Genomic DNA, 56,884 nt, shown 5'->3' with positions numbered 1-56,884 from the left:
GACCCGTGAAGATGAGTCGGTGAGGATCATCACTTTGGGTGAGCTGGACGCCAAAGATGTGGATATGTTCACGCTGGTGAGTGTGGGGAACAGTGAATCCCGCCACATTGTGAATGGTTCGAAAGAGTGGGTGTATACCCCGCGCGGCTACAGTAAAAAATTATAATCAGGTGTGAAGGTATTTTTTCTTGTGGGAGCGGCTTCCAGCCGCGAAAAGAATCGGCGCAGTACCCAAGGGCATCGAAAATGCGCCTCCCACAGTTGAAGCTTCGCTCAAAGCCAATCATTGGATTTAAATATGACAGTCTATTTTATCGGCGCTGGCCCCGGTGATCCGGAGCTGATGACCCTCAAAGGTCATCGCATATTGCAACAGTGCCCGGTGGTGCTCTATGCCGGTTCTTTGATTCCGCGTGAAGTACTGGAAGTGGTAGAGGGTAGGGCGGAGAAGATCGTTGATACCGCCACGATCGATCTGGATCAGATCACCAAGCATATTGTTCTGGCGCATAAAGAGGGCAAAGATGTTGCCCGCCTTCAATGTGGTGATCCTTCGCTCTACGGAGCGATCGGTGAGCAGATCCGCCGCCTTGAAGCTGAAGGTATCGACTATGAAGTGATCCCCGGTGTCAGCGCAGTGGCCGCATCAGCCGCTTACCTGAAGAAAGAACTGACCCTGTCCGGTGTGTCACAGACGATCATTATGACCCGCTATGAAGGCAAGACCCCGTTCCCTGAGCGTGAGCGTCTGCCTCAGCTGGCACAGAGCGGCGCAACACTGGCGATTCACTTGGGTGTAACCCGTATCCATAAAATTGTGGATGAACTGATCCCTCACTATGGCGAAGATTGCCCGGTTGCGGTCTGTTATCGCAGCTCATGGCCGGATCAGGACAAAGTGACCGGCAGATTGGGGGATATCGTCGCCAAAGTCCGTGAAAAAGGCTTTACCCGTACCTCACTGATTCTGGTGGGCCATGTCCTGGATACCGATGAGTTTGCGGACTCCTATCTGTACGACAAAGATCAGGCCCACGTATTTCGTAAGAAAGATCACAACGCCAAAATTGTTAAAGAGACAACAGAGTAACGATCATGCAACTGAATAAGATTCCAACGACTGTAGTAACTGGTTTTCTGGGTAGCGGTAAGACAACCCTGCTTTCCAGTGTTTTGAAACAGGCGGCAGGTAAGCGTATTGCCGTGATCGTAAATGAGTTTGGCGAGCTGGATATCGATTCTGATCTGCTACGGAGTTGTCCACTCGACTGTGAAGATGAGTCGGCTGCTGAAGGCGGCGCTCAGGGCGAGCAGGGTTTCTATGAGCTGGCTAACGGTTGTATCTGCTGCACAGTAGAAGAGGAGTTTCTGCCGGTGATGCAGCAGCTGGTTGAGCGTCGTGATGATATCGATCACATACTGATTGAGACCAGTGGTCTGGCGCTGCCAAAACCGCTGGTGCAGGCATTCAACTGGCCGGGTATTAAAGAGTACTGCACCGTGGATGCGGTGATTACGGTGATCGATGGTCCTGCGGTTGCAGCGGGTCGTTTTGCCCATGATGAAGCGCAGGTTCAGGCACAGCGCCTGGCGGATGAGAGCCTGGATCATGATCCAAGCCTGAAAGAGCTGCTGGAAGATCAGCTGAGTGCTGCCGATCTGGTGGTGGTCAGCAAAAATGACCTGTTGTCTGAAGCACAGCGTGATCAGGTTGAAGCGACGGTCAACGCCAAGGTGCCTGCCGAGGTGAAAACCTCCTATATCAGCAACGGTGAAGCTGATCTGGAGATGCTGATGGGGCTCGATTGTGCGACCGAGGAGCGTATCGAAGCGGTGCACAACCATCACGATCACCATCATGATCACGGCCATGATCATGATCACGCCCACGATCATTTTGACTCCTTTGTGATCGCTATCGGCGAAGTCGATAGCGATAAGCTACAGGGCATTCTGAAAGGCCTGTTGAGCGACTTTAACATCTACCGTGCTAAAGGCTTTGCCGCGTTACCCGGTAAGCCGATGCGTCAGGTGATGCAGGCGGTGGGTAAGCGTTTAGACGTTTATTTCGATCGCCCATGGGGCAGTGATGAGCGTAAAACCCAACTGGTCTTTATCGGTAAAGGGATCGATGAAGCGACTATCAAAGCTGCGCTCGAAGAAGCGCTGGTTTGATCTGAACCGATTTAGTAACTCGCTACACGTGACGACGTAATGCATCTACTTGCCGCTCAACCCGGTGGATTTGTCGATGATGAAGGGATCATCGACCTGAATCAGACTCCGGCGGATATTGTCATTCTCTCTGCGGCCGACAGCTCGTTGGCCGCGCTCTCTGATGCTGTCTGTCTGTTTTCAGCGCAGCCCGCTGAAGAGCAGAGGGAGAGCCCCTCAGTGCGTCTGGCTAACTGGATACAGCTGCTGAAACCGGCTGCGTTTGATCTGTATGAACATAAAGTGCTGGAGCAATCTCAGGTTGTTGTATTGTCACTGCTGGGTGGCGCGAGTTACTGGCAGTATGGTTTTGAACGTTTGCAGGCCTGGGCTGCCGCAGACCGTGAGCGGACGCTGATTATTGTCCCCGGAGACGATACCCCGGACCCGGAACTGTTTACGGCGAGCTCTGTAGCGGATCAGGAGGCGATGCGGATCTGGCGCTACCTGCGTGAAGGCGGGGTGGATAACAGCGTACATCTGCTGAACTGCCTGAGCGATCAGTACCTGCAAGTAAAGTGTTTATGGCATGAGCCTCGACCGCTACCGAAGTGCATGATCTATCTGCCGACGGATAAAAAAGGGCAAACACCCACCCGATTACAGGCGGCTACCTTTAGCGAGTGGCAGCTGCGCCAGAGGGGGAGTGAAGAGAAACCTGTCGCACTCCTGCTGTTCTACCGCAGCCATCTGCAAAGCGGTAATACCCAGATGTTTGATCAACTGATTGAGCAGTTGGAGGAGAAGGGGTTAGCGCCGTTGCCGATCGCAATCGCTTCTCTCAAAGATGCGGAATCGCTGGCGCTGGTGAATGCGCTGCTGGAGCAAAGTGACGCCAGCCTGATTATCAACAGCACCGGCTTTGCTTCAAATACCGTAGCCAGCCCGGATCTTTGCTCCCAACCGAGTGAGTTCTACTCTCCGTTTGTGCGTAAGGTGCCGGTGCTGCAGCTGGTACTCTCCAGCAGTACTGAAGAGGATTGGCTGACGCATGCTCAGGGTCTGCGTAGCCGCGATATAGCCATGCAGGTGGTCCTGCCAGAGATGGATGGCCGGGTTCACACCCGTGCGTTGAGCTTTAAAACGGAAGATCACTTTGATGAGCGCAGTCAGGTATCGGTGGTGCGTTATCAACTGCATCGGGAGCGGGCGGGGTTTGTCGCTCGGTTGGCGCGACGTTTTGCTCAACTGGCTGAGAAACCCAATGCAGAGAAACGTATCGCGCTGATTCTGGCGAACTACCCCACCAAAGATGGTCGGATAGGAAACGGGGTTGGGTTAGATACCCCCGCTTCAACGGTCAATATTCTGCGCGCTTTGCAGCGGGCCGGTTATCCACTGCAGGATATTCCCGACAATGGCGACGCCCTGATTCAGGAGCTGCTCGGGGCGGTCACCAATAACCCCAACACCCTGCATACCCTGCCATGCTGGCAGAGTATGGCACTGGATGATTATCAGCGTTGCTTTGAACAGCTTCCTCAAGCCTGTCAGCAGGCCGTCAAAACGCAGTGGGGAACGCCCGATCAGGATATTAAATATCGCGATGGCCGGTTGATGCTGTCGGGTATTCGTCTGGGTGATACCTTTATCGGCATCCAGCCCGCCCGTGGTTTTAACATCGATCTGGCGGCTAACTATCATGACCCGGATCTGATACCCCCCCATAACTATCTGGCGTTCTACTTCTGGTTGCGTGAGTGTTATCAGGTGGATGCGGTTGTGCATGTGGGTAAACATGGCAATCTGGAGTGGCTTCCGGGTAAGGGCAGTGCGCTTTCTGAAGAGTGCTGGCCGGATATCGCATTGGGGCCGATGCCTCACTTCTATCCGTTTATTGTGAATGATCCCGGCGAAGGCGCGCAGGCAAAACGGCGTACTCAGGCGGTGATTATCGACCATCTGATGCCACCGATGACCCGCGCCGAAACCTACGGCGAGATGGCGGTGCTGGAGGGATTGGTGGATGAGTACTATCAGGCGATGGGGATGGATGATAAACGCCAGCAGTGGCTGCGCGATGAGATCCTGAAGCAGGTCAGATCGACCCACCTTCTCGAAGAGCTGGGCCAGACATCGGATGATGAAGATGCTGTTCTGAATGAACTGGATGCCTACCTCTGTGATATCAAAGAGGCGCAGATCCGTCACGGTCTGCACCGTTTAGGTGAACTGCCTGATACTGAAAAGCTTGCGGATACCCTGGTTGCTCTGCTGCGGCTGCCGCGGGGTGATGACGCCGACAGTCAGGGGATTCTGCATAATCTGGTGCAGGATCTTAAGCTACAGATTGAGGGTGAACCGTTTAATCCGCTGGAAGCGGGCAGCCGGAACTGGGTTGGGGATAAGCCCGCTTGTCTGCAAGTACTGACTGAGGATAACTGGCGCAGCGAGGCTGATACCCGTGAGCGCCTGGAGCTGCTGGCGGTTAAGCTGGTCAGTGATTATGTGTTAGCTGACAGATCACTTGATGCCTTAGATAATCTGCCACGAACCTCCCAGCAGTTGGCTTATGCACGGGCAACTATCCACAAGGCGCTGCTGCAAAGTGCTGAACTGGAGATCAGATCCCTGATTGCCGGTTTAGGGGGGGCGTTTGTGAATCCGGGGCCCAGTGGTGCCCCAACTCGCGGTCGGCTCGATACCTTGCCTACCGGACGTAACTTCTACTCGGTGGATAACCGTTCCATCCCATCACCGGCGGCCTGGGCGATCGGCGAGCGTTCTGCACAGGCGTTGATTGAACGCCATCTGCAGGAGCAGGGTGATTACCCGCGCACGCTGGGGTTATCGGTCTGGGGTACGGCAACGATGCGTACCGGCGGTGATGATATAGCTCAGGCATTTTCTCTTATGGGAGTCAGGCCGATCTGGGCACCGGGCTCAAATCGGGTGGTTGATTTTGAGGTGATCAGTTCACAGCTGTTAGGTCGTCCCCGCGTGGATGTCACGCTGCGTGTATCCGGGTTTTTCCGTGATGCATTCCCCAATGTGATGAAACTTTATGATGCGGCGGTGCAGGCGATTGCTGCGCTGGAAGAGCCGGGTGACAGCAACACCATTGCAGCACATATCCACAAGCGCGAGCAGGAGCTGATTGCCGAGGGGATGACTGCCGAAGACGCGCAACGGCAGGCCAGTTACCGTGTGTTTGGCAGTAAACCGGGGGCGTATGGTGCCGGATTGCAGGGGCTGATTGATGAGCGCTGCTGGGAGCAGAAGAGCGATCTGGCCGAGGCCTATCTGAACTGGGGCGGTTACGCCTATTGTGGGGATTGGGGTAATCAGAAAGGTGATGGCGTTGCTGCGCCACAGGCGTTTCAGCATCAGCTCTCTCAGCTGGAAGCGGTGGTGCAGAATCAGGATAACCGCGAACATGACCTGCTGGATTCAGATGATTACTACCAGTTTCAGGGGGGCATGAGTAACGCGGTTGAGGTTTACCGGGGCGAAGCGCCGCAGGTGTATCACAGCGATCACTCAAATCCGCAAAAACCGAAGGTGCGTACCCTGAAAGAGGAGCTGAACCGGGTGATCCGTTCGCGCTTACTCAACCCGAAATGGATCGATGCGATGCAGGAGCACGGCTATAAAGGCGCGTTTGAGATGACCGCCAGTGTCGATTACCTGTTCGCCTATGATGCAACCACCAACCTGATCGCAGACTACCAGTATGAAAAGGTCAGCGATGCACTGGTGTTTGATCAGAAAAATCGCGAGTTTTTAGAACAGCATAACCCCCATGCGCTGGAGGAGATGGCCGAGCGATTATTGGAAGCCACCCAGCGGGGTTTATGGCAGGAACCGGGGGAGTATTCGGATAAGTTGCAGGATCTGCTGCTAGAGCTGGATGAAAAACAGGAAAGCGCTCTGTAGGAGGGGCGTCTCGCCCCGAAAATAGGAAACCGTCGTAGGAGGGGCGTCCCGCCCCGAAAATAGGAAACCGTCGGTAGGAGGGGCTTCCCGCCCCGAAAATAGGAAACCGTCGTAGGAGGGGCGTCCCGCCCCGAAAATAGGAAACCGTAGGTAGGAGGGGCGTCTCGCCCCGAAAATAGGAAACCGTCGTAGGAGGGGCGTCTCGCCCCGAAAGGCATATTGAGAGATAGATGAAGCAATTCAGATCACCACACACCTTGATGGTACAAGGCACCACCTCTGACGCGGGCAAGAGCATCGTTGTCACCGCGCTGTGCCGTATTCTGGCCCGGCATAAAATCTCGGTAGCACCCTTCAAACCGCAGAATATGGCGCTGAACAGTGCTGTGACGGCTGAAGGGGGGGAGATCGGTCGTGCTCAGGCGGTTCAGGCAGAAGCCTGTTATCTGCCCGCCTCGGTGGAGATGAATCCGGTATTGCTGAAACCTAACAGCGATATCGGCGCACAGGTGATCCTCAACGGTAAAGCGATCGGTAATATGAAAGCGACCGAGTATCACACCTTTAAACCGCAACTGCTGACTGAAGTGATAAAGAGTCATACCCAGTTACAGGAAAAATACAGCACGGTGATTGTGGAGGGGGCGGGAAGCCCTGCGGAGATCAATCTGCGGGAACATGATATCGCCAATATGGGGTTTGCTGAGGCGGTTGACTGCCCGGTGATCATTGTGGCGGATATCGACCGTGGAGGGGTGTTTGCCCATCTTCTCGGTACCTACGAACTGCTCTCCGATTCTGAAAAAGCGCGGGTCAAAGGGTTTGTGATCAACCGCTTTCGGGGGGATGTGACACTACTGGAACCGGGGCTGGATTGGCTGGAGGAGCGGACCGGTGTACCGGTGCTCTGTGTCATCCCTTACATCACTAACCTGCATATCGAGGCGGAAGACGCGGTTAACCAGCAGCAGAAGAGCAGTGGTGAGAAGCCGCTTAAAGTCGTTGTGCCGCTCTATCCCCGCGCCAGTAACCACACCGACTTTGATGTCCTGCGGATGCACCCGCAGGTGGATTGTGAATTTGTGCGTGACCCGCAACAGTTCAGTGGTGCAGACCTGATCGTACTACCGGGCAGTAAAAATGTGCGCGGTGATCTGAACTGGTTACAGGAGAGTGGCTGGGAGAGCGTGATTCAGCGCCATCTGCGCTTCGGTGGCAAGCTGATCGGCATCTGTGGCGGCTACCAGATGCTGGGCGAGTGGATTCATGACCCGGATCAGATCGAGTCTGCCGCAGGCTCCAGCAAAGCACTGGGTATTCTGCCGCTGGAAACCACCCTGACCGGAGATAAACTGCTGCGCAATGTACGTGGTGTGCTCTGCGGCAGCGAGATAGCGGTGAGCGGGTATGAGATCCATGCCGGTATCAGCCGTGGGCCTGCACTGGACAACCCTCTGTTTGAGTTGGAAGTGGAGGGGGAGGTGCATACCGATGGCGTGCGTGATCCCGCTGATCAGATCCTGGGAACCTATCTGCATGGTGTCTTTGATCAACCCGAGTTATTACAGACATTATTGGAGTGGGCCGGGCTGAGACAGCAGCAGGGATTTGATTATCCCGCCTTTCGTGAAGCGCAGATCAACCGTCTGGCGGACAGTGTGGAGGCGGTGATGCCCGTTAACAGGCTGCTTAAGCTGCTGAACCTTGAGGAGCAGGGATGAGTATTGCGTTAAGTCTGATGATCGCCCTGCTGCTCGATTACCTCTTTAAGGAACCGAAGCGGTTCCATCCGCTGGTGGGGTTCGGCAATCTGGCGGCTGCTCTGGAGCAGCGCTTCAACCGGGGCGCGGCGAAGAAGCGCGCAGGCGTTCTGGCCTGGTCTGCCGCTGTTATACCCATATCTTTGGTGGCGCTCTGTGTTGATCTTCTGTTAGACGGCTCTCCGGTCGTGTCGGCGCTGATCGGCGGTGTCGTCCTCTATCTGGCGATCGGGTGGCAGAGTTTGCTCAGCCATGCGCTGGCGGTAGCGGCCCCGTTAAAATCAGCTGATATCGACAGTGCACGGGCTGCGGTGGGGATGATCGTGAGTCGTGATACCTCTGAACTGGATCAAACCGCCGTAGCGTCAGCCGCAACAGAATCGGTACTGGAAAATGGTGCTGATGCGGTCTTTGCAGCGATCTTCTGGTTCTGCCTGTTGGGTATTCCGGGTGTGGTGCTGTATCGCTTAAGTAATACATTGGATGCGATGTGGGGCTACAGGAACGAGCGTTTTCTGCAGTTTGGCTGGTGTGCGGCGCGGATGGATGATCTGCTGAACTTTATCCCGGCACGTCTGACCGCCCTGAGTTATGCACTGGTGGGGGAAACTCAGATTGCACTGCAGAGCTGGAAGCAGCAGGCTGCGACCTGGAAAAGCCCCAATGCCGGCCCGGTGATGGCCGCCGGTGCGGGTGCGATCAATGTCTCCCTCGGAGGCGCGGCGATCTACCACGGCCAGCTACAGCAGCGCCCACCCCTGGGCCCTGAAAAAGGAGCGCAACCCTCTGCCCAGAGTATTGAGGAGGCCTGCCATCTGGTGAACCGCGTCCTGATGCTGTGGGGCGTAGCGCTTTATGTTGGCATAGCCCTGATCGTAGCGATCAGTTCAGGGGTGCCAGCGTGAGTGACCTGATTCATGGGGGGGATCTTCAGACGGCGCAGCGCCGTTTCGGTATTCCGCTGAGCGATTGGCTCGACCTGTCCACAGGGATCAATCCCACCGCTTATCCACTGCCGGAATTAACAGCAGAGCTGTTTCAGCAGTTGCCCTACCAGTCTGAGGCGTTCGGGGCTGCGGTGCACTGTTACTACGGTGGCGAGGGTGTGGCCTGTAGCGGCACTCAACAGGCGATAGAACAGCTACCTCAGCTGCTACCATCCCTGCCGGTTTTACTGCCGGAGTGCGGTTATCAGGAGCATCGCTATAGTTGGGGTGCATCGGGTGCAGCGCTCAGTTACTATCCGGCGGACGATCTGGATCGAGCAACGGCAGGTATCGAACAGCACCTACAGCTGGGTGAACCCTTTCACCTGCTGCTGATCAACCCGAATAACCCAACCGGACTGCAGTTTTCACCGCAACAGATCTGTCAGTGGGCCGAACGGATGCCGCAAGGGGGGTATCTGATCGTTGATGAAGCCTTTATTGATCTCAGTCCTGAACAGAGTGTGCTGAGTGATTATGCTCGATTCTCAGCGTTGGGAAACCTGATCGTTCTACGCTCATTCGGGAAGTTCTTTGGTCTGGCCGGGATCCGTCTTGGCTTTATCTTCGCCAATGAGAGCTTGATGGCCCGGATGACAACGGCCTTTGGCCCCTGGGCGGTAAACGGGCCGGCGCAACAGATTGCGATCAACGCCCTGCAGGATAAAACCTGGCAGCAGAGAGCGAGCGCGCAGATCACGGTCAGTGCCGCGCTCACCCGCCAGATCTGGCAGCCTCTGGCCGAGGCGGTCGATGCAGAGTGGCTGGCGAGTGATGGCCTCTTTCTCAGCTTCAGGCTGAAGCGTGAAACTGCCAAGCAGATCTATCAGTTTTTTGCGCAGCGGGGCGTGTTGATCCGCCTTGTTCAGGGTCACGAATTAAACGGTTTTCCACCGGGAACCGATGCAGAACAGCCGCATCAAACCTGCCTGATACGCAGTGGCTTGGTGGATGCAGAAACAGAACAGCAGTGTGAGAGACTGAAACAGGTTATAAGTGAGTTCTTACTTACACTGGATTGATCTATAGATGGGGTCTTATTCGTAAGAGATACCCCTTAGAATAATGATGTTTGAATGACAAGTTGGAGAAAGCCCAGTGCCTAAAAAAGGTATTATGGTGTGTGGTCACGGTAGCCGTGACAAAGATGCAGAGAGAGAGTTTGGCCGCGTTGCAGAGGGACTGAAAAAGCGTTTCCCGGAGATGCCGGTTGAGTACGGTTTTTTAGAGTTTTCTGCGCCGAATATTCATATGGGGCTTAACTCCCTGATAGAGCAGGGTGTAGAAGATATCTACGCTGTGCCGGGCATGCTGTTTGCCGCAACCCATGCGAAGAATGATATCCCCTCCGTACTGACCACCTACGCTGAGAAGAACGAGGGCGTAGAGGTGCATTACGGCAAAGAGCTGGGTCTGCACCCGGCGATGATCGAAGCGTTTCAGGCGCGTATCTATGAATCGATGGGACTGGATCCGGAGAACCCGCCGGAGAGTCTCTATGACACCCTGCTGGTGGTGGTTGGCCGGGGTACCTCCGATACTGAAGCTAATGCCGAAGCGGCGAAGCTCACCCGTATCGTGAATGAGAACATGGGCTTTGGCTGGGCCGATATCGTCTACTCCGGTGTGACCTACCCCTCCGTAGGTGTGGGCCTTGAGCGCCTGATGAAGCTGGGCTTTAAGAAGATCGTGGTTGCGCCTTACTTCCTCTTCACCGGTCGTCTGATCAAACGTATTTTCGGATATGTGGATAAAGTGGCGGGTGAAAATCCGGGTATCGAGTTTATCAAAACACCCTACCTGAACGATCATGAGAAGGTGATCGACGCCTTTGAGATCCGCGTTCGTGAGATTCTGGATGAACAGCCTCAGGGCGATGAAACCCTGATGGAATCTTTCCAGCGCCGTCTGGCCGCGGGTGAGGTGGATATCCACCACCACCATGCGGAGTTTAATCCGGAGGGTGAGGGCGAACATAGCCACGATCACAGCCATGAGCACTCACACAGCCATGGGCATCACCACCATCACGGAGAAGGGCATAGTCACTCCCATACGCATGGGCATGATCACTCTCACGGCCATTCACATGAGCACGGCCACTCCCACGGCGTGTATAAGCACATCGGGCACCCATTAGGCCCCCGCACCATGATCGGCGAAGGGATCTGCTGCTGCTTTATGAGCCAGTTCCCCGAAGAGATTCTGGAAGAGGAGAAGGAACGGATCGCTTTATGCGATCCTAAGGACGCCCTCGCTCATCGTTGATGAGCAAGAGCTAGAGAACGCTTCGCTTTCAGGACGCGGCGCTGCTGCTAGAGGACGCGACTGCGTCGCTAGAGAAAAAGATTTAAGACCCGGTACTGCCGGGTTTTTTATTGCAGAAACCAGCATGTCATTCCTAATAAGGAAGGAACCCTCAACACCAAGCTATCACTCCTGCGAAAGCAGGAATCTATAACTTTTTAGCCTCGGTAAAGGTGGATATAACCACCGCAATAAGCCTATTTATTCCATGAGTAACTTATGTAAGGATAAAGGCATACTTTTCTCCATGGAGGAGAAAACCTCGGGCAGGGAAAGCTTATGCGGTTTATTCAGACACACGCCAACCCTGATTTTTTCAAAGATATTTACGCCAATTTGTCGTCATTAAAAGTGACAACCTGTCGTATATTTAGCTGTTATGGCCTTATAGAAATCGGAGCTCAGTTTGTCTGAAGTAAGAATTAGTTCAGTAAAGTTTACAAATTTTAAGGCATTAAGGAATTACTCTGTAAGTTTCAGTGAGACTAACATTCTAGTTGGTCCTAATAATGCTGGAAAATCCACAATAATTAGCGCATTTAGAATCCTAGATGTCGCTCTTCGTAAAGCACGAAGGCGAAAAGCAGAAAGAGTACCTCTACCAAGTGGAAGTACCGGTTTCGGCCATAGAGTGCCTGAGCAGCAAATTAGTGTCTCTCTAGAAAATGTGGCAACTGATTACAATTCAGAAGATAGTAAAATCGAATTTAGGTTAACTAATAGAAATAAGCTTTTTCTATTTTTCCCTAGTGAAGGCGGTTGTATCTTGCACTGGGAAAATGAAGGTAGTGGAGTAAATACTCCTGCTCGGTTTCGAAATGCCTTCCCAATAAATATTCAAGTTATTCCTGTTCTGGGTCCTCTGGAACATGAGGAAGCATATGTAAATGAGGATACAGTTAAAAACTCCTTAAATACACATAGAGCTTGCAGGCACTTCAGAAATTATTGGCACTATTTTGATGAAGGGTGGGATGATTTTTCTGAAATGATTTCATCAACCTGGCCTGAAATGCAGATTAGCAAGCCTGAATTAGATATACCTAACAGAAAATTAAGTATGTTTGTCTCTGAGGATAGGATTGATCGAGAGGTTTACTGGGCAGGATTTGGATTTCAGATTTGGTGCCAGCTCTTAACTCACTTATCACGGTCAAGTGATGCCAGCATTGTTATTATAGATGAACCCGAGATATATCTTCACCCAGATGTGCAGCGTCAACTGCTAAGTATTCTTAGAGGGCTGGAATCTGATGTGCTTCTCGCTACTCACTCTGTAGAAATAATGGGAGAAGCTGATCCTTCGGAAATTCTATTAGTTAACAAAGGCGCACGATCCGCTAAAAGGCTCAAAGATATTGAAGGGGTTCAAGTGGCTCTTGAAGCTCTAGGCTCCACGCAAAATGTTACGCTGACTCATTTGGCTAGAACTAAAAAGATTTTGTTTGTGGAAGGTATGAGCGATTACAAATCCGTGAGAAGGTTTGCTAAGAACCTTGAGCTTCATGACTTAGCTTCAGGCAATAACCTAACAGCATTCGAATCAGGTGGATTTTCATCGTGGGAAAAAATTAAATCATTCGCTTGGGGAGTGAAAAACACGATAGATGCAAATATGAAACTATTTGCAGTCTATGATCGAGATTATTACTGCCAAGAAGAATTAGATGGTATTTTGGAGAGTCTACAGGCTGAGCTTACCCATGCGCATATTCATGAACGAAAAGAAATGGAAAATTACTTTCTTGTATTGCCTGTTCTTCAGAGAGTTTTAGAAAAACAGATTGAAAATAGACAGCGTAGGTCTGGTGAAGAAATAAATATTGATAAAAATATCACCGACTATCTGGAAGAAATTACAAGTAAACTGAAAGTGGATGCTCAATCACAATATATAGCTAAACGAATTACTTACCATCAAGGGAGCAGTGTTGATACAGGTACTATTAGTAGAGAAGCTATTGAAGTGTTTGAAGGGATATGGGCAAATATCGATACAAGGATGGGAATAGTGCCTGGAAAAACCACTTTAAGAATGCTTAGAAATTCAGTGCAGGACGATTACAAGGTAAACCTAACCGATGTACAAATTATTGATGAATTTCAAAGAGATGAAATACCGCAAGACTTGTACGATTTAATAGAACAACTGGAGCTCTTCCGTGCAAGCTAAGATTAAAGGGGTCAGAGCCCTTTTCTCAACCATACAAAAAAAAACCGGCCTTACGCCGGTTTTTTTTGTTCTTGCTTCTGCAAAAAGATCTCGGTGGGGATAAAAGCAAAGGGGATAAGGGCAGCTGCCATTAACAATAGCTGCTGACGCGATTTCCAGCCTGTGTTGTTCGACATCGCCAGCATCATATAGATCATAAACAGGATGCCGTGGGTCATCCCGATAGAGGAGACATAATCGCGGCTGATATAGCCCAGCGTGACGCTCAGAATCGCCAGGTAGGAGAGGCCTTCAAGCAGGCTGGTGATGCGGAATAGTTTGATCATTCAATAAGCTCAATAATGGGTAGTCGGTCGCTGTTGTTAAATCACTGAAGGGTTATCTACCAAAGGGTTATCTGCGGCATGCCTGTGTGATTCTCTCTGCTGGCACCCGGAGTTGTTTGATCAGGTACACCTTAAACGTTTCTTCATAGGGCTGCTTTTCGACCGCTTTCTGCATACACAGAATCCATATTTCGCTGTCCTCCGCCACAATGGGGAGGTGGCTGTGGGCGTGAGGAATACGAAATTAAAGGGGTCAGAGCCCTTTTCTCCTTAACTACATGAGCCATACAAAAAAACGGCCTTACGCCGGTTTTTTCTGTTCTTGCTTCTGCAAAAAAATCTCGGTGGGGATAAAAGCAAAGGGGATAAGGGCAGCTGCCATTAACAATAGCTGCTGACGCGATGTCCAGCCTGTGTTGTTCGACATCGCCAGCATCATATAGAGCATAAAGAGGATGCCATGGGTCATCCCGATAGAGGAGACATAATCGCGGCTGATATAGCCCAGCGTGACGCTCAGAATCGCCAGGTAGGAGAGGCCTTCAAGCAGGCTGGTGATGCGGAATAGTTTGATCATTCAATAAGCTCAATAATGGGTAGTCGGTCGCTGTTGTTAAATCACTGAAGGTTTATCTACCAAAGGGTTATCTGCGACAGGCCTGTGTGATTCTGCCTGCTGGCACCCGGAGTTGTTCGATCAGGTACACCTTAAACGTTTCTTCATAGGGCTGTTTTTCGACCGCTTTCTGCATACACAGAATCCACATCTCGCTGTCCTCCGCCACAATGGGGAGGTGGCTGTGGGCGTGAGGAATACGGATGGTGCCATAGTTTTGAGAATACAGCTTGGGGCCGCCTAACCAGCCGGAGAGAAAATAGGCTAATTTCTGGCGTGATTCGGTCAGGTCGTCCGGGTGCATTTTGCGAATGGTTTGCGCCTCGGGTAACTCATCCATGATCTGGTAAAAATCATCGACTAACTGGGTCAGACCGGCTAATTCCCCTGCCATTTTGTAGGAGTTGTCGTTGACGCCATATTCACAGCTGGGAGTATTCATTCGTTAATCTCTTAGACGCTTCACTCTAAAACGTTTTATTCTCAAACGCTTTTTGCTCAAAAAGAGGCATTCTATCAACTTATCTTGCCCAATACTTGTCGCTGCTTCAGGAGGGGGGCAATCAGCCTTAATCTGAAAATCCCTTTGAGCTTTGAGTGCAATCCCTCCCGGTGATCGGTATATTTTGTAGCGAAAAGCAGCACCCTCTGACTGAGAACATCCATCTGCGGCCAACGACCCCTATGCCTAAATCTGATCCAGCATCGACCACCCCCTTCTCAACCCCTGAAGCGCTTGGCCAGTGGCTCAGTGAAAACCATGCGTCTGAAACGGAGTTGTGGATAAAACTCTTTAAAGTGAAAAGCGGTATCCAAAGTGTGACCTGGGATGAGGTGGTGGTTGAAGCGCTTTGCTGGGGCTGGATCGACGGTATCAAACGGTCGATTGATGAGCAGGCATATCTGCAGCGGATTACTCCGAGAAAGGCCAGGAGTGTCTGGTCTAAACGTAACCGTGAGCACGCTGAACGCCTTATCAAAGAGGGTCGTATGACTGAGGCAGGTAGGTTGCAGGTCGAGGCGGCGAAGGCGGATGGTCGCTGGGATAATGCTTATACGGCCAGCGAGATGGAGGTGCCGGAGGATTTCCTTAACGCATTGGAAAGCAAACCAAAGGCGAAAGCGTTTTTTGATAGATTGCCCAAATCAAAGCGCTATGTGATAGCGCATGGCTTAATCAGTGCGAAGAGAGCGGAAACCCGTCAGCGTCGATTTGAAAAATTTATGGATACGCTTGAACGTGGTGAGCATCCATAGCGTGAGTTTATTGGCAGAGCCCTTAAGGGGGCTGCTTACCCATTTAGAGATACTGACAAGCTCACCCCTCACGAGGGATAATAGCGGCGGTGCTGGCGCATCAATGGGCCTGTGTGTTTGGTGTGGGTTAACGTATCAGTTCTTAAAGGTTGGGATGAGTAGCAGAGAGAGAGCGAGAAAGCCCGATGTATCTGAGGCGATGAAAGAGCTGATTGAGCAGGTGAGAGAGGTGATCCCTTTTGATATTCCGCCCGCCCAACTCTGTGATGGCCCTTGTACGGGTTGTCCAAAGAAGCTGATCGAATACCTGGATACTGAGCTCGAGGAGTGGGAGTACCGGATCAAACAGGATCAGCAACCCACCCTAGGGGATCTGCATAGTTTAGGGAAAACCAGCAGGAAAATTCACGCGGTCCTGAAGAAAAACGATCTGGTTCGGGACTAAGAGATCTCTAACACCATCATTTGATCGGGATCGGGCTTACCCCCTGTCAGCAAAGATTAACCTCAGTTCGGCAGGCTTTCGATTGTTAGACTTTTGTATTAGAGAAAGCTGCTTAAGATTAGGGAATACTGATTTAACTTAAAATCAGGTTTGGAATCATGGATGATTATGTACCGCAAACTACTCCTTATTACGTTTATTCTTCTCTCTCCACTCTCACACGCTTCAGAAACGCTGATCGAGAATCTTAAAAAAATTGATGCAACCGGGACCACTCCGAACGCCGCCTATAAGTTAGGCCGATTCTATCGGGAAGCCCCTGATGGTCAGCAGGATTGTGAAGCCTCTGTACGTTGGTTTACCCGCTCCGCTGATCTGGGGAGTGTCGATGCGATCAATGAACTCGGAAAAATCTACGGTAAAGGTTGCGGCACGGTTACCAAAGATTATAAAAAATCTGAAGCCTACCTCACCCAGGCAGCTGAACTGGGCCTGGATACAGCCCAGAACAATCTGGGGTTTCTGCTGATTCGTGGCTGGGGCGGTAATGGCCGTAAGCAGGAGGGGCTGAACTGGCTGCTTAAAGCCGCAGATCAAGGCTATGTGAGCAGCTATTTTAATCTGGGTTATGTTTATCATTACGGGCTTGCAGGTCGGACTGATCTGACAGCCGCAGAAACGTGGTACCAGAAAGCGGTACAGGGTGGACATAAAAAAGCCGGTAAGCATCTGGAAAAGCTACATAAGGATATACTGGCCTCACGTCACTGATGACAGGCTGCCGGGACTAAGCCAACTGGCTGACCGGCGTTGAATCTAAGGGGAACCGCAATCCGTATTGATAAAAAAGGGCTGCTGCTGGCGCGGATATTCAGCATCGCATTTGGATTGGCTTTTGCCAAAGCGATCTATGACGGTGGCTTCCACTACCATGCGATGGGATATGAGAAGGGCTATACGAGCGATTCCGCCCCGCTGAAGTTCTATTTATCTCTCGGCTGGTATTTTCTACTGTTTATCATTTCCACCTATTTTGGTTTTTTTGCCAAACGTGCTGACTCTGAATGAGGCGGGGGAGGAGGGTGCTGAGTTGGGGGCATCTACAGGCGTGTGAGGTGTGTCCCCTGCTTAAAAAGTGAGCAATCCGCTATATACTCTCCTTTTTTGTATGCTTCAGTACCCGGTTCTACCTTCTTGATCATTCCTTATTCCATATTTAACTAATGTTTGGGCAATATACTTTTGTTTGATTGTGATTTTTTTGCAACGCGGTGATATTGTGTTTTATTCGATTTGCCCAAAGTGGGTTTGAGCTCACTTAATCAAATAGATGGGACAAAATAGCCGGTAAGCCGTTTCAGTGTGAAGTTACGGGCGATACGATATAAATATCAGGAGTGATGAATCGTGACTAAAGAAGTTGTAGTTCTAAGTGCAGTACGTTCAGCCATTGGTGCATTTGGCGGTAGTTTAAGCTCAATGGAACCAGCGGAGCTGGCAGGTCAGGTAATGAAAGAGGCCGTCAACCGCTCGGGTGCTGACCCTGAGAAGATCAATTATGTAACGGTAGGTAACTGTATCCCTACCGAATCTCGTTATGCTTATGTTGCACGTGTTGCCGCTATTCAGGCAGGTCTGCCAATGGAATCGGTTGCGATGTCTGTAAACCGTCTGTGTAGCTCTGGTTTGCAGGGCATTGTAACAACTGCGCAGCAGATCATGCTGGGTGATTGTGACTACGGCGTTGGTGGTGGTGTAGAGGTGATGTCCCGTGGTGCTTACCTGTCTACAGCGATGCGTTCAGGTGCGCGTATGGGTGATACACAGATGCTGGACTCTATGGTTTCTGTACTGACAGATCCATTTGGTGCGGGCCACATGGGTATCACAGCTGAAAATCTGGCTGAAAAGTGGAACATCAGCCGTGAAGAGCAGGATGCGTTTGCTGTTGAGTCACAGCGTCGTGCAGCGGTTGCGATTGAAGAGGGTCGATTCAAGTCCCAGATCGTACCAATCGTACAGAAAACGCGTAAAGGCGAAGTGGTATTTGATACAGATGAACATGGTAAGCCGGGTGCGACTGTTGAAGGTCTGGCTAAAATGCGTCCAGCCTTCAAGAAGGATGGTACGGTAACAGCGGCAAATGCGTCAGGTATCAACGATGGTGCAGCGTTCTTCGTTCTGGCATCTGCAGAAGCGGCTGAAGCGGCAGGTCAGAAGCCAATCGCTAAGATCAAGTCTTACGCGGTAGCTGGTGTTGCAAATGACATTATGGGTGAAGGCCCAATCCCAGCAACTAAGCTGGCTCTGGAGAAAGCAGGTTTGGCTCTGGATGATATGGATGTAATCGAGTCCAACGAAGCGTTCGCTGCACAGGCTTTGGCAGTAGCGAAAGGTCTGGGTCTGGATATGGAGAAAACCAATCCAAACGGTGGCGCGATCGCTCTGGGTCACCCAGTAGGTTGTTCTGGTGCGTTCATTGCGACTAAAGCTGTTTACGAGCTTGAGCGTATCGAAGGCAAGTATGCTCTGGTAACCATGTGTATTGGTGGTGGTCAGGGTATCGCAGTTATCTTCGAACGCGTTTAATTGTTCTGATTAAATTCAGAATAGGGGTTTACTAAAACCCACAGGTTCAGATCTTGCGTTCTACCTACCGGTACAATGCAAGATCTGCCTCCTCCTCCCCCCCAGTTGTTCCTCGTTTTACCCTTCGATATTTGTCCTAATGACCTTCTGCCTGACTATCTGTTTCTCTGTATAGCGTTAACGCTTAGACTGTGAGCGATACAGCAGTGGTTGTATTAATGTGTCCTTTTCTGGGTAGAGCAGAATCAGAGTGATGAAAAAAACGGCTGTTAAACTTCTTTTTGTCGGTAGCCTCGGTTACGTGCTGCTCTGTGCCTTTCTCTATTTTTCTCAGGAGAGTCTGCTCTATTTTCCTAAAGAGCGGAGCATGACCGATCCTGCCCATACCTATCTGCTTGAGACAGAGGTGGGGCATACGGTGGTGACGACAGAGGTCAAAAATACTCGACAGGCGATCCTCTATTTTGGCGGCAACGCGGAGGATGTTTCGCAGCGATTAAGTGAGTTCAAGCAGACCTTTCCTGAGTACTCACTCTACCTGATGCACTATCGTGGCTATGGCGGGAGTGATGGTCAGCCCCGAGAAGAGTCGCTGTATCGGGATGCCCTGAAGCTTTATCGTAATGTGGAGCAGACTCATTCGGATATTGTGCTGATCGGGCGAAGTTTAGGCAGTGGTATTGCGACCCGGCTGGCCGCGCAGGTTTCACCCAGTCAACTGATCCTGGTGACGCCTTACAGCAGTATTGAAGATGTTGCTAGCGAGCGCTACTGGGGGATTCCGGTTTCGCTCCTGTTGAAGGATAAGTACCTCTCCTGGCGCTATGCCCAATCAGTGACAGCGCAGACAGCGATCTTTCTGGCGACCGATGACCCTGTGATCTCGTCCGCCAGTACCCTGAAACTGTTTGAGCATTTCCCCGCTGGTGTGGCGACTGTCTACCGGTTTGAGAATGAGGGCCACAACAGCTTCGCCAGTAAGCCCTATTATTTTCAACTGCTACGCGAACTGACCCGCAGGCAGAATTAACTTCAGGGCTACCGTTTAACCGTGCAGTGAACGGGAGTCGCTGGGGGCGTCTTCTCGCTGTGTATCAGAGTAATCACGTACCACCTCGGCCACCCTGATACGATAGGAACGGAACAGCTGATTTTTACCTGCACTTTGGGCGTTGCGATGTTCCATCAGATTGCGCCAGGCCTGAATTGAGGCCTCATCTCGCCAGAAGGAGAGGCTGAGTATCTTGTTCTCATCGACCAGACTCTGAAAGCGTTCTATCGAGATGAATCCGTCCCGGTCTTCAAGAAAGCTACGTAGCTTGGCCGCAATCGCGAGATACTCCTCTTTGCCCTCTGCGGTTGGGATCACTTCAAAAATAACTGCGTACATCGGAACACTCCCTGCGTGAATTTATCTTCAATATAGCGAAAGGGCGGAGCAAGGAATAATGAAAAATCGAGTTGTTTCGGTTCTGTAAAACAGAACTAATTTGCCGAAATTAACTTGCCTCAAGTCAATACCGGTCAAGCGTTGATAGTCTGTTACTTACCTGCGTTGCGCATATGGCGGGGAGAGTTTTACTCAGTTAACCGATGTTACCGACGGATCTGGATCGATTATGAAAAATGAAAGTAGAGCGCTGGCACTGGCTCCGTTGATAACACCGTTCGCCTTTGAGGTGTTTGCCTTCTATACGGGGATCTCTGGTTTTAATATGGATCAGGGTTTTTGGACCTTTATCGGCCTCTTTTTAGGGATGGCGATCGCAAGCATTCCGGTCGCCTATCTGTATATGTTCTTTCTGGGATATCGTTTCTATCGGCTGTTGGTGAAAAAGCAGCGGGTTAACTTTCTGACATTAACACTGGGCGGTATGTTTGTTGCCGACATCCCGATGTTACTGATCTGGCCGTTAGCAGAGGTGAGCGGCAGTATCAGTTTTTATCAGACTTTTCAGCTGTTCACTTTTGTCGGACTGATGATCGGTTTGAACTTCTGGTTATTGCTGAACTGGGATGAGCTGAAAGCCAAGGGACGCTAGTGCAGTCTGTTACCGGTAAAGCTGTTCAGGTGAATAGGCCAGTTCCAGCTGTAAGCGCTCTGCTTTCTTCAGCCCTTTTACCACCAGTCCGTAGGAGCGATCGATCAGTCGCTCAATCTCTTTTTCGGGCATTGAGTCGATCAATACGACACTGATCCAGTGCTTTTTTGACATATGGTAACCCGGCAGCACCTCTGGAAAGATATCCCGCAGCATAAAGGACTCTTCGGGATCACACTTCAGATTGATAAATGCCTCTCCAGCAAATTGGGTGCCCAGCTCTTTGCCTGTCCCGCCGCTGGTGGCGAGCAGGGCAAACATTTTGTTCTTGATTTTGAATACAGACACATCTGCACCGAAGGGGTATTCAAGCGTGGCCTCTGGAAGAGAGAGGCAGTAACGTTCAGCCTGCTTAAAATCCATAAAACACCTTAGCTTGGTTTCTCTTCTGGAAATAGTAACGCAATGGCCTGTTCTGAATCTGCAATCGGACAAAGACCATAAATGGAGGGGCGGGAGCAGGGTTTTGCACCGATTGATTCTGCAAACTCAACCGCTGCGGGAGAGAAGTAGACCTTAACGCTGCAGTGAAGGCTTCCATCGGATTCATGGCGATAAAAAGCAGCCATCTCCGGTGGGGCGTCTGAAGATTCAACTGCTAGACAAAAGTTCTCCGTCAGATCCTCTAAAGGTTCTGAGGCGAACATACCATCTCCGAGGTTTTTAGCGAACCAAGTTGTCATCTCTAATATCGTTCTGATTTGTTGTCTGACCTTTATACCTGCTTTTGAGTTGGGTGGCACTGTGACTGCATTAATTCACCCGGCTTTTCACCACTGCAGTCTGAGCCTTCGTTGTGCAATCAATCGCTTTAGCCCTGCAGTTTGCCGGAAATAGTCTAATCTGCCGTTATGGAGGAATCATTATGAAACGCCGTACACTGTTGACCGGTTTAGTTGCCAGCCCACTGGTTGGGTTTATGCCTGCTGTTACAGCAGGTGAACAGGCGGTTCTGGTGGCCCGGTTGGTGAATACCCCGCGGGAGCAGCTCACGGGATGGGTGGTAGAGGAGATTAAGAGTGGTCGGTTGCGAAAACCCGCGCTGATTAAAGCGCTATTAGCAGCGGGGGTGAGCCATATAGAACCGCGTCCGGTTGGTTTTAAGTACCATGCAGTGTTGATGGTTGATGCGGCGAGGCGCCTTTCAATACAGGGAGAGGGGGTAGCAAGCTGGATCCCTCTGTTATGGAATGTGGATTACTTTAAACATAGCCAGGCACGTAATCGTAATCTCTCCGGTTGGGTACTGGGCGCCACTCAGGAGGGGCTGCCTCCTCTGTCTGAAGCAGCAACGCTTTATCAACAGGGGATGAAGGAGCGGATCTGGTTACAAGCCGACCGGGCGATCACACGATTGGCGCGTTCTGGCAGTATGCATCAGGTCTTTGCACTGATGTTGGCGTGGGCGGTCAGGGATTTTCATTCTATCGGCCATAAGGCAATTCTGCTCGCTGGGGTGTGTCGAAGTCTGGAGTATTCTGGTTGGCGTGATAGTGAGATGATCCTGCGCGGTGTCACCTATGCCTTACTCGCTGATGGAAATCTATCTGCCGATACGCAGAATAATTGGTGGGAACAGGATTATCCGGCCAATCTTAAACTTGCCCGAGATATTCCTGATCACTCTTTCAGACCGGGAGCGGATAGCTCAGGGACAAGGGCTCTATTGGGGAGTTTACGGGCTGACGGGGTCGAACTGAATCGGCAGAGGGTTATTGAGCGCCTTAATCGGGGAATGCCACTTCAGGCGCTCTGGGATGCGGTATTTCTGGCCGCCGCTGATAGCGTCATGAACCGCCCGACTATACCGATGCTCCATACAGTGACGGTTACCCACGCACTTTATAGTCTGTGGCAAAGAGCTGCAGATCCGGTGTTGAGGCGGGTTATTCCACTACAGGCTGTCAGCTATGTTGTGCAGATGAAGCAGCAAAGAGGCGAGGGCGGTTGGAATGGACTGGATATTCTGGATTTTAGCGCGGAGCCTTCAACTGAGCGCAGTACGCTGCCATTAATCGAAAAGATTGGTGAATCACTGGGGTATGCGCCGCAAGACGCCCGCTTGCTACTGCAATCCTATCCTATGGAGGCTTGGCCGCAGTTAAAGCAGCAGTTGAACCGGTGGTTACTGTATAAATCCAACAAAGCGCATGACTTTAAATACGGTGCGGCGGTACTGGAAACCGTTGGTTGGCTCTCTCCTGAGTGGCGTGTCCCCTATCTGGCAGCAGCGTCACGGTTGCTGATGGGGCTGAATATGCCTGACAGCGTTGAGGGCCAGAAAATTGAGCAGTGGTTAGGTTCTGCATTTGGGTAAATCAGAGGATGGATCTGAAAATAAAAAATATAGTCTTTGACTTATTAGTAGGTTCTGTATATTGTTTGACCAGCTTGATGATTTATTCTCTATTTATGCACGTCATTTCGAAGTTTTATCTTAATTCCTCGTCCTGTTTTCATAAGTACAAAGTAAAAATTCCTGCAAAATCTGCCTTATTTAAGGCGCTTTAATTATTTCCGAAAATAGGATTAAAAATTATGTCTAATACAACGACTGGCACAGTTAAATGGTTCAACGATGAGAAAGGTTTTGGTTTCATCGAGCAGCAGTCTGGCCCAGATGTTTTCGCTCACTTCAGCGCTATCGCTGGTGACGGTTTCAAAAGCCTTCAGGAAGGCCAGCAGGTTGAGTTCTCTGTAACTCAGGGCCAGAAAGGTCCACAGGCTGAGAACATCCGTCCTCTATAAGTCTGTACCTATTAGTCCGATTCAATTTTGAATTGTGGCGAGATAGAGCATGGCGCCCGTCATGCTCTTTAAAAATTTATAAATACTTCTACAAAGCCCCGATCTTTAACCGCTTCTCCGCTTTTTTATTAAGTTTCTTCTGAATATTTTTATTGAAACTGTAGTTGCGCCGGTATTTTTTTAATTACCGATCTATTTTTTATAGAATATAAAATCTGAAAGATAATGGGTTTTCCGAAGTAAAGGGAGTTACCACTCATGCTGGAAAATCTTAATAATGACCTCTGTGTATCCAAATTTATGAGCAGAGACAGTGAGCAGTGGGCTTGTTATGAGCCAAATGCTTTTCAACCGCACGGCAAACGTCAAAGCTGGAAACGTATTACCGGTCTGATGTCGACCGAATCAATGCACCGCTATCTTGGGGAACATTATCCGGATCAACGGGTTGCCGATGAATTTACTTTAATTTCAACTCATACAAGAGCCTTTTGAAGTTTATGGATAAGTCTTTTCTGTTGCAGCGTATATCGATTTTTGCAGGTATCGAACTGGATCCGGCCAATGATCGCGCTGTGCAACAGTTGCTACGTGACAAATTCAACATCGCTCTGCCGCAGCGTCGCACACTGGATGAATCTTTAAAATCTGTCGCCAGTGATCACGAACTGGTGGGGCTGATTCTAAACTACCGATCGCTGTAGAGTTATTCCTGCGATAGAGGGTCCTCTAACCGACCGGATGATTGTCTGCTACAGTGGGTAGTTAACGACAGACAAACTATGCGTGGGTGTTCAGATGATCAAAGTAGGCGATAAATTACCGGATGTCAGTGTGACAACACTGCTCGCGGGAGAGAGCCAATCCGGTTCAATTAGTGAGCTTTTTGCGGGTAAACGGGTTGTTCTTTTTGCGTTGCCGGGTGCGTTTACTCCCACCTGTTCCGCATCTCACCTTCCCGGATACGTAGTCCATGCGGATCAATTCTTTGCAAAAGGAGTGGACATTATCGCGTGTCTCTCTGTAAACGATACCTTTGTGATGAAAGCATGGGCTGAGGCTCAGAATGCTGAGCTGATTACGATGGTTGCCGATGGCGGGGCTGAGCTGACTCAGGCGATGGGGCTGGAGATGAACACCGGAGGTTTCGGTGGCATTCGCTCGCAACGCTATGCGATGGTCATTGAAGATGGTGTAGTGACTGAGCTAAATGTTGAAGCACCCAAACAGTTTGAACGGAGCAGTGCAGAAACGATGCTGACACTGCTTTAAGTGTTAGATGACTTTTAAGAGAAGGGGCTTATCGCCCCTTTTTTGGTTTTGCCACACCGGCAATGGTTTAATCGCTGCTAACTCTTTTTAAGCCAGGTGGTGAGCATTTAAGTAGCGCTGCCATCAGATGACGAGTTGCCCGCTGGGGCGTCAGTTTGATCCCTGTCAGCTTTAGCGATATAGCGTGGCTTACTGCTTTTAGGTGCCAGTTTCGCTTTTGATTTTTTTAGCTTTTTAGTCAGGATCTGCTTAATCTTCTTTTTACGGTTCATCTGAAGGTCCGGTAGGTTAAGCGGCACATTATAGAGCCTTTCGTGGTTACGTTGTGAAAAAATAGGCCAGTTCATTTAGTCGATATACCGGTGATCCACCTGAATAAATGCCAAATCAGGCCCTTGAGCTGTCGATCCATTCTGTTGTTATCAAGTTTGAATTTTCAGGGGTTTTAATCTCAGCCAGTGGCTTATATGATGGCGTCGAATTGAATAAGAGAGTTATCGGGATGAACAAGAGTCTCCTCACCAATCTACTTGCTTTTGTGGCGTTCTCTGCTGGGATGATTGCGGATGATGACACCTTACTGACGATCGGGTTATTTGCCCTGTCAGGGGCGCTGACTAACTGGTTAGCGGTACATATGTTGTTTGAAAAGGTTCCAGGGCTGTATGGTTCAGGGGTCATTCCTGCGCGGTTTGAAGATTTTAAGCGTGGCATCAAGTCTCTGATGATGGAGCAGTTCTTTACTGAGGAGAATATTGAACGTTTTCTGAGTGCTGAGAATGGGCGCCAACCTGATCTGCACCTTGCGCCGGTGATTGAGAAAGTCGATTTCTCACCCACCTTCGATTCCCTGATTGAAGTTATCCAGAACTCATCCTTTGGCGGCATGTTAGCGATGGTCGGTGGTACTGAGGTGCTTGAGCCTTTACGAGAACCCTTTGTCGATAAGATGAAGAGCTCTATTGAGGATATGACCCGTGATGAGAAGTTTGTCACTATGCTGCGCGATGAGCTGGAAAGCCCGGATGTGATGGCAGAGATGCGGGTGAAGGTTGAAGTGATTGTACAGCAGCGTTTAGATGAGCTAACCCCTCAACTGGTAAAAGAGATTGTTCAGACTATGATTCGTGAGCATCTGGGATGGTTGGTTGTCTGGGGTGGAGTGTTTGGTGGAGTGATCGGATTGATCGCCTCTATGCTGGGTATTTAAAACCAATGAGCTTTGTGGAAGCCGCTTAAAGCGGCTTTTTTTATAGCTATATTTTGATACTTTTAGGCCTGTTTTTAGATCGTTTTTGTATCAATAGTATCTGGTCTTCTCAATCTAATTATGTAATGGTATTCCCTTATAAGGGTCATAATAAAATTACAAGGGTGCTTTCTATATGCATAACCTACAGAAATTCTTTATCAACGGTGAATGGGTCGAGCCAAAGGGTAGCGAAGTCTTGGATGTCTTAAATCCGGCGACCGATGAGGTGGTTTCACAGATCCGTTTAGGTAACCGTGATGATGTTGAATCAGCGGTAGCCGCTGCGGTTGATGCGTTTCAAACTTTCAGTCTGAGCAGTAAAGAGGAGCGTATCGCTCTGCTTGAGCGGATTGTTGAGTGTTACATGTCTCGCCTTGATGATCTGGCCTTAGCCACTACTGAAGAGATGGGGGCTCCGATTGAGTTTTCCCGCCAGGCACAGGTGATGGCTGGTTTAGGCCATATCAAAGTTGCTCTGAGTGTTTTGAAAAAGACGGATTTCACGGAAGTGGTGGGCACTACAACCATCGTGAAAGAGCCTGTGGGTGTGTGCGGTATGATCACACCGTGGAACTGGCCTTTGAATCAGATTACCTGCAAGGTCGCTCCTGCGATCGCAGCGGGGTGCACAATGGTGCTGAAACCCAGTGAGGTAGCCCCTCGTACAGCGCATATTTTTGCAGAGATCCTGGCTGAAGCGGGTCTTCCTGCGGGCGTTTTCAATCTGGTAGATGGAGACGGGCCGACGGTGGGTGCAGCTCTGAGTGCTCATCCACAGATCGATATGATCTCATTTACTGGCTCTACTCAGGCTGGTAAGCAGGTCTCTATCGCTGCTGCGGAAAACTTGAAGAAGGTATCACTGGAGTTAGGTGGCAAGTCAGCCAATATCATTCTGGATGATGCTGATTTTGCAAAAGTGATCAAGCGTAGCGTTAAGGGCGTGATGGGTAACACGGGTCAATCCTGTAATGCGCAAACTCGTTTGCTGGTACCGGAAAATCGTTTGGCGGATACGATTGAGATTGCCAAAGCTGCTGCGGAATCTGTTGTCACCGGTGATCCTATGGCGGAAGGGACCGCAATGGGCCCTGTGGTATCTAAACTGCAGTGGCAACGTGTACAGGCATTGATCCAGAAGGGAATCGATGAGGGTGCGCAACTGGTCGCTGGTGGTACAGGCTCCCCTGAAGGCCTGGAACAGGGCTGCTTTGTTAAACCAACAGTGTTTGCTAATGTCACTCCTGAGATGACGATTGCGCGAGAAGAGATTTTTGGCCCTGTTGTTAGCATCATGACCTATAAAGATGAAGAGGACGCGATTGCGATAGCCAATGACAGCATCTACGGCTTATCAGGAGGCGTCTACTCTGCTGATCTTGATCGTGCGAAAGCGGTTGCTGCGCGTATGCGCACAGGTATGATTCATCTTAACGGCGCACCCGCTGATGCCAGAGCGCCGTTTGGGGGTTATAAACAGTCCGGTAATGGTCGTGAATGGGGTCATTACGGTGTTGAAGAGTTCATGGAAACTAAATCTATGATGGGCAGCGTTCCAAAACAGTAAGCTGTTCTTAGTGGATTATTAAAGGGAGCGTTCAGCTCCCTTTTTTGTTGTCTGAATTATCTGATCAGTAGCGTTGGATCCCGTGTTTATTGTGGGAGGCATCCAGTTGTTGTCATTGCCTATTAATATCGTTCTGTTATATTTTCCATAGAATTAGGTCTAAATTGATAATCTTACAAATAACCATTTGTTTTTAAAGGTTATTTGTAAGGTTTTATGAGTCGGCTTCAGAGAGTTGCCTCTAGCACATGGAGTGAATATGCAGTTCATAACTACCCTTAAAATTTCTGCTCGGATCTATCTTCTGGCGGCAATAAACCTCATATTAATTGCACTGATTGGGGGCGTTGCTCTTTTTCAGATGAATAAGATCGGTATTGAGTTAATTGATATTGCAGAAGAGGATATTCCTATCTCCAATGCACTCTCAAATGTGACTCAACATCAGTTAGAGCAAAGTATTCTTTTTGAGCGTAGTTTAGCGTTAGCGCTGGCCAGCCAGTTAACAAATGAGGGTAACGGCCAGATCGAGAAGGTTGTGGATGCATTTAACTCCATCTCTATGAAAGTCTCAAATGAGTTAGTGGCGATTGAGACCCTTGTTGCGGATGCGGTGCAGAAGACTCATTCGGTTGAGGTGGAAGAACAGTTTAGATCTCTGCTGCAAACCGTTAAAAATATCAGTATTGAGCACAAAGCCTATGAGCAGAAAGCTCAGTTGCTACTCAATCAAGTTCGTCAGGGCGATGTGCTTCAGATTATGGGGGCAACAGATGAGGTTATTGCCCTGGAAGATAAGATTGACCATGAACTGGTGGATGCTCTGGCTCAGATTCAGACGTTCACACTGGAAGCGACACGCCGTGCAGAGCATGATGAGATAGCGGCTCAGAATATGATCTCTGCAATATTTATTGCTGCGCTTATTATAGGGTTGTTGGTAGCCGCATTATTAGCGCGTGCAATCACCCAGCCGATTGAAGAGATCCGTGATCAGCTGCAGAAACTATCGGGCAGTGATGGTGATCTGACCGTAAGGTTACCCGTTTCAGGTCCAAGGGAGACCGCTGAAACTGCTCAGGCATTCAATACACTGATGGCCAAGCTGGCTAAGATGATCGTTACGATTCGGGGTAGCTCTGATAGTCTGGTTCAGCGTTCCGAAAACAGTGTGGTGGTTATGGAAGCGACCCGTGATCTGGTACAGCAGCAGATGCGTGAAACGCATGATGTCGCATCGTCTGTGGCTGAGATGAGTGGAAGCGTGGCTGAGGTTGTGCAATCAACGGAAGGGGCTGCGTCTCTGGGGCAAGAGGTGCTGTCTAAGGTGCAGGTCGGGAAGCAAGCGGCTGAGCAGAGTCAGAATGTGATTTTACGACTCAGTCAGGATGTGGAAAGTGCAACCGAGGAGCTTAAAAGCCTGGCAGAAGAGACAAACCGAATTGGTGAGGTTCTGGGAGGCATTCGTGGGATCGCCGAACAGACAAATCTCTTGGCGTTAAATGCGGCAATCGAGGCTGCCCGAGCTGGGGAATCTGGTCGTGGCTTTGCTGTTGTTGCTGATGAGGTGCGGGCATTATCGCAGCGAACTCAGTCATCCACTGAGGATATCCAAGAGCTGCTCGAAAATCTGCAAGGTGGTACTTTAAGTGCGGTAGAAGCGATGCAGAGAGGCCGTACTAATGCGGATATGTGTATCGAACAGGCGCATAAAACAGCCACTGAATTAACCGCCGCCAGCAGTGCCGTCGAGGGTATCGCTACGATGAATTCGCAGATCGCGGCGGCATCGGAACAACAATCTCAGGCTGTGTCCGATATCCATAACAATATCTCAGCGATCTCTGAATATGCTGATCGCACCAACAGCAGTGCCGAGCAGACAGCAGAAGAGAATGGACGGATTAGCCAGGAACTGTCCCAGTTGAATGAGATGCTTTCTGAACTTAAAACTTAATATGAAAAAGGGCTGTTGGTTATCCAGCAGCCCTTTTTCATCTGATCAGGTGGGTGATCTACCTCGATAGAGAGAGAGCTGCCCGAGAGTTGCTAAACTTCGATAGCGGAACAGTTAACAGAAGTAATGCGAGTGTAATCACCATAGAGGCCCCCACCTCTCCCGAGGAAAGGGAGCCCTGTAGCCAGATGGTCTGTTGAATCATGACCAGTACAGGCAAAGCGTAATGCCATCCTCCCATCTCAACGGTATTCAGTGTATGAGCGGCATACTGGTAGAGAAACATCGGTATCGCGGTGCAGATAATACCGATCCAGATCAGAACGAACCATCCATTGAGATCAGGCACTGAGGTGTCGATCAGACCCAGATTAAATACACTGCTGATACAGGTCATCATCAGCATAATGATGCCTGAGAGCAGCAGTATCCAAAAACTACGCCAAAGTAGTGGCATACCGCTACCGAAATTCTTGATAAGCGCAGGGTTTGCAGTAAATAGCAGGCAGCTGAGGCAGTAGATCAACAACCAGCTATCTATCTGTGTATCTCCAAGATTCGTACTCCCACGGGATAGGGCCAGATAAACTGCGGCAGATGCCCCCAGAAACATTGCGATAATGATCTGGAGCGATGCATTCTGCTTGCGGAGAAAGCCAACCAATACCGGTGTCAGTGGTGCCACGGTAAACAGCACCGCGAGCACAACGGGCGACTGTGTTTTAGCCGCGCTGAATGTGGATATGAAGTACAGCGCTAAGGGGGCTGCCAGCAACAGGATTCTCCACCATTCACTGCCCTTCGGTAGTGAGGGCAGCCTCTGTTTCGTGAAGATGTAAATCAGGAACAGAACGGCACTGGCTATCCAGAATCGGGACAATACGGTCATAAGCGGGTCTACTCTGTCGGCCAGCCAAGTGGCCAGAGGATAAGAGCTACTGATAACGAGAAGGTAGAGTAGAGTTGCTGAGCGCGCTTGAGTGACAGTTGCCATATTGATCCTTTATCTAAGTGTATGACGGATAATGGCTGAAAAGTTGATATAATTAAATTGCATTTAATTAATTGGTGTATTCATTATATGCATACTAATCTTCATCAGATCGATCTGAACCTGCTCAGGCTGTTTGCCTGCCTATGGAAAAGCCAGTCAGTCTCTAAAACCGCAGAGATGTTGCATCTTTCACAGCCTGCGACCAGCCATGCACTTAAACGCCTTCGGAAGCAGTTAGGAGACCCACTGTTTTCGCTGCAGGATGGCAAAATGCTTCCCAGTCTGCGTGCTCAGCAACTGGCCGAACCGATTCTCAGTGCGCTGAAACTATTAGATGATGCGATCAGTGATAGTGGACGTTTTGATCCCTGTGCGGATGAGCGTATCTTCAGAATCGCTTCTAATCCCCATTTTGAGTTAGTGGTATTGCCACAGTTAATTAAGTTAGCACGGGAGCAGGATTGGCGTGTCAGCTTCGTGATGAAACTGCAGCCGGATAATCCACGTGAGGCTTTACTGTCGGGGCAGTTAGACCTGATTACCGGGATTGCCAACTGGCCCGGAGAGCCTCTGGACCTGAAGCGTACCTTCTGGGGGCAGGAGCGTTTCGGTGTTTTGGCAAACCATCGTCATCCGATTGTTAATGAGCCATTTGCCCGATTAAAAGATTTTGCCAGCTACCCTCAGGTGAGAATCACAATGCTTGGTGATGGTCAGGGCTATATCGATCACTATCTTTCAAAACATGGGCTTAAACGGGATGTAGCGTTAACGGTCAATGGGTTCGGCGCCACCACGCGAATCCTGATGGAAACCGATTGGATTGTGCCTGTTTCGGAACGCGTGGCCCAGCATTATGTAACCGACCAGCTCACCTGGGTGCCGCTAGAGGAACCTAATCATGAGATCTATCTAACTGCATACTGGCACCCACTTCAGAGTGTCGATGTTGGAGTGCGCTGGTTGATCGATCAATTTCGCCACTGCCTCAAAGAGGAGGCCTGTGATCGATGAGTGCTATGCTTTCTAGCATGATCGCTCTTCTTGTTTACTTTTATGGTGGTTGGTTATGAAAATGCTCTGTCGAATTGTCCTGCTCTTTTTAAGTCTCTCACTGCCTACGATTGCGTTTGCGGAAACTCATAAGGATGCAACGATCCATAAGATCGAACAGGCCCTTAAAGGGAGTGTTCGCACGGAGGCTGATAAACAGCGCGATAGTCGGCGTAAGCCGCTGGAGACCTTGACCTTTTTTGGTTTGAAAGAGGATATGCGCGTCCTTGAGCTGTTTCCGGGAGGCGGCTGGTATACCAAAATTCTCGGTAGCGTTCTGAAGGAGAAAGGTGAGTTACATCTGGCGATGGGACTCAACTTTATGGATGAAACCGTGAAGATCTGGGGGCAGGGGCACCTCCGTTATGTGAGTGATGACAATCATATCTGGCAGCGTTCACGAATGCATAAGTTCATTCGTTTTTACGACAAAATTGAGTTTGGCCTTACTGATCTGGATATGGTGCTTACCTTCAGAAATATGCACAACATGACGCCACAAAGTCGGATGCTGCTGAATCATGAGGTTTTTAAATCGCTGAAGCCTGGCGGAATTTACGGTGTGATCGACCATACCCGTCGTCATATGGAACCCTATGCTGTAGAGCGCTGGCGCCGTGTGGATCCGGTCAGAATTATTAAAGAGGCACTGGATGCCGGATTTGAGTTGGAGGCCTGGTCGGATCTGCATGCTCGGGCAGAGGATGGCCTTATCTATGACTCGGTTCACCCCTCTATCGATAAGTTCAGCGACCGTTTTACCCTGAAATTTCGTAAGCCTGTCGAATAGGTGGGGTTGTTAACCTGAGGGCTTCATCTTTAATGGTGAATGTGCGGATTGAACCAGTGGTGGCTGACTTGGTAGTTTCAGTACCTCTGCTGTTGCGCTGCTATGCATGATATTGGCAGGTTTACCTAAGCCGGGCAGGCTATAGTCGCAAACACCTTCTGGAAATATCGCTTGTAGCCGATTTTGATAAGGGGTGATATCAACCGGCCCATATACTCCTTTATCAACGGCGCTTTCGATGCTTTGGAGCTGACACTTAAAATGATCGCCGGTGATCGGTGCTCCTGCAACCATTCTTGATTCTCTAAACGTAGGGTAGATCGTGCTGCAATCCCCTTCAGGTTTTTTGTTCCACGGGCCATCCCACACCTGAGGACCTGAACTGATCAATGTTCCGTTTGCATCAAAACAGCTGTCATGCGCGCTTTCCGGGCGAGCATCAGCCGCGTCGAGGTGAGGAGCGTTTTCTATGTTGTTTAGCCACAGATCCAGCAACTGAAAGGCCTCAGGAACGGGATTATGAGGTTCTGCTGTCATCCAGATCAGTTGATTTGCTGCTGAGCCCTGACCTTCGATCATACGTTGTCGCGCTGAGAATGATGCAAAGCTATGGTGCATATCGAGTTCATTGTCGAGGTAGTGACGCAGATCGATGATGGGGATATCGGCATATCCCATAAAGACCTGTCCTGAACGATAGGCCGCTGCGATAGCGTTGAGGTCAGCGGAGTGACGTTTTGCCGGGGTATGACCACTATCCGGGCTCAGGTTCATGTTGTGCTGACCCCAGGGAGAGAAGTTGAGCAGGCCTTTGATCCCGTTTATTCCAGTGAACTTCCAGTATTGCTCCGGTTGCATCTGTTCTGGTGGCTTCCAGCTCCCGACCCGGGCATTAAGATTGAGAAACTCTTCTACTGTAATTTTATTCTCGACCAAAGCGGATAAACCGTACTGAACACCGACATTGTCCCATGTCTGTCTGGCAAAACCCTGAGCGTTAGTCCCCAGAATATATTTCATATCATCCCAATAACTCCACTGGGACTGCTGTAAAACCTGCTGACTATACCGTCCGGCGTGATAGATATAGCGGGGGTTATTCACCAGAGGGGTAAGGCCTCGCCAGGCTCTGACACATTCGTTACTCTCACTATTGAAGTGTGGTTTTTGCTGGTGAAATATGAGTGCCAGATTATGCAGTAGTGATCGAACAGTAAAATCGCCATTGGCAGCGTTGAGTCCTTCAATCAAACTACGTTGTGACCAGTCCCGCCACCGGGGGTTTGAGCCGTCCTGTACATCGAAATAATATTCCAGCAGTTCACAGTCAAATACATAGGTTGTTTGGGTGATCATATCGGGGTAGGCGTAAAGTGCGATGGCTGCATCAATCAGACCTGGATGATTTTGCGCAATCAAATACTGTTGGATCGCACCTCCCGAACCGCCGATTCCGATGGTATAACGTGGTTCACCGTAACGGGCGGAAAATTGTCTTTTAACGCGGGCTGCGGTTTCTTCGGCAAGCCAGATGTTGTAATGGTTTGAGGTTTGGTTCGCAGAAGAGTAGGCGATGCCATAGCCCAACCTGAGCTGTTCTAGTCGGCGATTGAGTAAGTCGATCTGTGAGACGCGCCCCTGAACTTTCCCTATACCGACCCCGCCTCTGAATTGGTAGATCAGTTTATGGTTCCAGAGAGAGGGATCGACCTGATTCTGGTCTCCAGCGGTCACGGCGGATCTGGGAGCGAGTGCTGCCAGCATGTAGATGAAGCGGTTGATGGTGCCGGTTTCAACTCTAACGATGAAATCCACTTGTTGATCACCTAGTTGGAGTTGTTCGATCTCTTCATGATCCGGTATCAGCTCAAGGAAGTTATCCTCATCTTTCGGTTTATAAAAATAGCGCACCTGAGTGGGTAGCAGACAATCTTTGCTATAGCCTGCCAGAAGCTGTTTGCCATCCTGTTCCTGATAAACAGGCACCCCTAGCCCTTCCTGATTATCAACGATGGGCTGGCCCAGATCTGATTCTTCAGTGCGACAATAGAAGGGATATTGCGTAGGAATAGAGTAGAGCGATTGCTGGGGTCCCACCTCCCCAACAGCGATTGGGTAAGGGTATGGGTCATCCGCCCGTGAGAGCACTCTCGGGTGATATCCCTTATACGAGGGGAGGTTGTATTGCTGTTCCGCTCCCAGTGGAATCTTCTGGACCGGGTTGGGGGCATCGGGACGATTGATCAGCATATCTAATGCGATATATCCCAGAAACAGAGCGGCAGCGAGCAGGAGAACGAGTATTGCCGTTGCTTTGCCTACCTGCTGCCAGATGCTTATTCTGCTGTGCATAACAGGATGCTCTTTTGGCAGCTTCATATTCAATATAGTGTTTTCAGGCAACTTGTCGCGAATTTCTTCATCCAATTTCTGAGAATAGATCTAAACTTTTTAGTATCACTCTGTTCTTTAGATAGGATCAGACAGTCCTCTCAATTCAATGGGAGTAAACAATGGACAGAATAATTTCGAGGGGTAGAAACCTGTGGTCAGGCATGATGGTCTGGCTTCGCATGTTGATAACGTGCCTTACGTTCATGATCATTTCAGCGTGTTCACTTCAGCAAAACCACTCCACCGCGCAGCATCAATCGATCGACCTGGCTTCCGGGGATCTGACAAACTACGGGCTGGCCTTTATCAGTCCATCAACCGTTACTGGGCGCGAAGAGGATAAACAGGCATTGGCATTTATTGTGGGTCGTGTGCTCAAAGAGGAGAGACCCGATATTCGACAGATTTCACTGCCTCAATCATTGGGGGCGATCAATAATGCAGGGCTCGCTAATGAGTATATGCAGATGTTCAGGGATTATCAGACGACCGGAATTTTTAGTCAGGATACGCTGACAGATATCGGTTCTGCCGTGAATGCGCGCTATGTCATTCAGGTTAATCTTGCGAGTTTTAATCAGGGTAGCAGAGGTCGCTACAGTATATTTGGCTACCGCTTGTTCCAGACGAAGCACGCAGATATACGTATGTTTATTCAGATCTGGGATACATCGTCCGGATCGATAGCCTGGGAAGGAGTGGAAGAGCTCATCCTCGCGGAGGAAACCGTGAGTGAAAAAGTGATCAATTTCACAACCGTGGTGGAAGCTTCAGCGAGAAACCTGATCAAATTGCTTCCGCAGACGGTGGGCAGTGATGAGCCAATAGGACATAAAGCAGCGGCCCGATAAGCTGGATAGTGATTATTAAACTGTAGCTGTCGGGTAATGATCACCCTTGTTAAGGGTGGGGTGTATAATGGCTGGAAATTCATCGTGACCGCTTGTTTGCGGAGTTGTACAGGATCGATCTACGTGCCTTTATCTCCCCGTTTATCTGCCCTTGCCGATATGGTTTCGCCCTCCTATACCGATATCTGGGATTGCTGCTGTGATCATGGTTATCTGGGTGAGACGTTGTTAATGCGTCATCATCAGGCACGACTGAATTTTATTGATCAGGTTCCTGAGCTGATAGAGCGATTACGTCTGCGTTTGGGGGCTTTGGCAGAGATTCAGGGGCGCTGGAGTGCGCACTGTTTGGATCTAAAACTGCTCTCTCTTCCTTCGGAAAATCCCCGGCCACTAATGATCATTGCAGGTGTTGGCGGTGATCTGGTGGTTGAATTGGTTGAAGCACTTCTGCAGCAAAATCCGGAGCACTCAATCGACCTGTTACTCTGTCCGGTTCGACAGAATTATTGGGTTAGACAGGAGATGTCCAGGTTGGGGTTTGGCCTGTTGGCAGAGAGGATCGTGCAGGATAAGGAGCGCTTCTATGAAGTTATTCACCTTTCAGCGTGCTCGAATAAACCCATTAGCACAACGGGCAACGAGATGTGGAACTTCGATCAGCCGGATCATCGACGCTATCTTGAGATAACTTTGGCGCACTATGAGCGGCAGGGGAGAGGCGGAACCCGATTGGCACAAAGAGCGTTGAAGGATTACCAGAATCTCAGATAAGAGAAGGGCCGCAATTGCGGCCCTTCAGTTATTTTACTTTCCAGCTGATCTGCTCTCCTGCCCGGATAGGCACGACCGTTTCATCCCCTAACGGATAGCTATCAGGCACATCCCAGCTCTCTTTAACCAGAGTTACCGTATCGGTATTGCGGGGGAGTCCGTAAAAGTCTGGGCCATTAAAGCTGGCAAAGGCTTCCAGTTTGTCCAGCGCATCTGCAGCTTCAAAGGCTTCTGCGTAGAGTTCAAGTGCCGCATGTGCGGTGTATGAACCAGCGCAACCGCAGGCCGCTTCTTTGGCATGTTTCATATGTGGTGCGGAGTCTGTTCCGAGGAAAAACTTCTTGCTGCCAGATGTCGCTGCTTTGATCAACGCTTCCTGATGGATATTTCGCTTCAGAATAGGAAGGCAGTAATAGTGAGGGCGTATGCCGCCAGCTAGCATGTGGTTTCGGTTAAACAGAAGGTGGTGTGCAGTAATAGTTGCTGCTACATTTTCACCTGCCTGAGCCACAAACTCAGCAGCGTCTTTTGTCGTAATATGTTCCAGTACGATTTTCAGATTAGGGAAATCGTTCACGACCTCTTTCAACACGTTGTCGATAAATGTTTTTTCGCGGTCAAAAATATCAATAGATGCGTCGGTAACTTCACCATGAATGAGCAGCAGCATCCCCGCTTCCTGCATCGCTTCAAGCGCAGGGTAGACATTTTTTACAGAGGTAACACCGGAATCAGAGTTGGTTGTAGCGCCGGCCGGGTAGAGTTTAGCTGCGTAAATTTTTCCACTGGCCTTTGCTTTTTTAATCTCTTCCGGTGAGGTGTTATCGGTTAGGTAGAGGACCATGAGAGGATCAAAACCTCCTTGTGGGTTTTGATCCATAATGCGCTGGTGGTATCCAAGAGCCTCTTCGGTGTTGGTAACTGGGGGTACCAGATTAGGCATAATGATCGCCCGGCCCATGTAGCGGCTGACATCACGTACAGTATCTTTCAGCTGAGCACCGTCACGGAGGTGGATGTGCCAGTCATCAGGGCGAACTAGAGAAATCGAGGTCATAAACTTTCCACTCAAATGCATATTAGTCTCTCTGAACCGGTCAGAGTTAATGCTCCTATTATTTCATGCTTTAGCACGAAATGCTTAGCCAAATTGCGACTTATCTCAACCGTTTTTAATGGAATTCCTTACTCTGTGTCAGTGTTTATCGTATATAAAACAGACTACTATTAGAGATTATTAATATCTTTAACTTTTTGATGTTTAAGGGTAATCGGTCGGTTTTAATGAAGTACAGAACCAAACTCTTAGTCGCTGTTATGGTCGTCGGTATCGGCTGCTTATCTGCGATGGCGTATCTGAGTATTAACTTTCAAAAAACGGCATCAGCTACAGAGATCGAGCGACAGGCTGATATCGTTGGCGAGTTTCTCAATCATTTCTTGCTGCCTGCATTGGAACAGACACCGGAGAGCGAATTTACTGACAGAATCTCTGAATTAGTCAGCTCTGTCCCGGTCAATTACCTGCATATCTATGATCGGGATAATGCTCTGGTTGCAGGAAGTGGTACTCATGAACCACTGCATCAACATGCAGAGCGTGTGGATCTCTCACTTCATCAACGTATCTATGATCAGGTTATATTGCTACCACCGAACCCCTTGAATCTGGGTGAGGTCCATTATGGTATCTCGATAGACCACCTCTCCAGTCAGTTCTACCGCTCACGAATACAGCTTTATTCCTTTATCGCTGTCGCGATCCTGTTAATGACGATAGGAGCCTATTTCGCATTAAGAGTGTTCGCCAAGGAGCTGGGGGCTTTACGCTATGCGAGCCGACAGATCTCAGAAGGTGATTTTTCCCACCGAATCTCTGAGGAGGAGTGTGGTGAGCTTGTGCAAACGGCGCATGCATTTAATCTGATGTGTGAAAGGCTGGAAGTGTTTGAGCAGGAGAAGCAACAGGAGCATCTACGCCTGAAAGAGCTATCACTGGCGGTTGAAAAGAGTCCGGTGTCTGTGTTGATGACTGATAGTAAGGGAGTGATCACCTACGCAAATCCCAGCTTCTTCGCGACAACCGGTTATACGCAAGAGGATCTGATCGGTAATACGCCCCGGATGTTAAAGTCAGGTGAGAACAGCAGAGATGAGTATATTGACCTGTGGAAAACGATAAAATCGGGTCAGATCTGGCGAGGAGAGTTGGTCAACCGGCGTAAGGATGGCTCTCTGTTTTGGGATAAAACGATGATCGCGCCTGTTCACTCTGAAGATGGAGGTGTCACGCATTACATCGCTGTGAAAGAGGATGTGACCGAGTTTAAACAGATTGAGAAAAGGATGAGGGCGGCACAGACCGTTTTTGATGCTGCCTCTGAAGCGATTATGGTGACGGATCTCACAGGTACGATCAAGATGGTTAACCCTGCCTTCTATGAGATCACGGGCTTTCAGGAGTCTGAGATCGTAGGGAAAAATCCCAAAGTGCTACATTCTGGGCATCACGATGAAGCATTTTATCAGGATATGTTTGAAAAGCTTCAGCTAGATAATCGCTGGGAGGGGGAGATCTGGAACCGGCGTAAATCCGGTGAAGTTTATCCACAGTGGCAAACCATTGCGATGGTTAGGGATGAGGAGGGGGAGCCACTGGAATATATTGCGCTTTTTTCTGATATCAGCAAGCGTAAGGAGCTTGAGGATGAGATGCGCTTCCGGGCGAATTACGATGCTCTGACTCAGTTAGCCAATCGTAATCTATTTTATGAACAGCTTGAGCAGTTGCTGAAGCAGGCCAAACGGCAGCAGCATTCGCTGGCACTTCTCTATCTGGATCTTGATGGATTTAAGCAGACCAACGATACCTATGGTCACTTCATCGGAGACTGTGTGTTAAAGCAGGTAGCAGAGTTATTGCGTGAGACTATGCGCGAATCTGATTGCATAGCGAGATTGGGCGGAGATGAGTTTGTCATCTGTCTGTCCCCTGCTTTAGATGAGGCAGCGGTTCAGCGGGTTGCAGATAAGATTATCGAAATAATCTCCAGACCGATGACTATAGAATCACAACGGATACAGATTGGGACCAGTATCGGGATCAGCCAATATCCAACTGATTCAGAATCAGTTGATGAGTTAATTGATTTTGCAGACAGTGCGATGTATCAGGCGAAGCGAGCAGGTAAAAACCGTCACTGTTTTTATTCAGTGTTGGTAACGGCTGATAATGATGAAAAAGCTGAGGAAGAGAGGGGTTAATCCTCGACCCAAATGGTGCGAATCGGCTCGTCAAAATCATCATAGATGACTTTTTTCTGTGGCGTTGAGCGTTTCGTTGTAGTGCTAATTGGTCGTGACTTCTGTTTGCGTCTTGAATCAATTGTCGCTAAGAGGCCATGAACAGGGGTTCTTTCCTGGGGCTGGGTACGTTCAAACCCGCCTTTGTACTGGGTGTACCGGCCGTCAACAAGGCCCGATTCTCCCATATCTACGCACTGTATCTTGCCGCCTTTCTGCAGGAACTGTGATACCTCAGCATTAAGCTGATCACGGAGTTCTGCTTTTGTCGGGCGTTTTTTGAACATACGTAGGCCTTCGGTTTAATTGGATAGATTTTAACCGTAAATATTCAGGGTTGCGAGTAACTTATCTGTTGTCTGCGTTGTTTGGGCAGAATGCAGTGTGATCTGGACCATAAGTTTGGTTTCAGAGGGTTGACGACAAACCTTGTTTTGGGGATTAGAGATCCTTAAGAGTATCGCTTGGGCGGTTAGGTTTAGCTGGCGCAAGCACGTCTCAACAGGTAGCATAGGGCACTGATTTTCAGTCGAAATAAGTAGCCAAAATAGATGAGTTATCAGGTTCTGGCGCGAAAGTGGCGTCCTGCTAAATTTCAGGAGATGGTCGGACAGGAGCATGTGCTTAAAGCACTGGTCAATGCTCTGGATGATGATCGTTTGCATCATGCCTATCTGTTTACCGGAACCCGAGGGGTGGGTAAAACATCGATCGCCCGCCTGTTTGCAAAATCCCTTAATTGTGAGACCGGCGTATCATCTACACCTTGTGGTGAATGTTCTGCCTGCAGAGAGATTGCAGAGGGGCGTTTCGTCGACCTTATTGAGGTTGATGCAGCATCCCGAACCAAAGTCGAAGATACACGTGAACTGATGGAAAACGTGCAATATGCACCAACCCATGGACGTTATAAAGTCTACCTCATCGATGAGGTACACATGTTATCGACTCACTCTTTCAATGCTCTTTTAAAGACGTTGGAAGAGCCCCCGCCGCATGTAAAATTTCTGCTGGCCACGACCGATCCGCAGAAGCTTCCTATTACAATTTTATCTCGCTGTTTGCAGTTTAATCTGAAGAACCTGATCCCCGAGCGGATTGTGAATCACCTGACTCATGTACTGACCCAGGAGCAGGTGGCTTATGACGATCCTGCCTTATGGTTACTGGCACGCTCTGCTGATGGCTCAATGCGAGATGCGATGAGCCTGACCGATCAGGCGATTGCATTTGGTGCAGGTAGTATTCAGGAAGCCGATGTCAGAGCGATGCTCGGCACCATCGATCAGCGTTTGGTCTATCAGATGTTGCAGTGCCTGGCTTCAGGCGATGCCCGGGGGCTTATCGCATCGGTCAGTGATCTTGCGCAGTTTTCACCGGATTACAACGCTGTTCTTGGTGATCTGATCAGTGTGCTACATCGAATTGCTCTGGCTCAGACGATTCCTGATGCTGTGGATAACAGTATGGGAGATAAAGAGCAGGTCACTCAGTTGGCAGGTCAGTTATCGGCGGAAGATGTGCAGCTGTATTACCAGGTTGCATTGATGGGGCGTAAAGATCTGCCGTTTGTTCCGGATCCGCGAGAGGGACTGGAGATGGTGTTGTTGCGCATGCTGGCATTTAGACCGGCTAGTGCCGCTCCCAGAAATGTCACCCTATCCGGGGTGGAGCAAAGCTCCGTTACGCCGCAATCTCAGGCTTCTTCTGAAGCGCCGTCGTCTGTTGTTGCAACGTCTGAGCCGCAGCAGGTTCATTCTGCGCCTTCGCAGGCACAGCCCTCAGATTCGAAGCCCCCTCTGTCGGAGAGCGAGGCTTACCCTGAGCTGACTGGGCCGGAGGTAGACCCGGTAAAAAAGCCTGAAGTGAAGGCTGCGGAGGCGGATCTTCCCCCTCCCTGGGATACTCATGATGGTGAAGACCCTGGCTATTCCTCTGCCGATTTAATTCCTGCAGCGGGGGGTGAAAACTCTGATGTATTTGCCAAAGAACCGGAGATGGTTCCGGAAAAAGCTCCGTTAACGGATCTGTCTGAGGTGGGTGAAATCGCCAAAAGTGTTGTAGAGGTGGAGTCCTGCCCGAACACACTGGCTGATTTGGTGCTGGAGCATTGGGTTCATATCAGTCGTTCGATCGGATTGAGCGGGATGACTGAGAGTCTGGCAACTCACCTATCTCTGGAGAATATCTCGGAATCAGGTTTGGTTTTTCATTACACAAAAGAGCAGCATACGATGCTTAATGAGATCCAGAGGGAGCGGATCTCGGATGCCCTGAATAGTTATTTCCAGACGACGCTTCAGATTGAATTTATGCAGTCTCCGCAACGACAGGAGACACCGGCTCAGTACCTGAATCGTAAGCGTGAGGAGCGTCATGCGCTGGCGATTGAGACTATTCGTAATGATGCAACAGTAAAGTTGCTACAAGATAATTTTGATGCACAGATTGAGCTATCATCTGTGGTACCTATCGATTAAATATTGAGGTAAAAATGATGAAAGGTGGTATGGGTAACCTGATGAAACAGGCCCAGAAAATGCAAGAAAACCTACAGAAAGCACAGGAACAGATCGCTCAGGCTGAACAGACGGGCGAATCAGGTGCAGGGTTGGTTAAGGTGGTGATGAACGGTCGCCATGATGTAAAGAGTATCAACATCGATGACAGCCTGATGGAAGAGGATAAAGAGATCCTTGAAGATCTGATCGCCGCTGCTGTGAATGATGCTGTCCGTAAAATAGAGTCCTACACTCAGGAAAAAATGGCTGATGTAACAGGTGGTATGGGTATGCCGCCTGGCTTCAATATGCCGTTCTAAACTATGTCATTCAGTCCGCTTATACAGCAGTTAATAACCTCACTGCGTTGCCTGCCCGGTGTTGGACCTAAATCCGCTCAGCGTATGGCATTTCACCTGCTTGAACGGGATTCTGAGGGTGCCATCGCCTTATCCGAAGCGTTGCAGAAAGCCGTTTCTGAGGTAGGGCGCTGCCAGTCATGCCGTACACTTTCTGAAAATGATATCTGTGATATCTGTGTTTCGGAAAGTCGAGATAAGCATCTGTTGTGTGTGCTTGAGTCTCCGGTGGACGCATTGGCGGTTGAGCAAACAGGTGGCTTTAATGGCAAGTATTTTGTTCTGTCAGGTCACCTTTCACCGATTGATGGTATCGGCCCTGAAGATCTGGGTATCGATCTTCTGCTGGAGCGTATTCGTACAGAAGAGATCAGTGAAATTATTCTGGCAACCAACCCGACTGTTGAGGGCGAGGCTACTGCTCACTTTATTGCTGCGCAGGTAAAAGCACTTGATGTGAAGGTGTCACGCATTGCTCACGGCGTACCTGTTGGTGGGGAGTTGGAATTTGTTGATGGTGGCACTCTGGCTCATGCGATAGCTGGCCGCCGTTCATTACTTTGAGGTTTACATGACTGACAGCTCTGCTTATGACTGGAAAGTACTTGAAAACTCAGCTGAGAAGCCTGTCTATATTCAGACAGAGTCAGAGCTGGAAAAATACTGTGAGTCATGGAGGGCGTTACCTCTGATAGCAGTTGATACTGAGTTCCAGCGGGTAGAAACATTTTATCCAGTACCCGGGTTGATTCAGATTGCGGATGACCATCAATGTTATCTGATTGATCCGTTGGCGATCACCGACTTCAGTAGTTTAAAGGCGTTGTTTGAAGATCGTAATGTGACCAAATTAATGCACGCCTCGACCGAAGATCTGGAGCTTTTCCAGGGAGTGATGGGGGCGTTGCCAGTACCATTGTTCGATACTCAGCTGGCTGGGGCCCTGATAAACTGGGGATTCTCCATGGGGTTGCAGCGTATGCTGGAGCAAAAGCTGGATATTCAGCTGGAGAAGCATGAGACGACCTCTGATTGGCTACAGAGGCCGCTCACAGCCAGTCAGGAGAAGTATGCCGCCCTGGATGTCGCATATCTGCCTGCAATCTATGCTTTGCAGAAAGCGGAATTAGAGCAGCGCGGACATTATCACTGGGCTGAGCAGGAGAATGAGCATCTATTGGCGAGTGCGCTGATTGATGATGTTGAAGGCTATGAGTACTACAAGCGTTTTACTCAAATGTGGCGTATCCCCGAGCACAAATTAGCGGCCCTGCGAGATCTGACCGCCTGGCGCGAGCAGGTGGCTCGAAAGCGGGATGTACCGAGAAACCGGATACTACGCAACCAAGCTTTGTTGCAAATTGTAGAGAACTGGCCACGCAATATAGCTGAGCTTTCGCGTTTAGACGAAGTTAAAAAGCGGATCTTGCGTACTGATGGTGAAACCATCCTGACCATTTTAAGGCAGGGGCAGGAGAGTGCAGAGAGTGATTCGCCAGAGCCGATACCGCGACCACTGCATTTTTTCTGGAATAAACACCTGAAAAAATTGAAGTCAATCGCAAGACGGATTGCTGAAGAGCAAGATATTGCTCCCGAGCTTTTATTACGCAGAAAAGAGCTGGAACAGCTGGTTCGTTCGGGCGTAGAAGTCGGCGAGTATCAGCTTCCTGAGGAGATGCCAGTCTGGCGTCGGGAGTTGGTCGGACCAGCACTGCTGTCCGAATTAGAGAAGATAGAGAATTTAAGAACTGAAGGTGCTTAACCGATGAAAATATGCTCCGTTTACCTGAGTCCGCGTAAGGATGAGATGTACCTCTATGTTGATAAGCGTGACCAGCTGAGCAAAGTGCCGGAAGCACTGTTAGAGATGTTTGGAACACCTAAGCATGTTATGGATATGCCCCTAAAAGCTGACCGTAAGCTGGCGCGCGTTGAGGCGGAAAAGGTTTTATCTGAGATCGATGAAAAAGGTTATTTTCTGCAGATGCCGCCGCCAAAAGATGATTACATGCTGGATCTGCACAAAAACCGTCCTGAAAGCGGTGTTCGCTAGTGGCAGCACAGGAGGTTTTCTGGCGTAGTAAAAGTTTGCAGGAGATGTCCCAGAATGAGTGGGAGTCTCTCTGTGATGGTTGTGCGCTATGCTGTCTGCATAAATTGGAAGATGAAGATACTAAGGAGGTGTTTTACACCTCTGTGGTCTGTCACCTTCTGGATTTTGAGACCTGCCGTTGCACCAAGTATGAAGAGCGTTGCTCCTTGGTGCCGGACTGTGTGAAATTAACCCCGAAAGATGTAGATGCGTTTCACTGGCTGCCTCCTACATGCTCTTACCGTTTAATTCATGAGGGCAAAGAGTTGCCTGAATGGCATCCTCTGTTAAGTGGAGATCAGGAAACGGTTATAGCATCGGGAGCATCCGTACTAAGCTGGTATGACGTTAAAGATAATGAGATCGACGAGGAGGCGTTTGTCGATTACATCATTGAGTAAGTCGATAATTCCGCTAAAGTGCACGTTATCTGGGTAGTAGATACAAAAAAGCCGCAATCGATGATTGCGGCTTTTTTAGTGCTTAACTAGAAGTGATTACTTCTGGTTGTCCAGCTGAGCCTTGATCAGGTCACCGATAGTGGTTGGACCAGATACTTCAACTTCAGCGTTGCGTACAGCAGAGATTGCTGCTTTCTCTTCAGCCTGTTCTTTCGCTTTGATAGACAGGTTGATAACGCGGTTACGACGATCCAGAGTAACGATCTTAGCTTCTACTTCATCACCAACGTTCAGTACGGAAGAAGCGTCTTCTACGCGATCTACAGAGATCTCAGATACTTTCAGAGTACCTTCAATGCCTTCAGCAAGTTCAACAACTGCAGCTTTAGCGTCTACAGAAGTAACTTTACCCGTTACGATAGCGCCTTTGTCGTTAGCTGCTGCGTATTCAGCGAATGGATCGCTTTCCAGCTGCTTAACGCCCAGAGAGATACGCTCTTTCTCAGCATCGATAGACAGGATAACTGCTTCAACTTCTTCGCCTTTCTTGAACTGGCGAAGAGCTGCTTCAGCGTCAGCTTCCCAAGTGATGTCGGACATGTGAACCAGACCGTCCAGCTCGTCCTGCAGACCAACGAAGATACCAAAGTCAGTGATAGTTTTGATAGTACCAGTAACTTTGTCGCCTGCTGCAAACTGCTCAGCGAAAGTAACCCATGGGTTAGCAGTGCACTGCTTGATACCCAGAGAGATACGACGACGCTCTTCATCAACGTCCAGAATCATAACTTCAAGCTCATCACCGATCTGAACAACTTTAGATGGGTGGATGTTCTTGTTAGTCCAAGACATTTCAGAAACGTGAACCAGACCTTCAACACCGTCTTCGATAGATGCGAAGCAGCCGTAGTCAGTCAGGTTAGTGATGCGTGCCTGGCACTTAGCACCAGCTGGGTAACGCTCTTTGATCAGAGACCATGGATCCTGAGACAGCTGTTTCAGACCCAGAGAGATACGACCAGATTCTTTGTCAAACTTGATGATCTTAACAGTGATCTCGTCACCTGGGTTCAGCATCTCAGATGGGTGAGAGATACGCTTCCAAGCCATGTCAGTGATGTGCAGCAGGCCGTCAACACCACCCAGATCGATGAATGCACCGTAGTTAGTCAGGTTCTTAACGAAACCTTTAACTTCCTGACCTTCTTCCAGAGTAGCCAGCAGCTCATCACGTTGAGCGCTGTTTGCTTCCTGAAGAACCGCACGGCGAGAAACAACGATGTTGTTACGCTTAGGATCCAGCTTGATCAGTTTGAATTCCAGCTCTTTGCCTTCCAGGTGATCAACGTCACGTACTGGGCGAACATCTACCAGTGAACCTGGCAGGAAGCCCTGAATGTTGTTGATGCTAACTGTGAAGCCGCCTTTAACTTTGCCGCTGATGTAACCTTTAACAGTTTCTTCAGCTTCAAATTTAGTCTGTAGAACTTCCCATGCTTCAGCGCGTTTCGCTTTTTCACGAGACAGACGTGTTTCACCGAAACCATCTTCAACTGCTTCCAGAGCAACTTTAACGTCGTCACCGATCTGGATTTCCAGTTCGTTAGCGTCGTTCAGGAACTGAGAACGTGGGATGATTGCTTCAGATTTCAGGCCAGCGTGAACGGTAACCCAGTCGCTGTCGATATCAACAACTTCACCAATTACCAGTTTGCCAGGAGTCATGTCTAGGGATTGAAGGGATTCTTCAAACAGATCAGCAAAGCTTTCGCTCATTGAATGTGTCCTATAGTAAGGGCCACCTTTTCCAGAGAATTAGGATGGAGGGCAGCACTTCAGCCTGTAATACCGGATTTACAGGGTCAGTTTTTTAATATTCGAAGGGGGCGTTTTGACCGGTTTAGCGCCCAGATCGATAGAAAATGAGCGCGTATTATACAGGAAAAAGGCTTTTGATACAGGTTTTTTTGAGTGCGGAATATTCAGATTCAGATCGGTTTATCATAGTCCGCAAGCCGTTCATAGAGTGCTGTCTGGCAGGGTTTAATCACGGTCGTTAGATCCGCCTGAAGATCTGCTGAGAGAGCGGAATCTTCTGGTTTACGGAAATAGGCGGTGATAAGGCGCTCCTCTCTTGGAGAGTTTGCCGCGATCTCAATGCCATCGCCGATGCAGAATGCAAACTCCGGCATATAATCCCGAACAAGGGCTTCACGTTCAGTCTCAGATAGGATCAGCCGTTTGCCGCCGATAAACTTTTTATACTCGTTGCCAGAAGCGGCCGACATCGCCTCGATCTGTAGATTAGAAAAACGGCGTGCGTCAGGAAGATCAATCAGCAGAGTTTTCAGTTGCTTCTCTACCTCAGCGATCTCCTCTGTAATTGTCAGCGGGGCAAAGTGTTCGTTGAGTTTTTTGTAATTCTCTAACGCGGCAACTTCAGCCTTGAGCCCGTCTATCTGGGATTTGAGGGCTTTCTGCTCTTCGAGCAACTGTTCATTGTCGTTCATTAGCCCCTGAATCACTTTTTGAGTCGGGGTGAGCTTAGATTCAGCAAAGGTTGCGGGAAGCTGTTTGTTCCCTAGTTCACCGGTTGATTCGGTATAGGTGCTGGTCGGGAGTACTGTGAAACCAAATTTTTCAAGATCCTTGAGGTTTTTTTCATGTTGTCCCTGCATCTCGTTATAAGCGAAATAACCACCGCCGCCCAGTAGGATCAATACAATAGGTACAACTATAGCGAAGATAATGATGCTCTTGGCTTTCATCCCTTATATCCCTAGCTTGTTTCGCAGTTATTCGCGCTGTTTGCCTTTGGTTTTTTCAGCTTGTGCTGCTGAGTATTGCAGCTGCATGAAGGTAGCATCTAACAAAATACGGCCACTCTCAACAAGCATCGCTTCGGCTTCCGGATTTATCGGGCGCCCTTGGGCATCTTTCTTAAGCTCGGTCTCAAGGTCAGAGAGCTTTTCAATCAGCGGAAGCTGTTTCTTCATGCGACGACGGTTTTCAGCATCGAGTTGCCACTGCTCGGCACTGTCCCTTTCCGTTTTGAGAGCACTCTCTTGCAGGGGAATCAGGCTGCTTTCGCTGCGAACCTCATTCAGGCGATCAACCTGTTCCCGCATAAAGATGAAATCAGGGTTTGTCATGCTTCGGGATTGATAGTGCTTGTTCACCTGACTTAGAAACGGTTTCAGACTCGGGTAAGTACCGTGTGGTGCGGAGCGTACTTTGTCCCAGGACAGTGCTTGTTCCAAAGCGCTTTCACCAATGATCTCAGGGTCATATAGTGTTGGGAAGTTGATATCAGGCAGAACCCCCTTGTTCTGGGTGCTTTCGCCGGAGATACGGTAGAACTTGGCATGAGTGAGTTTTAACTGGCCATGATTCAGTGGAAGCAGTGTTTGGACCGTTCCTTTACCGAAGGTCTGTCCGCCGATGACAATACCGCGGTTATAGTCCTGAATGGCTCCAGCAAAAATTTCTGATGCTGATGCGGAGAGGCGGTTAACCAGAACTGCTACAGGTCCATCATAAGCCACCATAGGGTTACGATCCTGTAAGATATCCACGCGTCCCGCTGAATCTTTAACCTGAACGGTTGGACCGTGTTTAATAAACAGACCCACAGTATCGTTAGCTTCACGCAGCGAACCGCCACCGTTGTTACGCAGATCAACGATCAGACCGTCGATGTTCTCCTGTTTTAGTTCGTTGATCAGCTTTTCAACATCACGCGAGGTGCTTTTAAAGTTTTCGTCACCTTTTTGCAGCGCTTCAAAATCGATATAGAACGCTGGAATCTCAATGACCCCTAGGCGGAAATTCTGGCCTAAGTGTTCAACATCAAGGATACGTTTCTGAGCGGATTGCTCTTCCAGTTTTACCTTATTGCGGACAATCTGGACAATTCGAGAGGGAGCATCATCTCGCTCGGCACCTTTCACCTCCAGTCGTACGACGGTGTCTTTTGGGCCGCGAATAAGCTGGACTACATCATCCAGGCGCCAGCCCACGACATCTTCAATCTCACCCTCTTCGCCCTGGCCAACACCTATTATCCGGTCAGTTGCTTTAAGTAATCCGGTTTTCTCTGCTGGGCCAGCAGGGACAAGACGAACGATCTGTGTAAACTCATTCTCACTTTTTAGCACAGCCCCGATCCCTTCAAGGGAGAGGCTCATATTAATCTTAAAGTTCTCCGATTTTCGCGGAGAGAAATACTGTGTATGTGGGTCGTATTGCTTGGTATAGGCGTTGGTGAAAGTCTGGAAAACATCTTCACTATTGACCTGAAGCGCACGCTTAAGCTGATTGTTATAGCGCTTAATTAGAACCTCCCGGGCTTCCTCAACTGTTTTGCCGGCCAGTTTAAGGTTTAGAAGAGCGCTTTTAATCCGGCGGTCCCAAAGCGCATTCATCTCTTGCTCGGATTCAATCCAGGGTGCGCTTTCTCGGTCCGTGTTCAGGGTCTCTGCAACAGTGAAGTCGAATTTTTTTCCGTTTTCGAGCTCATCAATGATGAAGTTGAGGCGGTTTTCCATCCGCTCCTGAAAGCGGTTAAAGATAATATATGCTTCCTCAAGGTCGGCCGTTTTGATCTTGTCATCAAGGCTGAGGCGGTATTGCTCAAATTCGTCAATATCGCTCCTATAAAAGTAGCTTCGGGCAGGGTCGAGATCTTTAAGATATTGATCGAAAATCTGACTGGAAAGCGCATCGTCGAGGGCGATACGATTATAATGACCCAGCTTCAGAGATTCGGTAATCTCCTGCAAAGTCTGTTTATGGACGGATTCTGATTCTAATGGGGTAGTAAGAGCGTTGGCTGAAACAGGTAATAGAAGAGAAAACGCAGTGATTAACAGTGGCTTTAAAAGCGATCTATGCATAATGTAAGTCTTAAAAATAAACCCTTGATTCAGTTATGACCGGGAAGTGTGCCTTGAGTTCCCCGACTCTGTTTGTTGAGTGTAGACATGCGTGGCACCGATGTAAAATCAATTAGTTGGAATGCTCATTCCTCTATTTTGGAAATGAAATGATGAAATTTGGTGTATACCTTGCAGTTTTAACCGTATCTACAAGCTTGCTGACGGGTTGTGGAAATGATGCGGAAGAGGAGCGCTTCAGAAAAGAGCTGATCGAGAAAGCGCTAAATGATGATGTTCGTAAGCAGGGTGATCAGTTCCTGAGCGATAATGCTAATCAGCCTGATGTGAGTGTTACGCCGTCAGGGCTGCAATATAAAATCATCAAAGCGGGAACAGGGGAAAAGCCGAAGATTACGGATGTTGTGACTGTTCATTATGAAGGCAAGCGGGTTGACGGTTTTGTATTTGATAGCTCTTATAAGCGTGGAGAGCCCTCTAGCTTTCCGTTGAATCGGGTGATTCGTGGATGGACCGAAGGCCTATCATTGATGAATAAAGGCGCGCAGTGGGAGTTGTACATCAAGCCAGAGCTGGCTTACGGTGCAGTGAGCCCCTCTGTTGAGATTCCTGCGAATTCAACGCTGATTTTTAAAGTAGAGCTGATCGATTTTAAGGCAGAAGAGAAATAGGTATGAATATGTCGGAACTGTTAACCGATCTGCAGCAGTTTTTAGCTGCATCGCCAACCCCGTTTCATGCTGTGGCCGAGATGTCTAAACGACTTGAGAAGGTAGGGTTTACACAATTATTGGAAACCGATCAGTGGAACCTCGAGAAAGGGGGGCGATATTTCACACTACGTAATGGTTCATCCATTGTTGCCTGGGTGATGCCACAAAATCGTGAATTGGTTGAATCGGGTATTCGTATGGTCGGCGCACATACCGACTCTCCCTGCCTCAAAGTGAAACCTCAGCCTGAACTGCATAAGCATGGTTATCACCAGCTAGGGGTTGAGGTGTACGGAGGTGTACTACTCAATCCTTGGTTTGATCGCGATCTCTCAATGGCAGGGCGGGTAAGTTACCTTTCGAAGGATGGTGACCGTCTGAATGCACTGGTTGATTTTAAGAAGCCGGTTGCAGTGATCCCTAGCCTGGCGATCCACTTGGATCGTGAAGCAAACAGTAGTCGGAAGATTAATGCGCAAACATTTCTGCCAGTCATTCTCGGGCAGGGTGAAGAGAAGTCTGATTTTAAACAGCTGCTGGCAGAGCAGATGCGTGCTGAAGGGAATCACTCTGTAGAGAAGGTTCTGGATTACGAGATCTCACTCTATGATACCCAGCCGCCGTCATTAATTGGGTTGTCAGAGGAGTTTCTGGTATCGGCACGGCTGGATAATCTGCTGAGCTGCTATATGGGCTTGGCCGCATTACTGGAGGCTGATACGGCTGAAGGAGCGCTACTTGTCTGCAATGACCATGAAGAGGTTGGCAGTATGAGTGCGGCGGGTGCTCAGGGCCCGATGCTAAGCCAGGTGATTGAGCGTATGGTGCCCGAAGCAGAAGCGCGAATCAGGATGATCAATCGTTCGATGATGATTTCGGCAGATAATGCGCATGGGATTCACCCTAACTTTGCAGATAAACATGATGCCAATCATGGGCCTCTGCTTAATGCCGGACCTGTAATAAAACTGAATGCGAATCAACGCTACGCTACTAATAGTGAGACAAGTGCACTGTTCCGTGATCTGGCGATGACGGAGGAGGTTGAGGTTCAGGCCTTTGTTGTGCGTAGTGATATGGGATGTGGAAGTACTATCGGGCCCATCACTGCATCTGAGTTGGGTGTAAAAACATTGGATATTGGTGTTCCACAGTTTGCGATGCACTCGATACGTGAGATGGCGGGGGCGCAAGATATTCAGAGCTTGACTCGTGTCCTGGTAAAGTATTTCAGGGAGCATCAGGTCTGATGCGCTTTCGGCACTGTCCATCAAACGTCATTGACGTACTTAGTTGGTGGTTCAGGTGTGATGCCTATCCAACACTCACTTTTTGTTGGGTAGGTGATTTGTGGAGTTGGTCGAATTCAGATAGTCGATTAACTCCATAATTGGCAGGGGTTTTGAAAAGAGAAAGCCCTGAAAGTGATGAGAGTTCAGTTCATGCAACACCTCCAGCTGTTGTTGGGTTTCTATCCCCTCCACAATGCAGCGAATTCCCATGAAATCAGTCATGGAAAAAATAGCTTTAATGATGGCCTGATTAACGGGTGAGCGCTCAATTCCTTTCACAAATGAGCGGTCAATTTTGAGTTCATCAATATCAAACTCTTTAAGGTATGAAAGGGAGGAGTAACCCGTACCGAAATCATCCAGGGAGATTTTGAAACCCACCGATTTAAGCATATTTAGTTTTTTGAGTGCTGCCTGAATATCTTCAATAAAGATATCTTCAGTTATCTCTAATTTTACTTTGTTGCAGCTGATGCCGGCGGCTGCAGCGGTGTGGATGATAAATTCAACAATATCCGGATCGGATAGCTGGGTAGCATTAAGATTGACTGAGAGTTCCAGAGTATGATCAATGTCACTGCATTGGCTAAATTGATTAAAAGCTTGCTTGATTATGACTCGGCCCAGTTCTCCAATCAGGCCGGTAGATTCGGCGACGGGAATGAATTTCCCCGGTGGAATGTGTCCTAATGTGGAGTGATGCCAGCGTGCCAGAGCTTCGATGCCGGAGACTTTATAGTGAGGTGTAGTCGTAATCTGGGGTTGGAAATGTACATCGAGTGATTGCTCTTTAAGGGCTTTTCGCAGATGGCCTTCAATTTCCAGGTTTTCTGTAAGCTCTTTATGCAGTTCTTGAGAGAACACCTCATATCGGCATTTACCTTTACGTTTAGCGAGATACATGGCGGTATCGGCATTCCTAATTAATGCCTCCACGCTGTTTGACTCAGCAGAGTGAGTACAGACACCGATACTCACGGTAATACTCAGCTCGCGATCTTTTACCCAGAAGGGTTGTTTCATTATATGGAGCAGGTTTTCACACACCTTGGCAATATCACTTGATGGATTGGAAGCTTTGAATCCGATGATGAATTCATCTCCTCCCCAGCGTGAGGGGATATCTGTCTCCCGAATATTGTGTTGCAGTCGCTTGGCGAAAGCGACCAGAAGTTCATCACCTATCTCATGGCCTAAACTATCATTGATCCTCTTGAAGCCGTCGATGTCGATAAACAGCAGACAGAATATTCGGTCATCAGCTGTGTTGATCTGTTCTGCAATCAGTTCTTCAATATGGGCACGGTTTGCCAGAGAGGTCAGGCCATCAAAGTAAGCGAGATTGCGCAGTTTCTGTTTCACATGTTCCTGGGCTGTGATCTCCGAAAACATACCTATGTAGTTTGTTACCTCACCTGAAAGGTCGACAAGCGCGGTGATAGAAAGCCATTCTAAGTATTGCTCGCCGCTTTTTCGTTTATTCCATATCTCCCCTTGCCAGTGTCCGGTCTCCTGCAGGGAGTGCTGCATCTCTTTGTAGAACGTTTGATTATGTATGCCTGACTGCAATATGGAGGGAGTAGCACCGGTGACCTCCTTCAAACTGTATCCTGTGACCTGCTGAAAGGCGTCATTGACATATTCGATTCTCATATCGGGCTGGGTGACCAAAATGCCGATGGGGGCTTGCTCAATAATTTGTCTGGAGATGGAAAGCTCTGTTGTCACCTCCTTGAGATGGTTTTCATCGACACCTAGCAGTACATAATTCTCATCCCTCTGACGGAACAGCAGCCAGTTGATATAAGTCTCACTGTTTTTGAACAGATCAAAGTGTTTCTGTGTGACCGCCGCGTGTGGAGCAACGGGGCTGACCTTATCAATTAGGGTAGAGATAATTGAGAAAATTTCATCATGGGGGCAGTGCCGGGTAAGCTCTGAAAAGGTCTGGTTGCTGATTTGAATCTGAGAGTGGGCATTAACGGCGGCAACAGCGACGGGGAGTTGTGATAATAGCTCATAGTGTTGGTGCTTTTCGGCAGAGTTGTTGGCAGCACTGCGGTAGTGATTTTTCATCTGTAGTAATAGCAAAGTAAGGATGAAAAAGGCACCACCCAAAGCGCCCAAAATCAGATCGTCAATGTGTAGCTGTTCTAGGGAGGGGTGTTCATACAAAAACTGTTTTAAACGCTCAACCGGATGAGTGAGCCGAGCAACAACAATGGCTCCGATCAGTAACAGAAGTGTGATTGTTACCTGGTGGGTTGATTGTGTAGGAGAAGCCTGCATTCCGTTGCAACCTATCATTATATTTATTGTTTGGATCTATTGTTTATCAAATAACCAAAAATATCCATTTAAACTTTATGGTTAATTGGTGGAGCATGGTTATATGGGCGTTTTCTTCGGCTGCTTTGTTGCTCTGCATCATATTGGCTGGAGGGAAGATCTACTATTCTTAACCGACTGTTTGTTCTGTGCAGTGAGCGTTTATAGAGCGGTGTGGGTAAATGATTAATCGATATATCGGCAGTTTCATTATCTCATTGGTTATCAGTGTTGTTGCTGTGGGTGCTGCTGCGGTCTATCTTCGTAGCGATATTAGTTACACCGGACTTGAAGTCGCGAGGCTTAGAGGGGATTCCATCGCTCATATTGTACAGACAGTAAGGCGATGGAATGCGATGCATGGTGGTGTTTATGTGGTTACGACAGACACTACTCCACCAAACCCCTATCTGGATGTTCCCGACAGGGATATTATCGATTCCTATAATAGAGCGCTGACAAAGGTAAACCCTGCCTATATGACCCGGCAGATCTCAGAAATTCTGGCAGGTAGTCAGATTGAAGCCGGTTTGACCAGCTTAAGGCCGCTTAATCCAGTCAATATGCCGGATGATTGGGAAAGAAAAATTCTTAATCGGTTCGAAGAGGGGGATGGAGATACTGCAGTCGAGTTGCAGGGGGATGTATACCGATATCTTGCTCCCTTGAAAGTCAAGCCAGAGTGTCTGGGTTGTCATCAAAAGTATGGCTATGAATTGGGTGATGTCAGGGGAGGGTTAAGTATTCAGTTTCCCGTGAATCAGATAGAGTCCCTCCTGGGGGGGATTATTTCCAGATCTCAGTATCTTTTCTATTTTGCCTTTTGCACGCTATTCGTAACCATTTTTATATCACTGTCACTGTTTAATTACTTTTCTTTGCGTCTGGCAAGCAGTCGGAAACAAGAGGAGAAACTTCTCCATCAGGCAAGTCACGATGGCCTTACAGGTGTATTTAACCGTCGAGGTATCGAGAGTTTAGCTGCTGTGGAGTTTATCAATTCTGTTGAAAAGGCCACCCCATTTTCGGTCATGATGATCGATGTAGATCATTTTAAGCGGGTGAATGATCTCTATGGGCACTCTGTGGGAGATCAGGTCTTAATCTGTGTTGCAAGAGAGATGAAAGACCTGTTGCGAGAGTTCGATCAGCTAGGGCGATACGGCGGCGAGGAGTTTATTGTATTACTACCGGGTGTCGGAGCAACAAAGGCCGGTAAAATTGCTGAACGTATCCGTGAAACCATCCGTGAAGTCCAGATCGATGTAGAGTCAGCAGTTTCTGAAAGCAGCCTCAAGGTGACCATCAGTATTGGTGTTGCTGAGAGGGGGCGGGGAAATTTTGAGCAGCTTGATGAGTTGGTCGATAGTGCAGATCAGGCGATGTATGCCGCTAAGCATAGGGGGCGTGATAGGGTAGTAGTAGCAGAGTAATATAGATCCCCTTTTAATCAGTCTGTGTGGATAACAGGCTCGCATCTGCTAGGGTAATCTGAGTTATTTAGGTAGGTGAGGAGCTTGTATCATATTTTTAAGCGACTACAGCTGCTTTACTGATTGAAAATCAGGAGGTCGGCAGCCAATCGCCTTGATCGCTAATTACTCTGGATTTTTTTAGCCAGTGTCATCAGTTTTATTTTCTGGCAGAGCTGTTCATCTTCTTCACACCCTGATGTTTTCTCGTCACAAGATTCACAAAGTGATCTCTCTTTTTTTAACTTCTCTTTCAGGTAATCGATCGCGGCAAACATTTCTTCATGCTCATTGGGGGTATCCATACCTGTTTTCCTGCTGTTTATAGCCTGAGCTCAAGTTGCGACATCAATAACTTTATTCTGTTGATAGATGAGTCGGTTTGCATAATGGGGAAAGGTAGTTATCCGTCTGAAATTATCCCTCTATAGTTGAGAATTTTAGTCGGATATTTGGAGTTTGCCACTATTATGTGGTGGGATGAATGAGAGGGAGAAGTGGTTATTAATTCTGAAAGGTCAATGTTCTCAGTTAATGGGTGGAGCTGCTTATTATGATCTCAATCCAGTAGAGATACCTGTGCCGCTTTTCTATAAGGTTTATTCTGACTGGTATGTCTGGATGGCTGCTGAGCTTCCTTTATTTTAACTGCTAGAGAGGTCAGTATCTCTTTACGATACGTATGCTGCTCTGGAGACGTATCTGCCTGGGATGCTTTCTTCGCATCTATCAGTTCAGACTGGATCAGTTGTGTCTTGAGTACACGAATAGAGCGTAATGTTTTTGCAGGATTACCCATCTCAGCGTTCCATGCCTTAGAAGATATATAAAGGATTTGATTAAGTGGTCGGAGTGGAGGGATTATTCGGCTACACCTCACCCTTCGGGTCCTCGTTGCACTCGTTTATCTCGCTTTGCTCGGTTCGATCCCCCTTCGGGGCTTCTCATCCCTCAATAGCAATATACCTACAACGTTGAATCTATTTGTTGTAATGAATGTTCGAGGAAATTAAGTGGTCGGAGTGGAGGGATTCGAACCCCCGACCCTCTGGTCCCAAACCAGATGCGCTACCAAGCTGCGCTACACTCCGACGATGATACCTGAATAGGTATACAGAAGACTTGCTTTAATACCACTTATAAGATGGTCGGAGTGGAGGGATTCGAACCCCCGACCCTCTGGTCCCAAACCAGATGCGCTACCAAGCTGCGCTACACTCCG

The 56,884-nt window shown here is 49.0% G+C and carries 55 protein-coding genes, 2 tRNA genes and 1 other RNA gene (1 of these 58 cut by a window edge); 38 read left to right on the top strand and 20 right to left on the bottom strand.

The features are described 5' to 3' along the window. From cobJ to Q0882_RS02455, 9 genes are all read left to right on the top strand, one after another. Window positions 1-166: the 3' portion of a precorrin-3B C(17)-methyltransferase gene (gene cobJ, locus Q0882_RS02495; protein WP_299177580.1), read on the top strand. 611 nt of this gene lie to the left of the window's left edge; the window shows 166 of its 777 coding nt (coding positions 612-777); its start codon lies off the left edge, out of view; it ends in the stop codon at window positions 164-166. Between the two features lie 132 nt (window positions 167-298). Next, a complete protein-coding gene (gene cobM / locus Q0882_RS02490) occupies window positions 299-1,090 on the top strand; it encodes a precorrin-4 C(11)-methyltransferase (RefSeq protein WP_299177577.1) in 792 nt (263 codons plus the stop codon). Window positions 1,091-1,095: 5 nt separating this feature from the next. After that, entirely contained in the window at window positions 1,096-2,175 is a 1,080-nt protein-coding gene (gene cobW / locus Q0882_RS02485; protein ID WP_299177575.1) for a cobalamin biosynthesis protein CobW, read from the top strand. Between the two features lie 39 nt (window positions 2,176-2,214). Next, window positions 2,215-6,090, top strand: coding sequence for a cobaltochelatase subunit CobN (gene cobN / locus Q0882_RS02480; RefSeq protein WP_299177573.1), 3,876 nt, complete (start codon window positions 2,215-2,217; stop codon window positions 6,088-6,090). A gap of 230 nt (window positions 6,091-6,320) precedes the next feature. After that, a complete protein-coding gene (locus Q0882_RS02475; RefSeq protein WP_299177571.1) occupies window positions 6,321-7,811 on the top strand; it encodes a cobyric acid synthase in 1,491 nt (496 codons plus the stop codon). After that, window positions 7,808-8,755 carry an adenosylcobinamide-phosphate synthase CbiB gene (gene cbiB, locus Q0882_RS02470; RefSeq protein ID WP_299177570.1) on the top strand — a complete coding sequence of 316 codons (948 nt, stop codon included), beginning with the start codon at window positions 7,808-7,810 and terminating at the stop codon, window positions 8,753-8,755. The genes Q0882_RS02475 and cbiB overlap by 4 nt, the downstream gene beginning before the upstream one ends. Then, window positions 8,752-9,858, top strand: coding sequence for an aminotransferase class I/II-fold pyridoxal phosphate-dependent enzyme (locus Q0882_RS02465; protein WP_299177568.1), 1,107 nt, complete (start codon window positions 8,752-8,754; stop codon window positions 9,856-9,858). The genes cbiB and Q0882_RS02465 overlap by 4 nt, the downstream gene beginning before the upstream one ends. 94 nt (window positions 9,859-9,952) lie before the next feature. Further along, window positions 9,953-11,104, top strand: a complete 1,152-nt coding sequence (locus Q0882_RS02460) for a sirohydrochlorin chelatase (RefSeq protein ID WP_299178408.1) — start codon at window positions 9,953-9,955, stop codon at window positions 11,102-11,104. Between the two features lie 445 nt (window positions 11,105-11,549). Beyond that, a complete protein-coding gene (locus Q0882_RS02455) occupies window positions 11,550-13,316 on the top strand; it encodes an ATP-dependent endonuclease (RefSeq protein WP_299177565.1) in 1,767 nt (588 codons plus the stop codon). A gap of 50 nt (window positions 13,317-13,366) precedes the next feature. Here Q0882_RS02455 and Q0882_RS02450 read toward each other — a convergent pair whose 3' ends face one another. The 3 genes from Q0882_RS02450 to Q0882_RS02440 form a co-directional block, all read right to left on the bottom strand. Next, the gene (locus Q0882_RS02450) at window positions 13,367-13,642 is read right to left on the bottom strand and encodes a DUF3817 domain-containing protein (protein ID WP_299177562.1); all 276 of its coding nucleotides are present in this window, start codon (window positions 13,640-13,642) and stop codon (window positions 13,367-13,369) included. Window positions 13,643-13,943: 301 nt separating this feature from the next. Beyond that, window positions 13,944-14,219: a DUF3817 domain-containing protein gene (locus tag Q0882_RS02445; protein ID WP_299177559.1), complete on the bottom strand. Its 276-nt coding sequence runs from the start codon at window positions 14,217-14,219 to the stop codon at window positions 13,944-13,946. Between the two features lie 67 nt (window positions 14,220-14,286). Continuing rightward, window positions 14,287-14,700: a group II truncated hemoglobin gene (locus tag Q0882_RS02440; RefSeq protein ID WP_299177556.1), complete on the bottom strand. Its 414-nt coding sequence runs from the start codon at window positions 14,698-14,700 to the stop codon at window positions 14,287-14,289. A gap of 155 nt (window positions 14,701-14,855) precedes the next feature. On the opposite strand from Q0882_RS02440, the gene Q0882_RS02435 reads away from it, so the two are divergent. From Q0882_RS02435 to Q0882_RS02410, 6 genes are all read left to right on the top strand, one after another. Then, window positions 14,856-15,515 (top strand): YdeI family protein, encoded by a 660-nt coding sequence (locus tag Q0882_RS02435; RefSeq protein WP_299177553.1) that lies wholly within the window; start codon window positions 14,856-14,858, stop codon window positions 15,513-15,515. Window positions 15,516-15,669: 154 nt separating this feature from the next. Further along, complete coding sequence (locus Q0882_RS02430) at window positions 15,670-15,960, top strand: hypothetical protein (protein ID WP_299177550.1); 291 nt, start codon at window positions 15,670-15,672, stop codon at window positions 15,958-15,960. 162 nt (window positions 15,961-16,122) lie between these two features. Next, window positions 16,123-16,731, top strand: coding sequence for a tetratricopeptide repeat protein (locus Q0882_RS02425; protein WP_299177547.1), 609 nt, complete (start codon window positions 16,123-16,125; stop codon window positions 16,729-16,731). Window positions 16,732-16,770: 39 nt separating this feature from the next. Then, window positions 16,771-17,028: a hypothetical protein gene (locus Q0882_RS02420; protein WP_299177545.1), complete on the top strand. Its 258-nt coding sequence runs from the start codon at window positions 16,771-16,773 to the stop codon at window positions 17,026-17,028. A 339-nt stretch (window positions 17,029-17,367) separates the two neighbouring features. Further along, complete coding sequence (locus tag Q0882_RS02415) at window positions 17,368-18,549, top strand: acetyl-CoA C-acyltransferase family protein (RefSeq protein ID WP_299177542.1); 1,182 nt, start codon at window positions 17,368-17,370, stop codon at window positions 18,547-18,549. A gap of 253 nt (window positions 18,550-18,802) precedes the next feature. After that, window positions 18,803-19,579, top strand: a complete 777-nt coding sequence (locus Q0882_RS02410) for an alpha/beta hydrolase (RefSeq protein WP_299178406.1) — start codon at window positions 18,803-18,805, stop codon at window positions 19,577-19,579. 15 nt (window positions 19,580-19,594) lie between these two features. On the opposite strand, the gene Q0882_RS02405 is transcribed toward Q0882_RS02410, so the two are convergent. Then, entirely contained in the window at window positions 19,595-19,939 is a 345-nt protein-coding gene (locus tag Q0882_RS02405; RefSeq protein ID WP_299177540.1) for an antibiotic biosynthesis monooxygenase, read from the bottom strand. 229 nt (window positions 19,940-20,168) lie between these two features. Between Q0882_RS02405 and Q0882_RS02400 the strand changes: the two genes are divergently transcribed. Next, window positions 20,169-20,591 carry a hypothetical protein gene (locus tag Q0882_RS02400; protein ID WP_299177537.1) on the top strand — a complete coding sequence of 141 codons (423 nt, stop codon included), beginning with the start codon at window positions 20,169-20,171 and terminating at the stop codon, window positions 20,589-20,591. Window positions 20,592-20,600: 9 nt separating this feature from the next. Here the strand turns inward: Q0882_RS02400 and Q0882_RS02395 are convergent, their stop codons facing one another. Beyond that, window positions 20,601-21,014, bottom strand: a complete 414-nt coding sequence (locus Q0882_RS02395; RefSeq protein WP_299177534.1) for an MmcQ/YjbR family DNA-binding protein — start codon at window positions 21,012-21,014, stop codon at window positions 20,601-20,603. An 8-nt stretch (window positions 21,015-21,022) separates the two neighbouring features. Continuing rightward, window positions 21,023-21,298 (bottom strand): hypothetical protein, encoded by a 276-nt coding sequence (locus tag Q0882_RS02390; RefSeq protein ID WP_299177531.1) that lies wholly within the window; start codon window positions 21,296-21,298, stop codon window positions 21,023-21,025. Between the two features lie 218 nt (window positions 21,299-21,516). Between Q0882_RS02390 and Q0882_RS02385 the strand changes: the two genes are divergently transcribed. The 5 genes from Q0882_RS02385 (at window position 21,517) to Q0882_RS02365 (ending at window position 24,671) form a co-directional block, all read left to right on the top strand. Next, complete coding sequence (locus tag Q0882_RS02385; protein ID WP_299177529.1) at window positions 21,517-22,968, top strand: hypothetical protein; 1,452 nt, start codon at window positions 21,517-21,519, stop codon at window positions 22,966-22,968. Window positions 22,969-23,189: 221 nt separating this feature from the next. Then, entirely contained in the window at window positions 23,190-23,399 is a 210-nt protein-coding gene (locus tag Q0882_RS02380; RefSeq protein WP_286240059.1) for a cold-shock protein, read from the top strand. 258 nt (window positions 23,400-23,657) lie between these two features. Further along, window positions 23,658-23,894, top strand: a complete 237-nt coding sequence (locus Q0882_RS02375; RefSeq protein WP_299177524.1) for a hypothetical protein — start codon at window positions 23,658-23,660, stop codon at window positions 23,892-23,894. A gap of 5 nt (window positions 23,895-23,899) precedes the next feature. Beyond that, entirely contained in the window at window positions 23,900-24,103 is a 204-nt protein-coding gene (locus tag Q0882_RS02370; protein ID WP_299177521.1) for a hypothetical protein, read from the top strand. Between the two features lie 94 nt (window positions 24,104-24,197). Beyond that, window positions 24,198-24,671, top strand: coding sequence for a peroxiredoxin (locus Q0882_RS02365; protein ID WP_299177519.1), 474 nt, complete (start codon window positions 24,198-24,200; stop codon window positions 24,669-24,671). A 107-nt stretch (window positions 24,672-24,778) separates the two neighbouring features. On the opposite strand, the gene Q0882_RS02360 is transcribed toward Q0882_RS02365, so the two are convergent. Continuing rightward, on the bottom strand, window positions 24,779-25,018 hold the full coding sequence (locus Q0882_RS02360; RefSeq protein ID WP_299177516.1) for a DUF2986 domain-containing protein: 240 nt from the start codon (window positions 25,016-25,018) through the stop codon (window positions 24,779-24,781). A 155-nt stretch (window positions 25,019-25,173) separates the two neighbouring features. Here Q0882_RS02360 and Q0882_RS02355 point away from each other — a divergent pair, with 155 nt between their 5' ends. From Q0882_RS02355 to Q0882_RS02345, 3 genes are all read left to right on the top strand, one after another. Beyond that, window positions 25,174-25,881: a DUF445 domain-containing protein gene (locus tag Q0882_RS02355; protein ID WP_299177513.1), complete on the top strand. Its 708-nt coding sequence runs from the start codon at window positions 25,174-25,176 to the stop codon at window positions 25,879-25,881. Window positions 25,882-26,056: 175 nt separating this feature from the next. Beyond that, window positions 26,057-27,490, top strand: coding sequence for an aldehyde dehydrogenase family protein (locus Q0882_RS02350; RefSeq protein ID WP_299177510.1), 1,434 nt, complete (start codon window positions 26,057-26,059; stop codon window positions 27,488-27,490). A gap of 259 nt (window positions 27,491-27,749) precedes the next feature. Next, the gene (locus tag Q0882_RS02345) at window positions 27,750-29,447 is read left to right on the top strand and encodes a methyl-accepting chemotaxis protein (RefSeq protein ID WP_299177507.1); all 1,698 of its coding nucleotides are present in this window, start codon (window positions 27,750-27,752) and stop codon (window positions 29,445-29,447) included. Window positions 29,448-29,505: 58 nt separating this feature from the next. Here Q0882_RS02345 and Q0882_RS02340 read toward each other — a convergent pair whose 3' ends face one another. After that, window positions 29,506-30,441 carry a DMT family transporter gene (locus Q0882_RS02340; protein ID WP_299177504.1) on the bottom strand — a complete coding sequence of 312 codons (936 nt, stop codon included), beginning with the start codon at window positions 30,439-30,441 and terminating at the stop codon, window positions 29,506-29,508. 87 nt (window positions 30,442-30,528) lie between these two features. On the opposite strand from Q0882_RS02340, the gene Q0882_RS02335 reads away from it, so the two are divergent. Further along, a complete protein-coding gene (locus tag Q0882_RS02335) occupies window positions 30,529-31,455 on the top strand; it encodes a LysR family transcriptional regulator (protein ID WP_299177502.1) in 927 nt (308 codons plus the stop codon). A 55-nt stretch (window positions 31,456-31,510) separates the two neighbouring features. Continuing rightward, window positions 31,511-32,284 carry a hypothetical protein gene (locus Q0882_RS02330; protein WP_299177499.1) on the top strand — a complete coding sequence of 258 codons (774 nt, stop codon included), beginning with the start codon at window positions 31,511-31,513 and terminating at the stop codon, window positions 32,282-32,284. 9 nt (window positions 32,285-32,293) lie between these two features. Here the strand turns inward: Q0882_RS02330 and Q0882_RS02325 are convergent, their stop codons facing one another. Further along, window positions 32,294-34,636: a DUF6351 family protein gene (locus tag Q0882_RS02325; RefSeq protein ID WP_299177496.1), complete on the bottom strand. Its 2,343-nt coding sequence runs from the start codon at window positions 34,634-34,636 to the stop codon at window positions 32,294-32,296. 245 nt (window positions 34,637-34,881) lie between these two features. On the opposite strand from Q0882_RS02325, the gene Q0882_RS02320 reads away from it, so the two are divergent. Continuing rightward, a complete protein-coding gene (locus Q0882_RS02320; protein ID WP_299177494.1) occupies window positions 34,882-35,529 on the top strand; it encodes a hypothetical protein in 648 nt (215 codons plus the stop codon). Between the two features lie 36 nt (window positions 35,530-35,565). Continuing rightward, complete coding sequence (locus Q0882_RS02315; RefSeq protein WP_299177491.1) at window positions 35,566-36,303, top strand: tRNA (adenine(22)-N(1))-methyltransferase TrmK; 738 nt, start codon at window positions 35,566-35,568, stop codon at window positions 36,301-36,303. A 28-nt stretch (window positions 36,304-36,331) separates the two neighbouring features. Here the strand turns inward: Q0882_RS02315 and pyrC are convergent, their stop codons facing one another. Beyond that, window positions 36,332-37,360 carry a dihydroorotase gene (gene pyrC, locus Q0882_RS02310; protein WP_299177488.1) on the bottom strand — a complete coding sequence of 343 codons (1,029 nt, stop codon included), beginning with the start codon at window positions 37,358-37,360 and terminating at the stop codon, window positions 36,332-36,334. Between the two features lie 227 nt (window positions 37,361-37,587). Between pyrC and Q0882_RS02305 the strand changes: the two genes are divergently transcribed. Then, window positions 37,588-39,567: a diguanylate cyclase gene (locus Q0882_RS02305; RefSeq protein ID WP_299177485.1), complete on the top strand. Its 1,980-nt coding sequence runs from the start codon at window positions 37,588-37,590 to the stop codon at window positions 39,565-39,567. Here Q0882_RS02305 and Q0882_RS02300 read toward each other — a convergent pair. After that, a complete protein-coding gene (locus Q0882_RS02300) occupies window positions 39,564-39,893 on the bottom strand; it encodes a hypothetical protein (RefSeq protein WP_299177483.1) in 330 nt (109 codons plus the stop codon). The genes Q0882_RS02305 and Q0882_RS02300 overlap by 4 nt on opposite strands. Window positions 39,894-40,157: 264 nt before the next feature. Here Q0882_RS02300 and dnaX point away from each other — a divergent pair, with 264 nt between their 5' ends. The 6 genes from dnaX to Q0882_RS02270 are packed head-to-tail and all read left to right on the top strand — an operon-like array spanning window position 40,158 to window position 44,962. After that, a complete protein-coding gene (gene dnaX, locus Q0882_RS02295; RefSeq protein WP_299177481.1) occupies window positions 40,158-42,086 on the top strand; it encodes a DNA polymerase III subunit gamma/tau in 1,929 nt (642 codons plus the stop codon). A 14-nt stretch (window positions 42,087-42,100) separates the two neighbouring features. Next, entirely contained in the window at window positions 42,101-42,427 is a 327-nt protein-coding gene (locus Q0882_RS02290; RefSeq protein WP_299177479.1) for a YbaB/EbfC family nucleoid-associated protein, read from the top strand. Between the two features lie 3 nt (window positions 42,428-42,430). After that, entirely contained in the window at window positions 42,431-43,030 is a 600-nt protein-coding gene (recR, locus tag Q0882_RS02285) for a recombination mediator RecR (protein ID WP_299177477.1), read from the top strand. A gap of 7 nt (window positions 43,031-43,037) precedes the next feature. Continuing rightward, a complete protein-coding gene (gene rnd / locus Q0882_RS02280; RefSeq protein WP_299177474.1) occupies window positions 43,038-44,231 on the top strand; it encodes a ribonuclease D in 1,194 nt (397 codons plus the stop codon). Window positions 44,232-44,234: 3 nt separating this feature from the next. Beyond that, complete coding sequence (locus tag Q0882_RS02275) at window positions 44,235-44,522, top strand: YcgL domain-containing protein (RefSeq protein WP_299177471.1); 288 nt, start codon at window positions 44,235-44,237, stop codon at window positions 44,520-44,522. Beyond that, entirely contained in the window at window positions 44,522-44,962 is a 441-nt protein-coding gene (locus Q0882_RS02270; RefSeq protein ID WP_299177468.1) for a YcgN family cysteine cluster protein, read from the top strand. The genes Q0882_RS02275 and Q0882_RS02270 overlap by 1 nt, the downstream gene beginning before the upstream one ends. Window positions 44,963-45,058: 96 nt before the next feature. Here Q0882_RS02270 and rpsA read toward each other — a convergent pair whose 3' ends face one another. The 3 genes from rpsA to Q0882_RS02255 all read right to left on the bottom strand — a co-directional run bounded on the left by rpsA (window position 45,059) and on the right by Q0882_RS02255 (window position 49,857). Next, a complete protein-coding gene (rpsA, locus tag Q0882_RS02265; RefSeq protein WP_299177465.1) occupies window positions 45,059-46,738 on the bottom strand; it encodes a 30S ribosomal protein S1 in 1,680 nt (559 codons plus the stop codon). A 212-nt stretch (window positions 46,739-46,950) separates the two neighbouring features. Beyond that, a complete protein-coding gene (locus Q0882_RS02260; RefSeq protein ID WP_299177462.1) occupies window positions 46,951-47,730 on the bottom strand; it encodes a hypothetical protein in 780 nt (259 codons plus the stop codon). A 27-nt stretch (window positions 47,731-47,757) separates the two neighbouring features. Continuing rightward, window positions 47,758-49,857, bottom strand: coding sequence for a carboxy terminal-processing peptidase (locus tag Q0882_RS02255; RefSeq protein ID WP_299177460.1), 2,100 nt, complete (start codon window positions 49,855-49,857; stop codon window positions 47,758-47,760). A gap of 149 nt (window positions 49,858-50,006) precedes the next feature. Between Q0882_RS02255 and Q0882_RS02250 the strand changes: the two genes are divergently transcribed. Then, window positions 50,007-50,528 carry an FKBP-type peptidyl-prolyl cis-trans isomerase gene (locus Q0882_RS02250; protein WP_299177458.1) on the top strand — a complete coding sequence of 174 codons (522 nt, stop codon included), beginning with the start codon at window positions 50,007-50,009 and terminating at the stop codon, window positions 50,526-50,528. 8 nt (window positions 50,529-50,536) lie between these two features. Beyond that, window positions 50,537-51,820, top strand: a complete 1,284-nt coding sequence (locus tag Q0882_RS02245) for a M18 family aminopeptidase (RefSeq protein ID WP_299177455.1) — start codon at window positions 50,537-50,539, stop codon at window positions 51,818-51,820. Window positions 51,821-51,895: 75 nt separating this feature from the next. Here Q0882_RS02245 and Q0882_RS02240 read toward each other — a convergent pair whose 3' ends face one another. Further along, window positions 51,896-54,151: an EAL domain-containing protein gene (locus Q0882_RS02240; protein ID WP_299177452.1), complete on the bottom strand. Its 2,256-nt coding sequence runs from the start codon at window positions 54,149-54,151 to the stop codon at window positions 51,896-51,898. 221 nt (window positions 54,152-54,372) lie between these two features. On the opposite strand from Q0882_RS02240, the gene Q0882_RS02235 reads away from it, so the two are divergent. Then, on the top strand, window positions 54,373-55,623 hold the full coding sequence (locus tag Q0882_RS02235) for a diguanylate cyclase (protein ID WP_299177451.1): 1,251 nt from the start codon (window positions 54,373-54,375) through the stop codon (window positions 55,621-55,623). Window positions 55,624-55,784: 161 nt separating this feature from the next. On the opposite strand, the gene Q0882_RS02230 is transcribed toward Q0882_RS02235, so the two are convergent. From Q0882_RS02230 to Q0882_RS02210, 5 genes are all read right to left on the bottom strand, one after another. Next, a complete protein-coding gene (locus tag Q0882_RS02230) occupies window positions 55,785-55,967 on the bottom strand; it encodes a hypothetical protein (RefSeq protein WP_299177448.1) in 183 nt (60 codons plus the stop codon). 254 nt (window positions 55,968-56,221) lie between these two features. Then, the gene (locus Q0882_RS02225) at window positions 56,222-56,461 is read right to left on the bottom strand and encodes a hypothetical protein (RefSeq protein ID WP_299177446.1); all 240 of its coding nucleotides are present in this window, start codon (window positions 56,459-56,461) and stop codon (window positions 56,222-56,224) included. Window positions 56,462-56,506: 45 nt separating this feature from the next. Beyond that, a non-coding RNA gene (locus Q0882_RS02220) (RtT sRNA) lies at window positions 56,507-56,631 on the bottom strand. A gap of 45 nt (window positions 56,632-56,676) precedes the next feature. Further along, window positions 56,677-56,753, bottom strand: a tRNA-Pro gene (locus tag Q0882_RS02215). A 54-nt stretch (window positions 56,754-56,807) separates the two neighbouring features. Next, window positions 56,808-56,884 (bottom strand) — tRNA-Pro (locus Q0882_RS02210).

The organism is uncultured Neptuniibacter sp. (assembly GCF_947498015.1).
Taxonomy (GTDB): domain Bacteria; phylum Pseudomonadota; class Gammaproteobacteria; order Pseudomonadales; family Balneatricaceae; genus Neptuniibacter.
The sequence above is the reverse complement of the archived record's forward strand: the minus strand, read 5'-3'. Positions and strand labels throughout refer to the sequence as shown.

What these genes read in the sequence shown, in the direction of transcription:
- Q0882_RS02290 (WP_299177479.1), top strand. Translation starts at nt 42,101, where the DNA reads ATGATGAAAGGTGGTATGGGTAACCTGATGAAACAGGCCCAGAAAATG.
- Q0882_RS02335 (WP_299177502.1), top strand. Translation starts at nt 30,529, where the DNA reads ATGCATACTAATCTTCATCAGATCGATCTGAACCTGCTCAGGCTGTTT.
- Q0882_RS02365 (WP_299177519.1), top strand. Translation starts at nt 24,198, where the DNA reads ATGATCAAAGTAGGCGATAAATTACCGGATGTCAGTGTGACAACACTG.
- Q0882_RS02430 (WP_299177550.1), top strand. Translation starts at nt 15,670, where the DNA reads ATGAGTAGCAGAGAGAGAGCGAGAAAGCCCGATGTATCTGAGGCGATG.
- rpsA (WP_299177465.1), bottom strand. Translation starts at nt 46,738, where the DNA reads ATGAGCGAAAGCTTTGCTGATCTGTTTGAAGAATCCCTTCAATCCCTA.
- Q0882_RS02235 (WP_299177451.1), top strand. Translation starts at nt 54,373, where the DNA reads ATGATTAATCGATATATCGGCAGTTTCATTATCTCATTGGTTATCAGT.
- Q0882_RS02475 (WP_299177571.1), top strand. Translation starts at nt 6,321, where the DNA reads ATGAAGCAATTCAGATCACCACACACCTTGATGGTACAAGGCACCACC.
- cobM (WP_299177577.1), top strand. Translation starts at nt 299, where the DNA reads ATGACAGTCTATTTTATCGGCGCTGGCCCCGGTGATCCGGAGCTGATG.
- Q0882_RS02245 (WP_299177455.1), top strand. Translation starts at nt 50,537, where the DNA reads ATGTCGGAACTGTTAACCGATCTGCAGCAGTTTTTAGCTGCATCGCCA.
- Q0882_RS02390 (WP_299177531.1), bottom strand. Translation starts at nt 21,298, where the DNA reads ATGTTCGCCTCAGAACCTTTAGAGGATCTGACGGAGAACTTTTGTCTA.
- cobN (WP_299177573.1), top strand. Translation starts at nt 2,215, where the DNA reads ATGCATCTACTTGCCGCTCAACCCGGTGGATTTGTCGATGATGAAGGG.
- Q0882_RS02385 (WP_299177529.1), top strand. Translation starts at nt 21,517, where the DNA reads ATGAAACGCCGTACACTGTTGACCGGTTTAGTTGCCAGCCCACTGGTT.
- Q0882_RS02370 (WP_299177521.1), top strand. Translation starts at nt 23,900, where the DNA reads ATGGATAAGTCTTTTCTGTTGCAGCGTATATCGATTTTTGCAGGTATC.
- Q0882_RS02450 (WP_299177562.1), bottom strand. Translation starts at nt 13,642, where the DNA reads ATGATCAAACTATTCCGCATCACCAGCCTGCTTGAAGGCCTCTCCTAC.
- recR (WP_299177477.1), top strand. Translation starts at nt 42,431, where the DNA reads ATGTCATTCAGTCCGCTTATACAGCAGTTAATAACCTCACTGCGTTGC.
- Q0882_RS02440 (WP_299177556.1), bottom strand. Translation starts at nt 14,700, where the DNA reads ATGAATACTCCCAGCTGTGAATATGGCGTCAACGACAACTCCTACAAA.
- cbiB (WP_299177570.1), top strand. Translation starts at nt 7,808, where the DNA reads ATGAGTATTGCGTTAAGTCTGATGATCGCCCTGCTGCTCGATTACCTC.
- Q0882_RS02460 (WP_299178408.1), top strand. Translation starts at nt 9,953, where the DNA reads ATGGTGTGTGGTCACGGTAGCCGTGACAAAGATGCAGAGAGAGAGTTT.
- Q0882_RS02340 (WP_299177504.1), bottom strand. Translation starts at nt 30,441, where the DNA reads ATGGCAACTGTCACTCAAGCGCGCTCAGCAACTCTACTCTACCTTCTC.
- Q0882_RS02400 (WP_299177537.1), top strand. Translation starts at nt 20,169, where the DNA reads ATGAAAAATGAAAGTAGAGCGCTGGCACTGGCTCCGTTGATAACACCG.
- Q0882_RS02240 (WP_299177452.1), bottom strand. Translation starts at nt 54,151, where the DNA reads ATGCAGGCTTCTCCTACACAATCAACCCACCAGGTAACAATCACACTT.
- Q0882_RS02375 (WP_299177524.1), top strand. Translation starts at nt 23,658, where the DNA reads ATGCTGGAAAATCTTAATAATGACCTCTGTGTATCCAAATTTATGAGC.
- Q0882_RS02360 (WP_299177516.1), bottom strand. Translation starts at nt 25,018, where the DNA reads ATGAACTGGCCTATTTTTTCACAACGTAACCACGAAAGGCTCTATAAT.
- rnd (WP_299177474.1), top strand. Translation starts at nt 43,038, where the DNA reads ATGACTGACAGCTCTGCTTATGACTGGAAAGTACTTGAAAACTCAGCT.
- Q0882_RS02320 (WP_299177494.1), top strand. Translation starts at nt 34,882, where the DNA reads ATGATCATTTCAGCGTGTTCACTTCAGCAAAACCACTCCACCGCGCAG.
- Q0882_RS02395 (WP_299177534.1), bottom strand. Translation starts at nt 21,014, where the DNA reads ATGGATTTTAAGCAGGCTGAACGTTACTGCCTCTCTCTTCCAGAGGCC.
- Q0882_RS02425 (WP_299177547.1), top strand. Translation starts at nt 16,123, where the DNA reads ATGATTATGTACCGCAAACTACTCCTTATTACGTTTATTCTTCTCTCT.
- Q0882_RS02275 (WP_299177471.1), top strand. Translation starts at nt 44,235, where the DNA reads ATGAAAATATGCTCCGTTTACCTGAGTCCGCGTAAGGATGAGATGTAC.
- Q0882_RS02230 (WP_299177448.1), bottom strand. Translation starts at nt 55,967, where the DNA reads ATGGATACCCCCAATGAGCATGAAGAAATGTTTGCCGCGATCGATTAC.
- Q0882_RS02255 (WP_299177460.1), bottom strand. Translation starts at nt 49,857, where the DNA reads ATGCATAGATCGCTTTTAAAGCCACTGTTAATCACTGCGTTTTCTCTT.
- Q0882_RS02380 (WP_286240059.1), top strand. Translation starts at nt 23,190, where the DNA reads ATGTCTAATACAACGACTGGCACAGTTAAATGGTTCAACGATGAGAAA.
- cobW (WP_299177575.1), top strand. Translation starts at nt 1,096, where the DNA reads ATGCAACTGAATAAGATTCCAACGACTGTAGTAACTGGTTTTCTGGGT.
- Q0882_RS02305 (WP_299177485.1), top strand. Translation starts at nt 37,588, where the DNA reads ATGAAGTACAGAACCAAACTCTTAGTCGCTGTTATGGTCGTCGGTATC.
- Q0882_RS02345 (WP_299177507.1), top strand. Translation starts at nt 27,750, where the DNA reads ATGCAGTTCATAACTACCCTTAAAATTTCTGCTCGGATCTATCTTCTG.
- Q0882_RS02260 (WP_299177462.1), bottom strand. Translation starts at nt 47,730, where the DNA reads ATGAAAGCCAAGAGCATCATTATCTTCGCTATAGTTGTACCTATTGTA.
- Q0882_RS02315 (WP_299177491.1), top strand. Translation starts at nt 35,566, where the DNA reads ATGATCACCCTTGTTAAGGGTGGGGTGTATAATGGCTGGAAATTCATC.
- Q0882_RS02445 (WP_299177559.1), bottom strand. Translation starts at nt 14,219, where the DNA reads ATGATCAAACTATTCCGCATCACCAGCCTGCTTGAAGGCCTCTCCTAC.
- Q0882_RS02405 (WP_299177540.1), bottom strand. Translation starts at nt 19,939, where the DNA reads ATGTACGCAGTTATTTTTGAAGTGATCCCAACCGCAGAGGGCAAAGAG.
- Q0882_RS02330 (WP_299177499.1), top strand. Translation starts at nt 31,511, where the DNA reads ATGAAAATGCTCTGTCGAATTGTCCTGCTCTTTTTAAGTCTCTCACTG.
- pyrC (WP_299177488.1), bottom strand. Translation starts at nt 37,360, where the DNA reads ATGACCTCGATTTCTCTAGTTCGCCCTGATGACTGGCACATCCACCTC.
- Q0882_RS02250 (WP_299177458.1), top strand. Translation starts at nt 50,007, where the DNA reads ATGATGAAATTTGGTGTATACCTTGCAGTTTTAACCGTATCTACAAGC.
- dnaX (WP_299177481.1), top strand. Translation starts at nt 40,158, where the DNA reads ATGAGTTATCAGGTTCTGGCGCGAAAGTGGCGTCCTGCTAAATTTCAG.
- Q0882_RS02350 (WP_299177510.1), top strand. Translation starts at nt 26,057, where the DNA reads ATGCATAACCTACAGAAATTCTTTATCAACGGTGAATGGGTCGAGCCA.
- Q0882_RS02300 (WP_299177483.1), bottom strand. Translation starts at nt 39,893, where the DNA reads ATGTTCAAAAAACGCCCGACAAAAGCAGAACTCCGTGATCAGCTTAAT.
- Q0882_RS02410 (WP_299178406.1), top strand. Translation starts at nt 18,803, where the DNA reads ATGAAAAAAACGGCTGTTAAACTTCTTTTTGTCGGTAGCCTCGGTTAC.
- Q0882_RS02225 (WP_299177446.1), bottom strand. Translation starts at nt 56,461, where the DNA reads ATGGGTAATCCTGCAAAAACATTACGCTCTATTCGTGTACTCAAGACA.
- Q0882_RS02355 (WP_299177513.1), top strand. Translation starts at nt 25,174, where the DNA reads ATGAACAAGAGTCTCCTCACCAATCTACTTGCTTTTGTGGCGTTCTCT.
- Q0882_RS02325 (WP_299177496.1), bottom strand. Translation starts at nt 34,636, where the DNA reads ATGCACAGCAGAATAAGCATCTGGCAGCAGGTAGGCAAAGCAACGGCA.